This window comes from Sphingomonas sp. 2378 (assembly GCF_038084995.1).
Taxonomy (GTDB): Bacteria; Pseudomonadota; Alphaproteobacteria; order Sphingomonadales; family Sphingomonadaceae; genus Sphingomonas.
This window is the reverse complement of the sequence record NZ_JAXCMJ010000004.1, coordinates 1-57,186: the sequence shown is the minus strand read 5'-3', so window position 1 is coordinate 57,186 and position 57,186 is coordinate 1. Positions and strand designations below refer to the sequence as shown.

Sequence of the window (57,186 nt, the reverse complement as noted above, 5' to 3'; positions counted from 1 at the left end):
CCGCGGCTCCTTGCGGATGTCGATCCCGTAGGCCGAGGTGTCCTGGCTGATGACCAGCAGCTCGCGCGTGCCAGCCGCGACCAGCTTTTCCGCCTCGCGCAGGATCGCGTCGGGGCGGCGGCTGACCAGATCACCACGGAGCGACGGGATGATGCAGAAGCTGCACCGGTGGTTGCATCCCTCCGAAATCTTCAGATAGCTATAGTGACGCGGCGTCAGCTTGAGCCCCGCATCGGGGATCAGGTCGATATAGGGCGACAGGTTCGCGGGCGCGGCGGCGTGGACCGCCTCCACCACCTGCTCATATTCATGCGCGCCGGTGATCGCGAGCACGTCGGGGAAGCGGGTGCGGATCGCCTCGGCTTCCTTGCCCATGCATCCGGTCACGATGACGCGACCATTTTCCTTGATCGCCTCGCCGATCGCCTCCAGGCTTTCCTCCTTGGCGGAGTCGAGAAAGCCGCAGGTGTTGACCAGCACGACGTCCGCCCCGGTATAGTCGGGTGACATCTGATAGCCATCGGCGCGAAGCTGGGTCAGGATGCGTTCGCTGTCGACCAGATTCTTGGGACAGCCGAGCGAGACCATGCCGACGCGCGGCGGAGTGGGGAGTTTGGTTGCCATGGGATACGCGCGCACATAGTCCAGATCGGACCGCTTTTCCAGATGTGCTTGCGCCAGGTGGTCGACAGGCCCCCGCGATCCCGGCATGAGGGGGGCGGTTTCACGAAGGTTAAATTGGCGATGCTGGCGATCGGATTGATGTCGGGAACCTCGCTGGACGGCGTGGACGCCGCGCTGGTCGAGACGGATGGCGAGGCGCTGGTGCGTCCGGTCGCCTTTCGTTCCGAAACCTATTCGGACGGCGCGCGCGCCGAACTGGCGGAGGCGACCGCGATGGCGCTGACCTTCGATCGCCCGCGTGCCAGCCCGCCCATCGTCGCGGCGGGCGACCTGATCGTACGAACCCATGCGATGGTCGTGCAGAAGCTGCTGCGCGACGCGGGTGTCGAGGCGGGGCGGGTCGACGTCGTCGGTTTCCACGGCCAGACCGTGGCGCACCGCCCCGATCGCGGCTGGACCTGGCAGATCGGTGACGGACAGGCGCTGGCCGATGCCACGGGAATCGTCACCGTGTCCGACTTCCGCTCCGCCGATGTCGCGGCGGGCGGGCAGGGGGCGCCGCTGATCCCGGTCTATCATGCGGCACTCGCTACCGAACTGAAAAAGCCGGTCGCCATCCTCAATCTTGGCGGGGTCGCCAACATTACCTGGGTCGGCCGCGACGGAGCGCTGGTCGCGTTCGACACCGGGCCTGCCAACGGCCTGATCGATAGCTGGATGGAGGCGGAGACCGGCCAGCGTTACGACGCGGACGGCGCGTTGGCGGCGACGGGGCGGGTCGAGCCGAGCGTGCTGGACACGATGATGGACAATGGCTGGTTCGATCTGGCCCCGCCCAAGTCGCTCGACCGCAACGACTTCACCATCCAGCCGGCGCGGGGCCTGTCGGCGGCGGACGGGGCGGCGACACTGACCGCCTTCACCGCGCGGACGGTCGCGCGGGCGCTGGATCACCTGCCTGAGCGGCCCCGGCGACTTCTGGTTGCGGGCGGCGGGCGGCACAATGCGACCATGCTGCGGATGATCGGGCAGGAAACCGGACTGACGCCCGAGCCGACCGATGCGCTGGGCTGGAACGGCGACGCGATGGAGGCCGAGGGTTTCGCCTATATGGCGGTACGGCGGCTGAACGAGCGCCCGATCAGCTTTCCGGGTACGACCGGTGTGGCGCAGGCGATGACCGGCGGCGTGATCCACCGGCCAGCCGCCAACTGACCGTCTTTTCCTCGCGCGTCCGCGTAGGGCGAAGCTCGATCCCCCTAGCAATCAGCGGGCGACATAGGCGTCGATCAGCGCGCCGACATAATCGGGCTTGTCGCTGGTCAATTCGGGCGCGGCGCGGCCCTTGCCATAGATGAAGCCGTAGATCGGATAGGTGGAACTGCCCAACCCGTCCGAGTCGCGGAACCAGACCTTCACCTCGCTCCAGTCATTGGCGGGGGAAACGTCGAACAACGTCACATCCTGTTCGGCATGGCCGCGCTCGCCATTCTGGATCGACCAATTGGCGTGGGTCAGCATCAGCACCCGATCCTCGACCACGCGGCTGACCACCGCGACATGGCCCAGCGGCAGGCGGCTGGTCTTTTCGAAGACGACGACCGCGCCGACACGGGGGCTATGCCCGCGCGGATATTTGCCTTCCGCTTGGTTCCACCAGGTCCAGGCGTCGCCATAGATGGAAATGCCGGAAGCCTCGCGCGCGAAAGGCACGCATTGCCCGACATAATCGAGCAGCGATCGCGCTTCGGCCGACACGGCGACCGTCAGTGCGCAGAGCGAGAGGACTGCTTTGGACACCAGGGCTTTCATGACGATCACGCTAAACCCGGCGGATTAATCGTGCACTGTTCAAGATGGTTAACGGGCCGGTAGATCGCCCGGCCGAGTGTTTCGCGCGACGGGCGGACAGCGCGGGGCTGGTCGCCGCTAGCCGCGTCGTGCGCTCGCCCGCGCCTCCAGCAAATCCCAGAGTACGCGATGCTGGACGAGCAACTGAGTCGCGCCGAAACCGCGCGCCCGTGCCAGGCCCAGCGTCGCCGCCTCTTCCTCGGTCATGTCGAGCAACGGTTCGGGCAACTGGTTGACGGGGGCGGACAGGCCGAAGCGGCGGGCGGCCTGGTCCAGAAGCTGCCGGATGGTCCGCCAGTCGAGGATCAGCGCACAGACCGCGCCGGTCGCGCATCCGCGACGATCCGAATTGGCGAGCATCTCCAGTGTCTGGCGCAACTGGGTCAGCGCCGCATCGGTCTGTGCCTGACCCGGTGTCGAGGGAAGCGGGCCCGCCGCCGAGGTCAGGTTGGCGAGAAAGGCCCGCTCATGGGCGAAGGCGTTGGACGACTGGATCAACCAGGGCAGCGTTTCGATCTGGATGCCGCGCGCCATGGCGTAGTCGATCATGCTCGGATGATTGCCATGGACCGCGCACACCGCATGAACCGCATCGGTCAGGTCATGCAGCCGCGCCTGCGGCAGAAGCAGCGACTGGACATGAGGATGCCCCGCGCTACCCGAGCGCGCCAGGATCGCCCGGATATCACCCCGCCGATCGTTCTGAATGTCGAATGCGATGGTCGCCGCCATGTCCGTTCCGATAATGTGCGGAGTATGACGACGGGGATCATCTCCTCGTGCCGTGCCCGCCCGAACGGTCTAATCAAATTTCGTTAATAGCGGGTTTACGAAGAATTTCTGACCGAAACGGCGACTCTTCGCGCAGCATCTGGCGATCCTGTCCGACCGGATCGGATCGCGCTTGCCCGATCGCCGCGCCGTCGCGATAACGCGCGGCGACGCGCCGGGACCGATCCGGCGAATATGGGTCTGGAGTGGTATGAATGCGCAAATGGGTGCTCGGTCTGGCGCTGGCCTCGGTCGGGGCGTCGGTCACATCAGGAATGGGGGCACCGGCCATGGCCGCTGAGCCGGAAAAGCAGGGCGAACTGACGCTGAAGCGTGTCTTCGGCAGCCCGGACCTGTCGGGGTCGCAACCGCGCGGGCTACGCCTGTCGCCCGACGGAACGCTGTTGACCTCGCTGCGCCCGCGCGCCGACGAGCGTGAGCGGCTCGACCTCTGGGCGCGCGACACCCGCACCGGCGAGGAGCGGATGCTGGTCGATTCGAAGAGGGTCGGCTCGGGTGCCGAACTGTCCGAGGCGGAGAAGATGCAGCGCGAGCGCGCGCGCATCGGCGGGTCGAAGGGCATCGTCGCCTATGACTGGGCCCCCGACGGCAAGTCGATCCTGGTGCCGCTGGACGGTGACCTCTATCTCGCCGGGCTGGACGGTACGGTCCGTCGCCTGACCAACACGCCGGGCGGCGAACTGAACCCGATCGTCAGCCCCAAGGGCGGTTTCGTCAGCTTCGTGCGCGATCAGAATCTTTGGGCCATGCCGCTGGGTGGCGGCGAGGCGCGCGCCTTGACCACCGAGGGCGGGGGCACCGTGCATTTCGGCGAGGCGGAGTTCGTCGCGCAGGAGGAAATGCACCGCTTCACCGGCTATTGGTGGAGCCCGGATGAACGCTACATCGCGGTCGAACGCTTCGACGAGGCGCCGGTCAAGGTCGCGGTCCGCGCCGCCATCGGCGCGGCGGGCACCAAGGTCTATGAACAGCGCTATCCGGCGGCGGGCACGCCCAATGCGCTGGTCGATCTCTACGTCATGAAGGCGGACGGGTCGGGTCGGGTAAAGGTCGATCTGGGCAGCGATCCCGACATCTATCTGGCGCGCGTCGACTGGACGCCGGACGGCTCGGCGATGCTGGTCCAGCGGCAGAGCCGCGACCAGAAACGGCTCGACATGCTGCGCGTCGATCCGACCACCGGCAAGTCCAAGCTGGTCTTCACCGAGCGTTCGGGTGAGCGGAGTTGGCTGAACCTGTCCGACGCCTATCGCCCGATGAAGGATGGCGGCCTGATCTGGCGGTCGGAGCGGGACGGCTATGGCCATCTCTATCGCTTCGCGAACGGTAAATGGACGCAACTGACCAAGGGGCCGTGGGTGGTCACCAACCTGGTCGGCGTGGACGAGGCGAAAGGGCGGCTCTATTTCACCGGCCTGAAGGACGATGTGCTCGAACAGCATGTCTACGCCGTCGATATCGCCAAGCCGAACGTCATCACCCGCCTGACCGAGCGCGGCTATACCAACAGTGCGTCGATGGACTCGTCGGCCAGCCGCTTCATCGTCTCGCGCTCCAGCCCGAGCCAGCCGACCCAGGTCTATCTCGCCGACACGAGCGGCAAGCGGCTAAGCTGGATCAACGAGAACGCCATCGTCGCGGGGCATCCCTATGCGCCCTATCTCGCCAGCCACCGGGAGACCCAGTTCGGCACGATCAAGGCCGATGACGGCACGACGCTCTATTGGGAGATGATCACCCCCAAGCTGGAACCGGGCAAGCGCTATCCCGTCTTCTTCCAGCATTATGGCGGCCCCGGCACCGGCCAGCAGGTCACGCGCGGCTGGCAGGGGGCTCTGCCGCAATATCTGGTCGATCAGGGATGGATCTTCTTCCAGATCGACAATCGCGGCTCCTATAATCGCGGCAAGGCGTTCGAGGATGCCATCTACCACGCGATGGGCACGGTCGAGGTCGCCGATCAGTTGGCGGGGGCCAATTATCTGAAGAGCCTGCCCTTCGTCGATGCGGGCCGGATCGCGACCTATGGCTGGTCTTATGGCGGCTATATGTCGATCAAGATGCTGGAGAAGACCCCGGGCGTCTATGCCGCCGCCGTGTCGGGCGCGCCGGTGACCGACTGGCAGCTTTACGATACCCATTATACCGAACGCTATCTGGGCGACCCGCGCACCGATCCGCAAAGCTATGCGACCTCGCAAGGGATCACGGATGCGGCCAATATCCGCGATCCGTTGATGCTGATCCACGGCATGGCCGACGACAATGTCTTCCTCGACAATGCCACCGCCTTCGCGGCCGAGATGCAGAAGACGGATACGCCGTTCGAGATGATGCTCTATCCCGGCCAGACCCACCGCGTCGGCGGGCCCGGCGTGTCGGAGCATCTGTGGCACACGATCCTGAACTTCCTGAACCGGACGGTGAAGGACAAGCCTGCGAACTAATCCCGATCCTCCCCGGCACGGGGAGGGGGACCATGCGAAGCATGGTGGAGGGGGATTGCCGCAAGTGACGTCCTCGGTGGCGGCCCCCCCTCCGTCAGCGCTCGCGCGCTGCCACCTCCCCGTAACGGGGAGGATTTAGGATATGCACATGGCATTTCTGAAAACCTTCCACCTCTGGCCGTTCCTCGACACACTGGTCAGCTATCTGACGGCGTTCGTGCTGGGCACCGTGATCGGGGCGGAGCGGCAATATCGCCAGCGCACGGCAGGGCTGCGGACCAATGCGCTGGTGGCGATCGGCGCGGCGGCGTTCGTCGATCTGGGACAGCGGCTGGGCGGCGATGTCGAGTCGATCCGCATCATCGCCTATGTCGTGTCCGGCATCGGCTTCCTGGGCGCGGGCGTCATCATGAAGGAGGGGATGAACGTCCGCGGGCTGAACACCGCGGCGACCCTCTGGTGCTCGGCGGCGGTGGGCTCGATCGCGGGTAGCGACATGGTGGCGGAGGCGGTGTTGCTGACCTTCGTGGTCCTGCTCGCCAATACCGCGCTGCGGCCGCTGGTCGACGCGATCAACCGCATTCCGGTGGAGGGGCGGCATGTCGAGGCGACCTACTCGGTTAGCCTGACCACCGTCGCGGCGCAGGCCGGGCCGGTCGGCGACATGCTGGTCGAGCATCTGGAGCGCGCCGGATTGCCCGTCGCGGAACTGGAGACGGAGGAACTGGGCGAGGATCAGGTGACGGTCACCGCCACCCTGACCAGCACCATCATCGAGGCGAGCGAACTCGACCGCATCACCGACCATTTCCAGTCGGTCCACGCGATATCCCACGCCACCTGGGCGGCGAGTACGCATGATTGACTCCAAGTCCGTCACCCCAGCGAAGGCTGGGGCCCTTCTCCGCATAGGCTGACCGATGGCGGGCTGGGTCTACATGATGACCAACAAGCCTGACGGCGTGCTCTATATCGGCGTAACCGCGCATCTCGCGGCGCGCATTCACCAGCATCGCACCGATAGAGGCGCGGAATTCTGTCGCCGTTATGGCCTGCATCGACTGGTCTATGCCGAGGAGCATGATCGGATCGACGATGCCATCGCTCGCGAGAAAGCCATGAAGGCGTGGAAGCGGGAATGGAAGGTTCGGTTGATCGAGAGCATCAATCCTGAGTGGGACGACCTCTTCGACCGACTGGCCTGAGGCGAGAGGCCCCAGCGAAGGCTGGGGCCTTTGGCGATAATCACCCCTAAACCCCCGCTTGCCCCGCGCAAACGCGCACTTTTCGCAAAGTTGGTGGACGCGTCCGCGCAATGACGCTACCGGCTCACGCTTCCGAGTGGAGGGTTGAATGGGTTATCGCGTGGTGGTCGCCGGGGCTTCGGGCAATGTCGGCCGGGAAATGCTCAACATTCTGGCGGAGCGGGAATTCCCGATCGACGAACTGGCGGTCGTCGCCTCGTCGCGCAGCCAGGGCGACCAGATCGAATATGGTGAAACCGGCAAGATGCTCACCATCAAGAATATCGAGCATTTCGATCCCGCCGGTTGGGACATCGCGCTGTTCGCCATCGGCAGCGACGCGACCAAAATCTATGCGCCGAAATTCGCCGCCGCGGGCTGCGTCGTGATCGACAATTCGTCGCTCTACCGCATGGACCCGGACGTGCCGCTGATCGTGCCGGAGGTGAACCCGGACGCGATCGACGGCTACAAGGCCCGGAACATCATCGCCAACCCCAATTGCTCGACCGCGCAGATGGTCGTGGCGCTCAAGCCGTTGCACGACAAGGCGACGATCAAGCGCGTCGTCGTCGCCACCTATCAGTCGGTGTCGGGCGCGGGCAAGGCGGGCATGGACGAGCTGTTCGAGCAGAGCCGCAACATCTTCGTCGGCGACCCCGCCGAGCCCAAGAAGTTCACCAAGCAGATCGCCTTCAACGTGATCCCGCATATCGACAGCTTCCTGGACGACGGCTCGACCAAGGAAGAGTGGAAGATGGTGGCCGAGACCAAGAAGATCCTCGACCCCAAGGTGAAGGTCACCGCCACCTGTGTCCGCGTGCCTGTGTTCGTCGGCCATTCCGAAGCGCTGAACATCGAGTTCGAGAACGAGATTTCGGCCCAGGAAGCCCAGGACGTCCTGCGCGAAGCCCCCGGCGTCATGCTGGTCGATAAGCGTGAGGACGGCGGATATGTCACACCGGTCGAGTGCGTCGGCGACTTCGCCACCTTCATCAGCCGCGTGCGCGAGGACTCGACGGTCGATAACGGCCTGTCGCTGTGGTGCGTGTCGGACAATCTGCGGAAAGGTGCCGCGCTGAACGCGGTGCAGATCGCCGAACTTCTCGGCCGTCGTCACCTGAAGAAGGGCTGACGTAAAACTCCTCCCCGGCAACGGGGAGGGGGACCATGCGCAGCATGGTGGAGGGGGCTCTCCGCAAGGAATGCCCTATGAGGAAGCCCCCCTCCGTCAGCGCTCGCGCGCTGCCACCTCCCCGTATCGGGGAGGAATGCTTCACCGACCCATATAGAGCCCCGGCCGGTGCCAGGCGAACAGGATCAGGCTGATCGCCGCCGCGCTGATCGCGGACCACATCATCTGCACCCCCGATACGACCGGGATCGCCATCGCCAGGATGAACACGTCGAGCGCGACCTGGGTCATCCCCATATTCCACCCGCGCTTGCGATAGAGCCAGATGGTGATGACGCCCGTCCCGCCGACCCCGGCCTGATGCCGGGCCAGTGCCAAGATGCCCATGCCGATCACGGTGCCGCCGACCAAAGCGGCAAAGGCGGGATGGACGGTATCGACATGCACCGAGACGCGGGTGATGGCCGAGGCCGCACCGATCCCGATATTGACCAGCACCGTCTTTACCGCGAACCGCGCGCCCATCACCTTGTGCGCGAACAGGAAGAAGGGGATGTTGACCAGCGTGAACAACACGCCCGCAGGCAGCGGGATCAGATAGGACAGGAGCAGCGCGACGCCCGCGATACCCCCGGTCACCAGCCCCGCCGCCTTCAGGAACACCAGCCCCACGATCAACAGCGTGACGCCGATGAAGATCGCATAGGCATCCTCCAGCAGGCTGTGCGGACGCCCGATCGGGCTGGGGGGAAGGGTGGTGGCGGGGGAGGCGTTGGCTGCGGTCATCGAGGGTCCGGTTATGGGTCCGGCATCCGCTCCCGATCATCCTGCTTCTCGTGGCAGGCCCATGCCTTATCGCAAAGCATCGCCGCCGCCAATCGGGCTATCGGACGATCAGCCAGCCGATCCCGACGATCACCGCCAGCGCATAGAGCCCGCCCTGCGCACGCAGCAGATAGCTGGCCCCCAAGACGCCGGTCGCCGCCAGCGCACAGGCCGCAACCCGGTCGGCGGCGATCCATTCCAGCACGATCAGCGCACCCGCCAGATTGGCGGCCGCGTTGATCGCGATCCAGAGATAGGAGGGCAGCACCCCGATCGATCCCCAGATCGGCAGCTTGATCGTCGCGAAGCCGCGCATCGTGCCGGGAAACAGATCGGCGGCCAGGTGAAAGCCGACCCCGAAGCCCAACCCCGCCGCGACGCCCCAGGTGCGGATGTCGAACAGCGCGACATAGAAGGGCAGGATGCTGTGGATCAGCGCACTGCGATGCTGAAGCTGCAACGGCGTATCCAGGTCGGGCAGCTTGGTCCCCGCCGCCGTCGCGACGGCGACGGTCGCGATCAGGACCCAGGGCCCGCTCCCCCCGGCAAAGGCCAGGACGACTGCGATCAACAGGAAAAGCGAGGCTGCCATTCATGGCGGCTAGCTATTTGTACCCCTTTTGTCCATGCCCGCGACTCGTGGATTTCTGCGGAAAATCCATGGAATCCCATAGGTCTTGGACCGTCTTGGTGAGGCGTGATGGGAAGGGCGGGGATGGCCGCATCGGATCAAGACGTGCACATCCCGCGCGATCCGATTAGGAGACTGGCCGATTAGGAGGCTGGCGTACCGCTTGCCTATCGGAGACCTGAGCCTTGGCCGACACCACCCCCGAAACCCGCTTCTTCGACAGCTTCGATGGAACTCCGATCGCGTGGCGCGAAATGGGGGAGGGGCGGCCCGTCGTGCTGATCCACGGCTACTTCTCCGACGCCTATACCAACTGGATCCGCTACGGCCATGCCGCCGCGATCGCGGCCAAGGGCTACCGGGTCATCATGCCCGATCTTCGTGCGCATGGGGAAAGCGGCAAGCCGCACGACCCCGCCGCCTATCCGAAGGACGCGCTGACCAGCGACGGCCACGCGCTGGTCGAGCATCTGGGGCTGACCGATTATGATCTGGGCGGCTATTCGCTGGGCGCGCGGACGGTCAGTCGGATGCTCGCGACGGGCGCGGAGCCGGGCAAGGCGATCTTCGCAGGGATGGGGTTGGAGGGGCTGCTCCATACCGACCGGCGGGTCGAGCATTTCACCAATATCCTGACCCGGCTGGGCGAGCATAAGCGTGGCAGCCCGGAATGGATGGCGGAGGCGTTCCTGAAGACCACCGGGGGCGATCCGGTGGCGCTGCTCCATATCCTCCAGACCTTTGCCGATACGCGGTTGTCGGCGATCCAGGGGTTCGACCTGCCTGCGCTGGTCGTGGCGGGTGTCGACGATTTCGACAATGGAGCGGCGGTCGACCTGGCCGAGGCGCTGCCGCGTGGCCGCTATGTCGAGATTCCCGGCAACCATATGAGTTCGGTGACGAAACCGGAGCTGGGTACGGCGATCGCGCAGTTCCTGACCGCTTGACGGCGGCGGGCAAAGCCGCGCAACTGCACGCCATCCGCCCCGTTTCGAGGGGCCATCAGAATTTGAGGGGGATAGCATGATCCGTTCCGCCATTTCCGGCACCGTGCTGGCGTTCCTGCTGGCCGGTGCCGCCCAGGCGCAGACCAGCACGGCGACGCCACAGGCCGTGCAAGCGCCCGCGACACCCGCCGCCGCCGATGCCTTCGTCGCGGAAGCCGAGAAGACGCTGGCCGAAAAGTCGGTGGGGGCACAGCAGGTCGCGTGGGTCAATGCGACCTATATCACCGACGATACCGATGCGCTGGCCGCCGCTTCGGGGGCGGAGATGACCGATCTGGCCGTCCGCTATGGCCTCGGCGCGGCGCGTTATCAGGCGGTGCCGGGCCTGTCCTACGACACCAAGCGCAAGCTGGACCTGCTCCGCGGCGGCATCACCCTGCCTGCCCCGACAACGCCGGGTGCGGCGGCGCAACTCTCCACCCTGACGACGCGCATGTCCTCCTCCTATGGCAAGGGCAAGGGCGTGCTGAACGGCCAGCCGATCAACGGATCGGATATCGAGGCCGCGATGGGCAGCGAGCGCGATCCCGCCAAGCTGAAAGAGATGTGGGTAAGCTGGCACGACAATGTCGGCGCCCCGATGCGCGCCGACTATGCGCAGATGACCGGGCTCGCCAACCAGGGGGCCAGGGAACTGGGCTATGCCGATGCGGGCGCGCTGTGGCGCTCGGGCTATGACATGTCGCCGGAGCAGTTTGCGCAGCTGACCGACAAGATCTGGGGCGAGCTGGAGCCGCTCTACAAGGCGCTGCACACCTATGTCCGTTGGAAGCTGAACGAAAAATATGGCGATACGGTGCAGGCCAGGACCGGCCCGATCCGCGCCGACCTGCTTGGCAATATGTGGGCGCAGGAATGGGGCAATATCTACGACCTGGTCGCGCCCAAGGGTGCGGGCGATGTCGGCTTCGACACCGGCGATCTGCTCAAGGCCAAGGGCTATGATGCGATCAAGATGGTCAAGGCGGGCGAGGGCTTCTATTCCTCGCTGGGCTTCGCGCCCCTGCCGCAGAGTTTCTGGCAGCGTTCGCAGATCGTGAAGCCCGCCGACCGCGAGGTCATCTGCCACGCCTCGGCCTGGGACATCGACAATCTGGACGATATCCGGATCAAGATGTGCACGAAGGTGAATGCCGACGACTTCGTGACGATCCACCACGAACTCGGCCACAACTATTACCAGCGCGCGTACAAGGGGCAGCCCTTTCTCTACAAGAACGGCGCGAATGACGGTTTCCACGAGGCGATCGGCGACACCGTCGCCCTGTCGATCACGCCCGATTACCTCGTGAAGATCGGCCTGCTCGATCCGGCACGCGTGCCGAGTGCCGACAAGGATATCGGGCTGCTGCTGCGTCAGGCGATGGACAAGGTCGCGTTCCTGCCCTTCGGCCTGTTGATCGACAAATGGCGCTGGGGCGTGTTTTCGGGGCAGATTCCGGCGGGCCAGTATCAGGCGGGCTGGGACGCGCTGCGGCTGAAATATCAGGGCGTGGTGCCGCCGGTGGCGCGCGATGAGACCAAATTCGATCCGGGCGCGAAGTACCACATCCCGGCGGGCGTGCCCTATGCCCGCTATTTCCTGGCGCGGGTGCTCCAGTTCCAGTTCTACAAGGCGGCGTGCGACCAGGCCGGGTGGAAGGGGCCGCTGCACCGCTGTTCCTTCTATGGGAACAAGGCGGTCGGCGAGAAGCTGAACGCGATGCTGGCGATGGGCCAGTCCAAGCCCTGGCCGGATGCGCTCCAGGTCTTCACCGGCAGCCGCGAGATGTCGGGCAAGGCGCTGGTCGAATATTTCGCGCCGTTGAAGGCGTGGCTCGACCAGCAGAACAAGGGCAAGCCGCAGGGTTGGTGATTTTGCGGGTGGAGGGCGCGGGGTACGTCACCTACCCCTCCACCACTTGCTGACGCGAGCGGTTCCCCTCCCCATCGGGAATGGGGAGGATTGAGGAAGGCCGAACTCATTCCTCCCCAAGCTCGCTTGAGGAGGGGGACCGCCGCGAAGCGGTGGTGGAGGGGCCGGGTCGCGAGCGGTGACACCCCTCCGTCAGTCTTGTGGCCTGCCACCTCGCCTTGCAGGCGAGGAAGATTTGCCTCTCCAGGTCCGTTCAGCCTGAGCGAAGTCGAAGGCGTAAAGATATACACCCGTCATCCCAGCGAAGGCTGGGATCTTAGGCAGCTACATCCAGCAATCGAAAAAGGCCCCAGCCTGCGCTGGGGCGACGGCCTTTTGGACGGCCTCACCGTTTAGCCTACGACTTCGCTCAGGCTGAACGGGGCGGGCGATTCAGCGTTGCTCGCCGTTCTCATCCCCATCCCGCCGGGACGTGCTGCCCTTCAGCGACAATAACGCGGCCGTCAGCCCGGCCGCCGCCGCCAGGCTCCCGAGGATCGACGCGACCCCCCATTTGCCTCCGACCCGGTCCAGCCCATGCTTGCCCAGAACGGGAGCAGGCGCGGCCGTGATCGCGGCGGGTTTGCGGGGAGGGGCCTTGCGCGGCGCGGTGCGCTTGGTTGGGCGGGGCCTTGGGCTTGGCCGCCGGCTTTGGCGCTTCGGGAGCAGCGCCTTCCGCCTCTTCGGCAGCCGGGGGCGTGACCGGTTCTTCGGTCGCAACGTCCGCCTTGGGGGCGGCGCGTTTGCGAGGCGAAGGGGTGCCCGCCGCCTTGGGCGTGGCGCGGCGGCGGGGCGGACGTGGCTTTTTCGGGTCCATGGTGTCGACCATCGCAAAATCCCCTTCGGTTCGTGGCCGTAACGCTTGCGCCTGCCCCCGGTTTCTTATCCGCTTGCCGATCAGCGGAAGGGCGGCTCGTTGAATGCGCGCAGCTTGCGGCTGTGCAGCTTGTTGCCCTCCAGGCGGAGTTGCTCGCAGGTTTCGATGCCGATCCGCATATGCTCGCTGATCGCGCGCTCGTAGAAGCGGTTGGCCTGTCCCGGCAGCTTCAATTCGCCATGCAGCGGCTTGTCCGACACGCAGAGCAATGTCCCGTACGGCACGCGGAAGCGATAGCCCTGCGCCGCGATCGTCGCGGACTCCATGTCGATCCCGACCGCGCGGCTGAGCGAGAAGCGCAAGGCCGACTTGGAATAGCGCAATTCCCAGTTGCGGTCGTCGGTGGTCACGATCGTGCCGGTGCGCAACCGGCGCTTCAACTCGTCGCCCGACTGGCCCGAGACGATCTCCGCCGCCTTGGCGAGCGCGACCTGCACCTCGGCGATGGCGGGCACCGGGATTTCGGGGGGGAGCACATCGTCCAGCACATGGTCGTCGCGCAGGTACGCATGGGCGAGCACATAGTCGCCGATCCGCTGACTGGGGCGCAGGCCGCCGCAATGGCCGATCATCAGCCATGCCTCGGGCCGCATCACCGCGAGGTGGTCGCAGATCGTCTTGGCGTTGGACGGCCCGACGCCGATATTGACCAGCGTGATGCCGGTGCCATCCTTGGCGACCAGGTGATAGGCGGGCATCTGGTGCCGCCGCCACGCGCTGTCGGTGACGATCTTGTCGACATCGTCGGGCCGCTCGATGACGATCCCGCCCGCGCCGGACAAAGCGGTGAAGCGCGAACCTTCGCCCAGTTGCGACGCGCCCCAGCGGACGAACTCGTCGACATAGCGGTGGTAATTGGTGAACAGCACGAAGCGCTGGCAATGCTCGGGCGGGGTGCCGGTATAATGGCGCAGCCGGGCGAGCGAGAAGTCGGTGCGCAATCCGTCGAACAGCGCCAGCGGCCGGTTGCCATCGGCGGTCATCCACAGGCCGTCGGCGATCTCGTCGCCGATATGCGCCAGTTCGGTCGCGGGGAAGAAGCGCGCCAGTTCGGCGGCGGACACCGTGTCCAGGCTGAGCGCGTGGCCGGGATCAAGGACATAGGGAAAGGGGATTTCCTGTCGCCCCGCCACCGCCTCGACCGTGACGTCATAATCCTCGATCAGCAGAGTGAGTTGCTCGATCAGATAATCGGCGAACAGCGCGGGCTTGGTGACGCTGATCCGATAGTCGCCCGGCGATACCAGCCGCCCGAACGAACGCATCGGGGTCGGCCGACCGCCTTCGCCTCGAAAGATCAGGCGGATCTCTGGATAGGCGAAGCAGCCATGCGCCCGATCCTCCAGGCTCGGCACGGTGCCGTCGGCAAGATAGGCGGTCAGGGCCTCCTTCAAACGGGTGACGGAGGCGGTGTAAAGGCGGTCGAGTTCCTCGACGATCTGTAGGGCTTGAGTCATCGCCCGAAGCTTAGCCGTGTCACCGATTCTGGCAAGCCGACTACGTCTTTATGAGGGGGATCGGTGATCCCCGAAGGTCGTCCTCGGCGCCTGCCTTGGCAGGCAGTCGAAGAGGTCACGCTTTGGACCCCTCCGAAAATATGCACGATAATCGGATAGCGATTCCCTTGGCCTTCGACTTCGCTCAGGCTGAACGGAGGTAGGGGGTTGGGCCAAGGTGCTTACCCCAATTCCTCCCCAAGCTTAGCTTGGGGAGGGGGACCATCCGCAGGATGGTGGAGGGGCAGGCCGCTTTCGCCAAAGCGCCCCCGTCAGGCGCCCTGCGACGAATTCTCGTCTTCGGCCTTATCGCGCAGCTTTGCCGCGCCGAACGCCGCCCCCGCCACTGCCGCAGCGACACCGGCCGCGATTCCGGCGGCGGCGTAGGGGTGTTCCTTCACCGTGTCGCCAGCGGCCTTGGCCGCACCCTGCGCCTTTTCGGCAAAGCTCTTCGACGGAGCCTGCTTCTCGGGGGGGACATAGGTGGTCATGACCAAGGTTCCTCTCGTTATGCTGGTCGGTAGATGGTGGAAAAACGCCCGACCGAGCCGCACTGTTCCGCCTCCGATCCGACCGGGCATGCGGTTCGCCGGATCAGAGGGCCGACAGCAGATGTTCGGCGGAGCTGACCTTGAATTCGCCCGGTGCCTCGACGAACAACTGCTCGACCACGCCGTCATCGACCAGCATGGTGTAACGCTGGCTACGCGTGCCCATGCCGAATTTCGATCCGTCCAGCGTCAACCCGACCGCCTTGGCGAACTCCGCATTGCCGTCCGCCAGCATGGTGATCGCACTTGCCGAATTGACCTGGCCCCAGGCCTTCATGACGAACACGTCGTTGACCGAGGTGCAGACGATCTCGTCCACGCCCTTGGCCTTCAGCGCGTCCGCCTGGGCGATGAAGCCGGGCAGGTGCTGGGCCGAGCAGGTCGGGGTGAAGGCCCCCGGCACCGCGAACAGCGCGACGCGCTTGCCCGCGAAGAAGTCGGTGGTGGTCACCTGTTCGGGGCCCTCGGGCGTCACCTTGACCAGCGTGGTGGTGGGGAGGCGGTCTCCGACCTTGATCGTCATCATCCTGATCCTAGGGGCAATCGGCCCGGCACCGCGCCGGGCATTGGTCCGGCGTACATGCCCGAAGCTCCGCGCATTTCAAGCTATGGCGAGGCGAAGCGACGATCCCTATAGTCGGGTGGTGCATCAACTGACCTATCTTTCCGGCCAATTCCTGCTCGCCATGCCCGGCATGGCCGATCGCCGTTTCGACCATGCCGTCATCGCCATGTGCGCCCATGATGAAGGGGGCGCGCTGGGCATCGGGCTGGGCACCACGATCGAGGGGCTCGGCTTTCACGCGCTGCTCGACCAGTTCGACATACCCCATGGCGACGTGCCCGATGTGCCGGTCCATCTCGGCGGACCGGTCGAGCCCCGGCGCGGCTTCGTCCTGCACTCCCATGATTGGGAGGGGCAGGACAGCGTCGATGTCGGCGGCAAATGGGTGCTGTCCAGCACGGTCGACGTGCTGCGCGCCATTGCCGAGGGGCGCGGACCCGCCCGCTGGGTGGTCGCGCTGGGCTATGCCGGATGGGATGCGGGCCAGTTGGAGGAGGAACTGCGCGAGCCCGGCTGCTGGTTCAATGTCGGGGGCGAACTCGACATCCTCTATGACGTACCGGCGGAAGGCCGGTGGCAGGCGGCGTTCGGCGTGGCGGGCGTCGATCCGCGTCAGCTCGTCATGGGCGGGGGCACCGCCTGACGCCCATGGGAGGGCGACAGCGAGCCGCCCATTCACACTGAAGCATATAAAGATATCTTTATATTTGATCCCGGGGGCGATCGCCGCTAAGGCGGGCGCCGTGCCGATCGGCGTGCCTATGCGTCTTGGTCGGCCCCATTTTGCACGGAGTTCCGTCGTGTCCACGACTGCCGCCACCAAGAACGATTATGTCATCAAGGATATCGGCCTGGCCGATTTCGGCCGCGCCGAGATCAAGATCGCCGAGACCGAGATGCCCGGCCTGATGGCCCTGCGTCAGGAATTCGGCGCGTCGCAGCCCCTGAAGGGCGCGCGCATCACCGGTTCGCTGCACATGACGATCCAGACCGCCGTGCTGATCGAGACGCTGACCGCGCTCGGCGCCGATGTCCGCTGGGCGACCTGCAACATTTTCTCGACCCAGGACCATGCTGCTGCCGCGATCGCAGCGTCGGGCGTGCCGGTCTTCGCTGTAAAGGGCGAAACGCTGGCCGAATATTGGGACTATGTCGGCGACATCTTCACCTGGGATCACGAGGTCGCAGGTCAGACTGCGAACATCATCCTGGACGATGGCGGCGACGCGACCATGTTCGCGCTGTGGGGCGCGAAGCTGGAAGCCGGGGCGACCTTCGCCGAGCCGGAGAATGAAGAGGAAGTCGAGTTCCAGCGCTCGGTCAAGGCGTTCATCGCCAAGAAGCCCGGCTATCTGACCGAGACGGTCAAGAACCTGAAGGGCGTGTCGGAAGAGACGACGACCGGCGTCCACCGCCTGTACGAGATCGCGAAGAAGGGCGAACTGCCTTTCCCCGCCATCAACGTCAACGACTCGGTGACCAAGTCGAAGTTCGACAACCTCTATGGCTGCAAGGAGTCGCTGGTCGACGCGATCCGTCGCGCCACCGACGTGATGCTGGCCGGCAAGGTCGCCGCGGTCGCCGGTTTCGGTGACGTGGGCAAGGGCTCGGCCCAGTCGCTCCGCAACGGCGGCGCGCGCGTGCTGGTGACCGAGATCGACCCGATCTGCGCGTTGCAGGCGGCGATGGAGGGCTTCGAGGTCGTGACGATGGATGAGGCCGTCAAGCGCGCCGACATCTTCGTGACCGCGACCGGCAATGCCGACGTCATCACCGCCGATCACATGAAGGCGATGAAGCCCATGTCGATCGTCTGCAACATCGGCCATTTCGACAGCGAGATCCAGATCGCGGCGCTGTCCAACTACAAGTGGACCGAAGTGAAGCCCGGCACCGACCTGGTCGAGTTTCCGGACGGCAAGCAGATCATCGTGCTGGCCAAGGGCCGTCTGGTGAACCTGGGCTGCGCGACCGGTCACCCCAGCTTCGTGATGTCGGCCTCGTTCACCAACCAGACGCTGGCGCAGATCGAACTGTGGACCAAGGGCGAGAACTACAAGAACGAAGTGTACGTCCTGCCCAAGCACCTCGACGAGAAGGTCGCCGCGCTTCACCTCGAAAAGCTGGGTGTCCAGCTCTCGAAGCTGTCGGAGAAGCAGGCCGCCTATATCGGCGTGCCGGTCGAAGGGCCGTTCAAGCCGGATCACTATCGCTATTGATGCGACCATCGGGTTTCGGCCCGGCGGCCACGGAGGGGGGGCGTCCGAAAGGGCGGCCCCCTTTTTCTTGGGCGGTCGCCGTTCCGCCGCTGTTCGATATGGCGCAGCGCGTGCCGATCGGGCTAGAGATGCGGGAATGCAGCTTTCTGGCCCGGACCTTCTCGGATGATCGCGATCGATAGCGTCGAGGCCGCGCTGTTGGGGGCGGGGGCGTGCGGGCTGATCCTGATCGGCATGGTCCTGTTGTTCCTGGGCATTCGCGCGCGGGCCGAGGCGTCGGCGGTGCGGGTGGAGCGCGACCGGCTCGACGCGCTGCTGCGCGCGGGACCGGCCCAGGCGATGCTGATCCGCAGCGACGGGCGGATCGAGATGCCCCGGCGGCTGGCCGACTGGCTGGGCCTGCCGGACGTCGCGCGCTTCTTGGAAGAGCTGACATCGGGCGATACGGGCTTATCGGTCGATGACGCCGCGCTGCTCGCCGCCGATCTGAATGCCGCGCAAAAGACCGGTCGCCGCTTCCGCCGCATCTTTCGCCCGCAGGGGTCGGAGCGGACCCTGTTGTTCGATGGCGCCCGTGCACCGGGGGACCAGGGGGCGGCGGGTGCGGTCGTCATCTGGGTCTTCGACATGACCGAGACGCAGGACGAGATCGTCCGATTGGATGCCGAGGCCAAGCGGCTGGGCGATGCGTTCCAGGCGCTGACCGGGCTGATCGAGGCGGCACCGCTGCCCATGTGGTATCGCGGGGCGGATCTACGCCTCGCCATGGTCAACACCGCCTATGTCGAGGCGGTGGAGGGCCGCGACGCCGCCGATGTGGTCGGGCGCGGGCTGGAACTGGTCGAGGGGTCGGGACGTGGCGGCCCGCTGGCGGGGGCGGCGGCGGCGCGCGACCAGGGGCGGCCGCATGAGCAGGTGCTGCCCGCGACGATCGACGGCGCAAGGCGTGCGCTGCGCATCTTCGACGTGCCGCTGCCTACGGGGGGCATTGCGGGCTTCGCGGTCGATATCGAGGATCTGGAACAGTCGCGCGCCGGGGCCAAGCGTTTCGCCGAGGCGCAGCGCGCGATGCTCGACCGGTTGTCGACCGCGGTCGCGCATTTCGGCCCGGACCGGGGCCTCGTCTTCTGCAACCAGCCCTTCCGTCGCATGTTCGCGATGAAGGCCGAGTGGCTGGCCGACAATCCCGAATTCGACCGTATCCTGGAGCGGATGCGCGAGGCCAATCGCAGCCCGGAGGTCCGCGACTTCCCCGGCTGGAAGGCCGAGCGGGTCGGCTGGTTCCGCCAGGCGAGCGGCGGGATCGAGGAGCAATGGCACCTGCCCGGCGGCACCCATTTGCGCGTCGTGGCGCAGCCGCTGCCCGATGGCGGACTGTTGTTGATTTTCGAGGACCGGACCGAGGAGGTGCAACTCGCCTCCGCCCGCGACACGCTGCTCAGGGTGCGAACCGCGACGTTCGACAATCTGTTCGAGGCGCTGGGCGTCTTCGCCGCCGATGGCCGACTGCAACTCTGGAACAATCGTTTCGGCGCGCTCTGGGGGCTGGAGGAGGATTTCCTCTCCAGCCATCCGCGCGTCGATGCCTTTGCCGACCGCGTCGCCGGGCGTCTGGCGACCCCCAACCGGTCGGGCCTGATCGTCGATCTGGTCCGGTCCGCCACGATCGAGCGGCAGCAGCGCGGCGGCCGCGTCGCCTTTGCCGATGGGCGGCATTTCGAATTCGCGGGTGTCCCGCTGCCCGATGGCAATGCGCTGTTCACCCTGCTCGACATTACCGACAGCCGCCGCGCCGAACAGGCGCTGCGCGACCGCGCCGATGCGCTGGAGGCGGCGGACAAGGTGAAGACCGCCTTCGTCGCCAATATGAGCTACGAACTGCGCACGCCGCTGACTTCGATCAGCGGTTTCGCCGAGATGCTGCACGGCGGCTTCGCCGGGCCCCTGCCGGAGACGGCGACGACTTATGTCGAGGCGATCCTGGAATCGTCCGAACGGCTGGGCCTGCTGGTCGATGACGTGCTCGACCTGACCCGTGACCAGGCGGATGCGGACATCACGCGCGAGGATGTCGAACTGGCCCGCGTCGCGCGTGCGGCGGCGGACACGATCCGGCCGCTGGCGGGGCGGCGCAAGCTGGACTTCGCGGTCGAGATCCAGCGCTCGCTGGGCCGCATCACCGGCGACCGTCGCCGCTTGCAGGAAACGGTCGAGCATCTGCTGCGTCATGCGATCGAACAGACGCCGGAGGGCGGGCGTATCCTGCTCCATGCCGATGGTGATTCGGCGCGCGCGCGGATCGTGGTGTCGGACGACGGGCAGGGCATGGACGCACAGGCGGTCGCCTGCGCCTTCGACCGTTTCGCCGAGCCGGGGATCAAGGCAACCGGCGAGCGCGCGCTCGGCCTCGGCCTGCCGCTCGCCAGGCAGTTCGTCGAGGCGCATGGCGGTACGATCACCCTGTTGTCGGAACCGGGTGAGGGAACGCTGGTGACGGTCGAGCTGCCCCGGCGGGTGGCCGAGAAGGACAAGTCATGACGATCCACCTGGCCGATGCCGCCGCCACCGAGGATTTCGGACGGCGGCTGGCGGCGCATCTCCGCCCCGGTGACGTGGTGACGCTGACCGGCACGCTCGGCGCGGGCAAGACCAGCCTCGCGCGCGGTCTGCTCGCCGCGCTCGGCCTGCCCGGCGAGGCACCGAGCCCCAGCTTCGCGATCGTCCAGCCCTATGCCCCGCCGGAGACGGCGTTCCCGATCCTCCATGTCGACCTCTACCGGCTCGACGGGCCGGAGCAGATGGAGGAACTGGGTCTGGACGAGGCCTTGTGGGACTCCGCCCTGATCGTCGAATGGCCCGACCGGGCGGGTGAAGGGGCGTGGCCGCAGGCGCTGGCCCTGACGCTGGAAACCGATCCGGCGGGCGGTCGTGTCTTGACAGCGAAGGTGCCCTCGGGCTGGGAAGCGCGATGGCCGATATGACCCCTCCGGCGGATGCCGCCGCCTTTCTGACGACGCTGGGATGGGGAGGGGCGGTGATCGCCCCGCTCGCTGGCGATGCGTCGTTCCGCCGTTATTTCCGCGTGACCCTGGAGGGGCGCAGCGCCGTCCTGATGGACGCGCCGCCGCCGCATGAGGACCCGCGGCCCTTCATCGCGATCGCGCGCTGGCTGGTCGGCCGGGGCTTCGCCGCGCCCGCCATATTGGGCGCGGACGAGGTGCGCGGCCTCGTCCTGATCGAGGATTTCGGCGACGACCGGATGCGCGAGGCGATCGAGGCCGATCCCGACGCCACGGTGAAGCTCTATAGCGACGCGGTCGATCTGCTCGCCCGGTTGCGCGGCCATGCGCCCGAGGGGCTGGCCCCCTATGACGCTGCCGTCCTTCACCGCGAGGCGGGGCTGTTCACGGAGTGGTATGGCCCGGCGGTCGGCCTCGACGTCGATATCAAGGGCTATCGCGCCGCCTGGGAGCGGGTGTTCGCCCACGCCATCACCGACAATCCGGTCACGGTACTGCGCGACTATCATGTCGAAAACCTGATGCTGGTCGGGCCGCTGCGCACGCTGGGGCTGCTGGACTTTCAGGACGCGCTGGCGGGGCATGCCGCCTATGATCTCGTCTCGCTGCTCCAGGACGCACGGCGCGATGTGGAGCCGTCGATCGAACAGGCGATGCTGGCGCGCTATCTGGCCGAGACGGGGGAGGGCGATGCGTTCCTGAACGCCTATCACGTACTGGGCGCACAGCGGAACGCGAAGATCCTGGGCATCTTCACACGGCTATGGAAGCGGGATGGCAAGCCGCGCTATGCCGGGCTCTGTCCGCGCGTCTGGGCCTATCTGGAACGCGATCTGTCGCAGCCGGTGCTAGCGCCGGTCGCGGCCTGGTTCGACGACAATGTGCCGCCCGAGCTGCGCGGCGATCCACAGCGTCTGGCATCGGGGGATGGCGACCAATGACCCGGCAACTCTCGCTCCGCCCAACCCCTTCGGGTCAGGTGCCGCGCACCGCGATGGTGATGGCGGCGGGCCTCGGCAAGCGGATGCGCCCCCTGACCGCGACACGGCCCAAGCCCCTCGTTTCGGTCGCGGGCAAGCCGCTCATCGACCATGTGTTCGACCGGCTGGTCGCGGCGGGGGTCGAGCGGGCGGTGGTCAATGTCCATTATCTCGCCGATCAGTTGGAAGCGCATCTGAAGGATCGTTTTCCGGGGATCGAAATCCTGATCTCGGACGAACGGGCGCAGTTGCTGGAAACCGGCGGCGGGCTGGTCAAGGCACGGCCCCTGTTGGGCGACGAACCGATATTGGTGGTGAACAGCGACAATCTGTGGATCGACGGGCCGGTCGATGCGATCCGCCTGCTCGCCTCGCGCTGGGACGAGGCGCGGATGGATGCGCTATTGCTGATGGTGCCGCTGGCGCGCGCGCATAATCATCAGGGGCGGGGGGATTTCTATCTCGGTGCCGATGGGCGGATCACCGCGCGCCGCGCGCCCAACAGGGTCGCGCCTTTCTCCTATACCGGGCTTCAGATCCTGCATCCGCGCCTGATCGCCGATGCGCCGGAGGGGCCCTTCTCGACCAATATCTTCTGGAACCGCGCGATTGAGGCCGGACGCGCTTACGGTCAGGTGCATCAGGGACTGTGGTTCGATGTCGGCACGCCGCGCGCCATTCCGCAGACGGAACTGATCCTCGCGGATGGCTGAGCCGCGCCGCCCCCGGCTGCACACCATCCCCGCCCATCGCGGTTTCGCCGATGCGCTGGTCGCCGGACTGATGCGGCGCGCAGGGGGCGATCCGTTGACCCTGGCGCAGGGGATGATCCTGCTGCCGACCAATCGCGGTATCCGCGCGGTGACCGAGGCGTTCGTGCGTGCGAGCGGCGGCGGCCTGATCCTGCCGCGCATGGTCGCGCTGGGCGATCCCGAACTGGGCGAGGCGGCGGGCTCGGCGCTCGACCCCGCCGATGCGGAGGCGCCGCCCCCGCCCGCCATCGCGCCGTCGGCCAGACGCATGATCCTGGCCCGGCTGGTCGAGGAGGAGCGCGCACGGGGCGGGCATCCCGTCACGGCGGCGGAGGCGGTACGGCTGGCGGGCGATCTGGCCAGGACGCTGGACCAGATGCTGGTCGAAGAGGTCGATCCGGCCGAACTGGCGGCACTCGATCTGGGCCCCGAACTGACCGAGCATTGGCAGTCGGCCCTTGCCACCTTTTCGGTGGTGCTCGATCGCTGGCCCGCCGTGCTGGCGCGGATGGGGCGGATCGATGCGGCGCGGCGGCGGACCATGTTGCTCGACCGGATCACCGCCCGGTGGCGGGCGGCCCAGCCCGCCGGGTTCGTCTGCGCGGCGGGCGTCACCGATACCGCGCCCGCCGTCGCGCGGCTGCTCCGCTGCGTTTCGGAGATGCCGGGCGGTTCGGTGGTGTTCGCCGGACTGGACCTGACCATGCCGGCCGAGGAATGGGATTCGCTCGGTCCCCACAAGGCCGATCCCGTGACCGGTCGGGCGCGGCGATCGGTGGAGACGCATCCGCAATATGCGCTCAAGCTGCTGCTCGACCGGATGGGCGTCGGACGGGGCGAAGTGACGGTGTGGCGCGGCGGCGGCGACTATGACGCCGGACCCGCGCGCGGACGCGCCATCGCCAATGCCATGGCGCCTGCCGACTTCACCGGCAAATGGACCGACCTGCCCGCCGAGGACCGGCGGTTGTCCGGTGTCTCCACCATCGAACTCGCCACGCCCGCCGAAGAGGCGCAGGCCATCGCGCTGGCATTGCGCGAGGCGATCGAGGAGCCGGGCCGGACCGCCGCACTCGTCACGCCCGACCGCGCGCTGGCGCGGCGGGTGGCCGCGCATTGCCGGCGCTGGAACATCCTGATCGACGACACGGCGGGGCGCCCCTTGTCGATCCTGTTGCCGGGCACGTTCCTGTTGCAACTGGCCGAGGCGGCGGCGCAGCGTTTCGCGCCGCTGCCGCTGCTGGCGTTGCTCAAGCATCCGCTGATCCATGGGAATATGGAGCGGGTGGAGTGGCTGGACGGCGTCCGCGCGCTCGACCGCGCGCTTCGGGGGCCGCGCCCCGCGCCGGGGCTGGAGGGCATCGCCGCGCATGTCGCCGACAAGCCGACCGCCACCGCCTTCTGGGCCAAGGCTGCGCCGATGCTGGAGGCGGTGGGCAAGACCTTCGGCGAGGGCGCTCAGTCGTTGCGGGGGCTGCTCGCCTGTCTGCGCGAATGCGGACAGACGCTGTGCGGCGATGCGCTGTGGACGGGACCGCAGGGGCGGGCGGCGGCGGAATTCCTCGCGGGTTATGAAGAGCAGGCCGATCACGGCCCCGCCCGCGTCGATCCCGCCGAATTGCCCGCTCTGCTCCGCAGCCTGTTCGACGAGATCGCGGTACGCGCCATCCCGCGCGAGGGCCAGCATCCGCGCCTCGCCATCTATGGCCCGATCGAGGCGCGGCTCCAGACCGCCGACCTGATGATCGCGAGCGGCCTGAACGAAGGCGTCTGGCCGGGGCGGCCCGCACCCGATCCGTGGCTCGCGCCGCGTATCCGCTCGCTGCTGGGGCTGGTCGGGCTGGAACAGCGGATCGGGATTGCCGCGCATGACCTGGCCCAGGCGATGGGGGCCCCGCGCGCGATTCTGACCCGTGCACGGCGCGATGCGAGCGGGCCCACCCTGGCCTCGCGCTTCTGGCTGCGGCTCCAGGCGATGGCGGGGGAGCGGTTCGAGGCGCATCCCGATCTCGCGCGTTGGGCGGCGACGCTCGACCAGCCGGAGGACTACACCCCCACCGACCGGCCCGCGCCCAAGCCACCCGCCGCACTTCGCCCGACCACCATCTCGGTGACCGAGGTCGACCGATTGAAGGCAGACCCTTACGCCTTCTACGCCCGCCGGGTGCTGCGCCTGTCGCCGCTCGACCCGGTCGATGCCGATCCCAGTGCGGCGTGGCGCGGCACCGCCGTTCACGACATATTGGAGATGTGGTGGAAGGAGGATCGGTGCGACGTCGCCGCGCTCCGCCCGCGCGCGCTGGCGATGCTGCGCGACCAGCGGACTCATCCGATGATGCGCGCGCTGTGGCAGCCCCGGCTGATCGAGGCGATCGACTGGATCGCCGCCGAAGTCGCCGCCAAGGCCGGGGAGGGCCGTCATGTCCTGAGCGCGGAAGGCAAGGGCGAGGCGAGGCTGGCGAGCGTGACCCTGACCGGACGGTTCGATCGGATCGACAAGGCGGCGGACGGATCGCTGGTCGTGATCGATTACAAGACCGGCAAGCCCCCCTCCACCACGGCGGTGCGTGAAGGGTTCAGCCTGCAACTGGGGCTCCTCGGCCTGATCGCCGAGCGGGGCGGGTTCGAGGGTGTGTCAGGCAAGGCGGGCGGTTTCGAATATTGGTCGCTGGGGCGCGGGCGCGAGGGGCTGGGCTATATCGCCACGCCGGTCGATCCCGATGGCAAGCGCGAGCGGATACGGACCGACGAGTTCGTGTCCATCGCGGCGGCGAATTTCGCCGAGGCGGCGGGGCAGTGGCTGACGGGCGATGCGCCGTTCACCGCCAAGCTGGTGCCCGAATATGCGCCCTATGCGGAATATGACCAGCTGATGCGGCGGGATGAATGGTATGGCCGTGATCGGTGAATTTCATGCGCGGTTCTGGTGGCCCGTCCTGCCGGGCGGGCGTCGGTGCGTGGCCTTCGACGACGCTCAGGCTGAACGGGGCGGGAGGGAGCATCGCCCCGCATCCCGCCCTCCGTTCGCACTGAGCGAAGTCGAAGTGCAAGGGGTGACCGCCGCATGAGCGCCCGTCCCATGGCGAACCTGCCCCCGCTCAAGGGCGATCAGGCCGCCGCCAGCGATCCCGCCGCGCATGTCTGGCTGTCCGCCTCGGCAGGCACTGGCAAGACCCAGGTGCTGGCCGCGCGCGTGTTCCGCCTGCTTCTGCGCGGCGTCGCGCCCGAGGCGATCCTGTGCCTGACCTTCACCAAGGCGGGCGCGGCGGAGATGGCGCAGCGGATCAATGGCCGCCTCGCCGCCTGGGTGCGGATGCCCGAAACCGAGTTGTTCCGCGACCTGAAAGCGCTGGGTGAAACGCCCACACCCGACTTGCGCGACCGGGCACGGACGCTTTTCGCGCGCGTGCTCGATGCGCCGGGGGGCGGTTTGCGCATCCAGACCATCCATGGATTTTGTCAGGGACTGCTTGCCGCCTTCCCGGTCGAAGCGGGGCTCGCTCCCGGTTTCCGTCCGCTGGAGGCGCGCGAAGAGGCGGTGCTGGCGCGCGAGGCTCTGGCGCGGATGCTCGAGGCCGCCGAGCGCGAGGGCCGGGTCGCTCCGGTCGAAACGGTCGGCGCGCTGTCGCTGCGGCTGGGCGAGGGCGGGGCGGAGGCGTTCCTGGCGGCCTGTGCCCGCGCTCCCGGCGCGCTGGAGGCGCTGCCCAGCGGTATCCAGCCCTGGCTCCGCCGCGCGCTGGACCTGCCCCCGGGCGATATCGACGAGGCGATCGCCGAGGGCGTCGAGGAGATGGACGAGGACGCGGTTGGCCGGTTGGCGGGCGCGAACCGGGCCTGGGGCACGGCGACCGGCGAGAAGGCGGCGGCGACACTCGAACGCTGGCTGGGCAGCGACCGGGCTGGCCGGGTCGCGCTGCTCGAAGATCTGATGGGCACGGTCTTCACCGCCAAGGGGGAGCCGCGCAAGGCGTCCAAGAAGCTGACCGACGCCGATCCCGATTATGAGGATATGGCCCGTGAACTGGGCGAGGCGTGCCGCTATCTGCTAGGCCTCGCCGCACGGGCGCGACATGCCGACCTGCTCGCCGATGCGCTGACCGTGGGGCGCGATTATGCGCGGGCCTATTCCCTGTCCAAGCGTGCGATCGGGGCGGTCGATTTCGACGACCTGATCCGCACCACCGTGGAGTTGCTCGAACGGCCCGGCATCGGCGAATGGGTCCGCTACAAGCTCGACCAGGTGACCGAGCATGTCCTGATCGACGAGGCGCAGGATACCAATGCGCATCAATGGCGGATCGTCCGTGCGCTGGCGGACGAGTTCTTCGTCGGGCGCGGGCTCTATGCGCCCTCGACCCGGACGCTGTTCACGGTCGGGGATCACAAACAGGCGATTTTCGGCTTTCAGGGCACCGATCCGATCAATTTCCAGGCGGCGGAACTCCATTTCTCCCGCCGGGCCGAAGAGGTGGCGGGCGATGATGAATGGCCGCCCGAGGAGCGCGGCCTGCCCTTCAACCAATTGTCGCTGACCCACAGCTTTCGCTCCACCACCCCGATCCTGGAGTTCGTGGACGCCGCGATCGAGGCTTTGGGCGAACCCGGCATGGGCATGGCCGGAGAGGTGGAACGTCACGCCAGCGAGGTGAAGGGCCCCGGTCGCGTCACCCTTTGGCCGCCGGTCGTCGCGGGCGGCAGCGACGAGGATGAAGAGGGCTGGATCGACGATGCGGTGCGCAAGGTCGCGACCGACATAGCGCGCGCCGTCCGTCGCTGGCTGGACGATGGCGTCATGCTGGAGAGCAAGGGCCGCCGTCTGGAGCCGCAGGACATCATGATCCTGGTCAAGCGGCGCGGCGACATGGCCTCGCTGATCGTCGCGCGGCTCTATGCCGAGGGGGTGCCGGTGGCGGGTGTCGACCGGTTGCGGTTGAACGCACCGCTGGCGGTGCAGGACCTGCTGGCGACGGTGCGCTTCGCGCTCCAGCCCGATGACGACCTGTCGCTGGCCTCGCTGCTCGTCTCGCCGCTGATCGGCTGGTCGCAGGAGCGTTTGATGGCGGCGGGACACCGCGAGCGGGGATCGCTCTGGTCGCATCTGACCCGGACGCTGCCCGCCGCCGATCTCGCGCCGCTCCGCCAGATGCTGGCGCGGGCCGATGTGTCGACGCCGTACCAGTTTCTGGAGGAATTGCTGTCCGGCCCGCTCGATGGCCGTCGCAAGCTGATCCGCCGTCTGGGAATCGAGGCGCGCGATCCGATCGAGGAGTTGCTGGGCGCCGCCCTGACCTTCGAGAGCACGACCACGCCCTCGCTTCAGCGGTTCCTCGACTGGTTCGATCGCGGCGATGTGGAGATCGTGCGCGATCCCTCCGCGCCGCTCGATGCGGTGCGGGTGATGACCGCGCATGGATCGAAGGGGTTGCAGGCACCGCTGGTCATCCTGGCCGATGCGACCGCCGATCCGACGGCTTCGCCCCGATCGATCCTGCGCTGGACGCCGGAGCCGGGGGCGCAGCCCATCCCCGTCTTTCCGCCGCGCGCCGAGGAGCGGGGCGGGCCGCTCGACGCGGTGGCCGCCGAGATCGCCGCGCGGGAACTGGCGGAGCATTGGCGGCTCTTCTACGTCGCCGCGACGCGCGCGGAGGAGCAACTGGTCGTCACGGGCGCGCTCGGCAAGCGCGCGGCGGGGGTGCCGCCCTTGCATAGCTGGTATGCGACCTGCGCCCGCGCGATGACCGCGCTGGGCGTGCCGGAAACCGAGGCGGGCGATGGCCAGTCGCGCGCGTTCCTGGGCACGGTGCCGCAGCCCCCCGTCGCGGCGCGCCCCGCATCCTCCACCGCGTCCGTCGCCGAGCGACAGGTGGACCTCCCCGCATGGGCTCATCGCCCCGCGCCGCAGGAATCGCGCCCGCCCCGCCCGCTCGCGCCGTCGCAACTGGGCGAGGACATGGTCGCCGATCCGCCACCCACCCCCGCGATGCGCGCGGCGGCGGAGCGGGGGCGGTTGATCCATTGCCTGCTCGAACGGCTGCCCCCGGTCGCACCGGACTTGCGGCGCGGGGCGGCGGAGCGCTGGCTGACCCAGGCGGCGGGGGTCGAGGATGCGGCCTTGCGTGCCGATGTGACGGGGGCGGTCTTCGCCATTCTGGATGACCCGGCCTATGCGCCGCTGTTCGGGCCCGGCTCTCTGGCGGAGGCGCCGATCGCGGCGACGCTGCCCAATGGGCGCGTCGTGTCGGGGCGGGTCGACCGTCTGCTGATCGGCGCGGAAGAGATACGGTTGATCGATTACAAGACCGGGCGGCGCGCGCCGGGCGGCCTCGACGACGTGCCGGTGTTCCATCTGGCGCAGATGGCGGCCTATGCCGCCGCGCTGGAGGTGATCTTTCCGGGGCGGACCGTGTCAGTGGCGCTGCTCTATACCGCTGGTCCGCGTCTGGTCACGGTGCCGGAGAGGGTGCTCGCCGACCACAAGCCCGGCTATCGCGACGGGGAGCAAAGCTTGGCCCTTGGTGGTTGAGCGGTCGGTCCCGGCATCCTAGATGGATGACAATTCAAGGAGTGTAGACGACATGGCAACCAAGCAGATCACCGACGCCAGCTTCGAAGCGGACGTCCTGAACTCCGACAAGCCGGTGCTGGTCGATTTCTGGGCCGAGTGGTGCGGACCGTGCAAGATGATCGGCCCGTCGCTGGAGGAACTGTCCGAGGAACTGGGCGAGCAGGTGACGATCGCCAAGCTGAACATCGACGACAATCCCGATGCCCCCGGCCGCTACGGCGTGCGCGGCATCCCGACGATGATCCTGTTCAAGGGCGGTGCGGCCGCCGCGACCAAGGTCGGTGCCGAACCCAAGGGCCGTATCAAGGCGTGGCTCGAAGGCGCGCTGTAAGCGGTCGATGGGGGTTCGTCCCGGCTGTTAGGGCGGGACGGGCCCTGCGAGCCCCGGGCCCTCCCCAAACCCCTCCCGCCTGCGGGAGGGGCTTTTTTGTGTCCCGACCCTTTCGACAAGAACACGCCCCTTCCGCAAGCGGGAGGGGATGGGGGAGGGCAAGGTGTCTCACCGAGACTGACGCCCGGTTAGCTCAGCGGGATCATCACCACGTCGCGAAACGCCGCACGCTCCTGAAGTGCGGCATACCAGCGCTCCAGATGGGGTAGTGAAGGCCGCTCCACCGGAAGCTGGAACCAGCTATTGGCATAGGCCGCGACCGGAATGTCGCCGATGCCGAACGCGTCGCCCGACAGCCAGGGCTGCCGCCCCAGCACATCGTCGAGGATCGCGGACAAATCCGCCGCCCGCGCCACGCTGCGCTCCACTAGCGCCGCGTCGCGCTGTTCGGGCACCGTCCGCACCATCTGGAAGAAGATCGGCCGGATCGCGTCGGCCCAGGTGAAGTTCCAGTCCATCCAGCGATCGGCCAAGGCCCGCGCATGCGGATCGAGCGGATAGAAAGCCTCACCGCCATGGTTCGCCGCCAGATAGCGAAGGATGGCGTTCGACTCCCACAGGACGAAGCCGTCATCCTCGATCGTCGGGATCAGCGCATTGGGGTTGAGCGCGCGATAGGCCGCGTCCATCCCGAACTGGCCGCCGACATCGCGCCGGTCATAGGCCAGCCCCATCTCCTCGGCCAGCCAGACGACCTTCTTGACATTGTGCGAGTTGAGGCGTCCCCAGATGGTCAGCATCGGCCTTAGCTCCGGTAATCGGCGTTGATCGAGATATAGCCATGGGTCAGGTCGCAGGTCCAAACCGTCGCGGCGCCTTCGCCCAGCCCCAGATCGACGCCGACCGCGATCTCCCGGCCCTTCAGATGCTCGGCGACGGGGGCTTCGTCATAGCCTTCCACCGCCAGCCCTTCGCGCGCCACCAGCGTCTCTCCGAAACGGATCGACAGCTTGTCGCGCTCGGCCGGTTCGCCCGCCTTGCCGACCGCCATGACGACGCGGCCCCAATTGGCGTCCTCGCCCGCGATCGCCGTCTTCACCAGCGGCGAATTGGCGATCGACATGGCGATGCGGTGCGCCGAGCGGTCGCTCTCCGCCCCCTCGACCCGGATTTCGATCAGCTTGCTCGCCCCCTCGCCGTCCCGCACCACCAGCAGCGCGAGTTGATGGCACAGATCGGCCAGCGCCGCGCGGAAGGCGTCCGCCCCGTCGCTCTCGTCATCGATCAGAGGCGCGTTGGCCGCCTTGCCCGTCGCGAAGGCGAGGACGGTGTCGCTGGTAGAGGTGTCGCCATCGACCGTGATGCACGAAAAGCTGCGGCCATTGGCTTCGCTCAGCGCGCGTTGCAGGAATTCGGGGGCCACGGCGGCGTCGGTGAAGATGAAGCCCAGCATCGTCGCCATGTCGGGCGCTATCATTCCCGAGCCCTTGATGATCCCCGCCAGCGTCACCGTGCGGCCATCGACGATCGCGGTCGTCGTCGCGCCCTTGGCGAAGGTGTCGGTGGTCATGATCGTCGCGGCGGCATCCTCCCAGCCACAGGGCTCGGCGGTGAAGGCCGCGTCCAGCCCGGCTTCAGCCTTGTCGATGGGCAGCGGCACGCCGATCACGCCGGTCGAGGCGACGAATATGTCCGAAGGCTGGCATCCGATGGCGGCCGCGGCGCGGGCGGCGATCGCCTCGACAGCGGCGCGACCGCGATGGCCGGTAAAGGCGTTGGAGTTGCCCGCATTGACGACCAGTGCGCGCGCATTCCCCAGCACCAGCGCCTTGCGGCACCATTCGACTTCCGGCGACGGACATTTGCTGGTGGTCAGCACGCCCGCTACGCTGGTCCTCTCGGGCAACGTCACGAAGGTCAGGTCGCAGCGGTCCCAGTTCTTGTACTGCGCGCGGGCGACGCGAAGCGTCACGCCGTCGATGGCGGGGAGCGCGGGGAAGGGCATGGCGAGGGGCGAGATGGCGGTGCTCATAGGGGCAAGCTACATAGCCGAGCGTGTAACCGGAGCAAGCGCTTCCGCCTGTTTGACCGATAGTGGTCGAGCGGTTCTGATGCGTAAGACGGCGGATGGGCGGGGGCGATATGTGGGGTGCTGGACGGGGCCTTCGAAATAGTGTGCTGGCCCTTGTGGGGCTGCTCCTGGCGATGTTGCTGGTCTTGGTGTCGCTGTTGATCGAGCGGGCTTATGAATGGCGGCATCGATACGAGCCGCGCGCCCTGCCACGTGATCTTTCGGTTCCGGCTATCCCCCCGCGGATATCCGGCAACCCCGCCGCTTATTTCGGACCAGACGTCTATCCGGAGGAAGCGGCGCGACGGGGATGGGAGGGGCGTTCGAGCGTTGCGATCATGGTCGATCCGAAGGGCGTGCCGACCGCCTGCGAAGTCGCGCAAAGCAGCGGTCATGCGATCCTCGACCGAACGACCTGTCGGATGGCGGTGGCGCATGTCCGGTTCCGCCCCGCCCTTGATCGCCGGGGGCGGCCGGTACGCGGCATTTATCGCGGCTTCCACGTTCGATGGCAGTTGCCGCCGCCGCCGGATGCGCAATAGGGCCCATGTCGGAGGCCCGAGCGTCGCGATGGCCCATGCAACGGATGGACGCGCCGCGCGTATCTGCCTAAGACAAGCCTCGCATGAACCTGCTTCTGCTCCTTTCCGCCCTTTTGTCCGCGCTGACCGGCGTGGGTGCGAGTGCGCGTGGGCAGGAGGCGCGGGGCGTCGTTGCCGAGTGCAGCATTGCGGCCGCCGCCAAGCAGGCTGCCGTCGCCCGCGCCGCGACCCGGCCGGTGCAGCCGCTCGCCACGCTGGTCGACATGGCCGCGCCGCTGCCGCTGTTCCGCGCGATCGAGCCGCGTGCCATCGCGGCGATCTTCATGGGCCGTCGGCGCGAATAGGCGCTGGCGTCGGCCATCCGCCGACCCCATCTCCCACGCATCATGTCCGTGCGCGCCGTCGGTTCGACGTGGCCGCGCCCCTATCACGCTATCATTCAGGAAATCGCTTATGTTCGGCGGCCTTGCCAAGTCCCTGTTCGGTTCGTCCAACGACCGTTACATCAAGTCGCTCAAGCCCCTGGTCGCCAAGATCGCCGCCTTCGAGCCCGAGATGGAGGCGATGACCGACGATCAGCTTGCCGCGCAGACGGTCAAGTTCCGCGAACAGCTCGATCAGGGCGCGACGCTCGACAGCCTGCTGCCCGAAGCCTTCGCCACGGTGCGCGAAGCCGCCAAGCGCGTGCTGGGCCAGCGTCACTATGACGTGCAGATGATCGGTGGCATCGTCCTCCATCGCGGCGAGATCGCCGAGATGCGCACGGGCGAGGGCAAGACGCTGGTCGCGACGCTCGCCACCTATCTCAACGCGCTGCCCGGCAAGGGCGTGCACGTCGTGACCGTCAACGACTATCTGGCCAGCCGCGACGCCGCGACCATGGGCCGCGTCTATAACTTCCTCGGCCTGACCACCGGGACCATCATCCCCAATCTCGACGATGCGCAGCGCCGCGCGGCCTATGATGCCGACATCACCTATGGCACGAACAACGAGTTCGGCTTCGACTATCTACGCGACAACATGAAGTATGAGCGCTCCTCAATGGTGCAGCGCCCCTTCCACTACGCGATCGTCGACGAGGTCGACTCGATCCTGATCGACGAGGCGCGCACCCCGCTGATCATCTCGGGTCCGACCGACGACAAGTCCGAACTCTACATCAGCGTCGATGCGATCGTGAAGCAACTCACCGCGGACGATTATGAGAAGGATGAAAAGCAGAAGTCGATCATCCTGACCGAAGACGGCACCGAGCGCGCCGAGCGTCTGCTCGAGGCCGCCGGGCTGCTCCAGGGCGAGAATCTCTACGACTTTGAAAATACCCAGGTCGTCCACCATCTGAACCAGGCGCTGCGCGCGAACATGATGTTCAAGCGCGACACCGATTACATCGTCAAGGACGGCAAGGTCGTCATCATCGACGAGTTCACCGGCCGCATGATGGACGGGCGTCGCTGGTCGGAGGGGCTTCACCAGGCGGTCGAGGCGAAGGAGGGCGTCAATATCGAGCCCGAAAACCAGACCATGGCCTCGATCACCTTCCAGAATTATTTCCGCATGTACCCGAAGATCTCGGGCATGACCGGCACCGCCGCCACGGAAGCGGGCGAATTCTACGACATCTACAAGATCAACGTCGTCACCATTCCGACCAACCTGCCGATCGCGCGCGTCGACGAGGAGGACGAGTTCTACAAGAACACCCAGGACAAGTTCCTGGCGATCGCCAAGAAGATCCGCGACCATGCCGCCAAGGGGCAGCCGGTGCTGGTCGGCACGGTGTCGATCGAGAAGTCCGAACTGCTGAGCGAATTCCTGACCCAGGAGGCGGTGCCCCACAAGGTGCTGAACGCGCGCTATCACGAGATGGAGGCGCATATCGTCGCGCAGGCGGGCCGTCTGGGCGCGGTGACGATCGCGACCAACATGGCCGGTCGCGGCACCGACATTCAGTTGGGCGGCAACCTCGAATTCCGGATGCTGGACGAGCATCCCGATCTGGTCGAGGGCACGCCCGAATATGAGGAAGCGGCCACCCGCATCCGCGCCGAGATCATCGCCGAGAAACAGAAGGTGCTGGAGGCGGGCGGCCTGTTCGTGCTGGGCACCGAGCGGCACGAGAGTCGGCGCATCGACAACCAGCTTCGCGGGCGCTCCGGGCGTCAGGGCGATCCGGGCCTGTCGCGCTTCTATCTCAGCCTGGACGACGATCTGCTCCGCATCTTCGGGCCGGACACGCTGTTCGCCAAGATGATGCGCAGCAATATCGAGGATGGCGAGGCGATCGGCAGCAAGTGGCTGTCCAAGGCGATCGAGACCGCGCAGAAGAAGGTCGAGGCGCGCAACTACGACATCCGCAAGCAGGTCGTCGAATATGATGACGTGATGAACGACCAGCGCAAGGTCATCTACGAACAGCGTTCCGACATCATGGATGCCGAGACGGTGGGCGATGTCGTCGCCGACATGCGCGCCGAGACGGTCAATGCGATCGTGGGCAGCGCCTGTCCGCCCAACAGCTATCCCGAACAATGGGACGTGGCGGGGATGAAGCAGCAGCTCAAGGACCTGCTGAACATGGAGCCGCCGATCGACGACTGGATGACCGAGGAAGCGATCGATCCCGAAATCGTGCTGGAGCGCGTCTCCGCTGAGGCCGATGCGATGGTCGAGGCCAAGTCCAGGGAATTGGAACCCGAAACCTGGGCCAGCGTCGAAAAGTCGATCCTGCTCCAGAATCTGGACCATCACTGGAAGGAGCATCTGGCGACGCTCGACGCGCTGCGCCAGGTCGTCCACTTACGCGCCTATGCGCAGAAGACGCCGATCAACGAATATAAGCACGAGGCGTTTTCGCTGTTCCAGCGGATGCTCGACAATATCCGCGAGGATGTGACGCGCACCATCGCCTTCGCCCAGTTCCAGATCCAGGCGCCGCCGGAACTGCCCGAACTGCCGGACTTCATCACCTCGCATTTCGACCCGTTCACGGGCGAGGACAATACGAACGACTGGGACGCCGCCGCACGCGGCCTGATCCAGCCGCAGATGCCGCCGATGCAGATCCCGATGCCGGAGGGCGCCGATCTCGGCACCGATCCGTCGCAGTGGGAAGGCCGGGTCAACCGCAACTCGCCGTGCCCGTGCGGCTCGGGCCTGAAGTACAAGCATTGCCACGGGGCGGTGACGGCCTGATCCTTCGCGACATGGGAAAAGGAAAGGGCGGTGGACTTCGGTTCGCCGCCTTTTTTGCAGCCCTTCCCCCCCGTCCGTCGCCCCAGCGAAGGCTGGGGCCTTTATCGTGGAGTGCCGACGTCGCCGAAGATCTCAGACTTCGCCGGGATGACGTCGGGATTCCGTCGGACAGCGACCGTTCAGCGACACGGCACCACCTTCCGGCAACAGGGAGAAAGAAGGATGAGACACCAAGCGATTCTTGCGACCGCGTTGCTCGCGCTACCTGTTACCGCACATGCGCAATTCACCCGGGCCGGTCCACCCGCCGATATCGTTGCCATGCCGGGCCGGCCCGATGTCTCCCCCAATCTGTCGAACGACCGCCGCGACATCCGCCGTTCGATTCGCGAAGGGCGGCGGAGCGGCGATATCAGCCGGGCCGAGGCGCGCTCCTTCCGGCGTGACGACGCGGCGATCGGTTCGCTGGCGGATCGCTTCTCATCCGATGGGCTGTCGCTGTCCGAACAGGCCGAACTGCAAAGCCGGACCGAGGCCCTTCGCGGCCTGGTCAATGCCCGGCGGGTGCGAGGCGGCAAGCCCTGAATGCGAAAAAGGGCGGCCACCCATCCGGTGACCGCCCCTTTCCTTGGCCGAAAATCCCGAGCGATTATTTCGGCAGGACCACCGTCGGCCCGATCGTGCTGACGATCGCCCGCGCGTCGAAGGCGCGCAGATTGTCGCGCGGGATCGGACCCTTGCGCATCACGACTTCGGCGGTCGCTTCGTAGCGGTCGATGGTGTTGATATCCATGTTGTTGCCGAAGAAGGGATCGCCCCAGAACGGGTCCCAGCTACGCCAGCCGAAGCCGCGCCCATAATAGCGCCAGGACGGGCCCCACCAGCCGCCGCCCCAGCCGCCGAAGCCGGGTCCGAACGCGCCGGGCGTCGAATAGGTGCGCGAGCGCAACTGGGTGTCGCGGTCGGCCATGACGAAATAGTCATAGCCATTGGCCAGCGTCAGCTCGGCCGCACGGAACAACAGATAGCGCTCGACCGTGTCGCGCGACGTGACGGTGTTGCCCGCGAAGCTGACGATGAAGCGACCGGGCTCGATCTGCTGCTCGGAATAGCCGGTGCGGTAGAAGCCCGAACCCGTGGCCGGGCGATAGGCGGTTTCGGTCGCGCATCCCGCGACCATCAAGGTGCTGGCGCCGAGCAGCGCGAGCGCGATCTTCCGACCGAATTGCATGGACACTTCTTCCTTTCCTTGCCACCCGGCGGAACCGGCCGGCAACAGCCCTGTAGCTGGCGGCTGTGTAGCCCATCCCGACAAAACGGTCGATGAACGGTTTTGCTCCCGCGATGAATAGTGCGTCACGCACCGGCAATATGCACGGCGATCTGTCGCCGATGCGGCGCCCGCCGATGTTCGAACAGATAGATGCCCTGCCACGTCCCGAGCATCAGCCGTCCGCCGATCAGCGGGATCGACAGATGGACGCCGGTCAGGATGCTGCGCAGATGCGCGGGCATGTCGTCGGGCCCTTCATCGTCATGGGCATAGGCGTTCCGGTCCTCCGGCGCGAGCCGGGCGAAATAGTCGAGGATATCGGTCTTCACCTCCGGCGCGGCATTTTCCTGGATGATCAGCGAGGCCGAGGTGTGGCGGCAGAAAAGGGTCAGCAGCCCCTCGTCCATATCCTGTTCACCCACCCAGGCGGACACGGCACGGGTGATCTCGGTCAGGCCCTGACCATGGGTATCGACGGACAACAGGGTGGTGGCTTGGCGCATGGCCCCATCATGCCCGACCGCGGGACTTCGTTCCAGCGGGGCCATGAGACGAGCCGAAATGAACGGCTTGATCGGACATGCGTTGTGCGGGCTTGAGGAAAAGGAGACCTGCCATGAAAGCCCTGCTCGCCGCTTTGGCCGTCGTTACCGTCGCGGCCCCCATCGCCGCCACCCCCGCCGTCGCGCAGGACCGCGACTATCGCTGGCATGGCGACCGTCAGGATTGGGACGCCTCGCGCGACTATCGACGGAGCAATGCCCGCGAACGTCGCCTGAACCGCGACGATCAGGTGTTCCGGGGCCGTGACGGTCGGACCTATTGCAAGCGCAACGACGGCACGACCGGTCTGGTCGTGGGCGCGGTCGGCGGCGGTGTGCTGGGCAATGTGATTGGCGGCGGCACGCTGGGCACGCTGCTCGGCGCGGGTGGCGGCGCGCTGCTCGGTCGGTCGATCGATCGCGGCAAGGTTCGTTGCCGCTAAGGCGTTGACCGGCAAAGGGGATGTCATCGGGTTCGCCCCGGCGAAATCCCCTTTTTGCTGGCCTCTAGCCAAAGGCCCTTCGACTGCCCCATGGTGTCCGGCGGAAGGGAAATCATGGCTTTCGATCTGAAGTGGACCACCGCGATGGCCGCCGCGTTGCTGGCCAGCGGTTGCAACCGGTCCAATGCCGATGACGGCTGGACCGCCGAGCAGGATACTGCGATCTGCACCGACGCGCAGGGCAAGCGCCTGCCCGACGATCGCTGCCGACAGACGCGTATGGGCGGCAGCGGGGCCTTCTGGTATTTTCTGGGGCGCGGTCGCCCCATTCCCTTTTATGGCGAGCGGGCGACGGGGGGCAGCTTCCGCCCTGCATCGGGTGCGCGCTACGCCGTCGCACCGGCGAGGAGCGCGATGACGCGCGCGGCGGCAGTCAGTCGTGGCGGCTTCGGCGCGTCCGCCTCGCGTTTCGGTAGCATCCACGCATGATCCGCGAGACGCTCTCGCCCCGGCCCGACTGGCGCGCCAAGGTCGAGGCGCTGGGCCTGATCTGGCATGCGGGCGAGACGCGGCCCTATTGGGACGAAAGCGCCTGCTACCGCTTCACGCGCGGGCAGATCGACCGGATCGAGGCGGCGACGACCGAACTCTATCGCCTGTTCCTGGCGGCGGGGGAGGCGGTGGTCGGCGATCCGGCCCTGCTTCGTCGATTCGCCATCCCGCCCGCCTTTCACGACCCCATTCGCGAGGCGTGGGAGGCGGAGCCGCCCTCGCTCAATTTCGGGCGGTTCGACTTGGGCTTCGACGGCAGCGATGCGCCCAAATTGTTCGAATTCAACTGCGACACGCCGACCTCTCTGCTGGAAGCGGCGGTGGTGCAATGGGCGTGGAAGGAGGAATGTTTCCCGGCGCTCGACCAGTTCAACAGCCTGCACGAGGCCATGGTCGCGCGCTGGCGGGAGATCGCACCCCATCTGCCCGCCACGCTCCACGTCGCGCATGTCGCCGACATGGCGGGCGAGGATGCGGTGACGGCGGCCTATCTGCGCGACACGGCGGAGGCGGCGGGGATCACGACGGTGCCGATCCTGATGGAGCGCATCGGATGGGACCATGATGCGCATTGCTTCGTCGATGAAGCGGACATGCGGATCGAGGCTCTGTTCAAGCTCTATCCCTGGGAATGGCTGGTCCATGAGGAGTTCGCGCCGCATCTGCTCGACAATCTGGAGCGGGGCGACCTGATCTGGCTGGAGCCGATCTGGAAGATGATCTGGTCGAACAAGGCGATCCTGCCGGTGCTGTGGGACCTGTTCCCCGGCCATCCGAACCTGTTGCCCGCCAGCTTCACCGTTCCGAACGGAGATGCGGTCGCCAAGCCGCTGCTGTCGCGGGAGGGGGCGAACGTCTCGATCCGCCGGGCCGGGGCCATCGTGGCGGAAACGGCGGGGGACTATGGCGAGGAGGGCTATATCTACCAGTCGCTCTACCGCCTGCCGGAAACCGCGCCGGGATGCTATCCGGTCTTGGGAAGCTGGGTGGTCGACGGCGCACCGGTGGGGATGGGGATTCGCGAGGACGGGCTGATCACTTCGAACACCGCGCGGTTCGTGCCGCATGTGATCGACGGCTGATCCGTCATGGCTGGCGCTGTCGGGGAAGAGACAGCGCCGGTGGCTCCCTGAGTAGGATTCGAACCTACGGCCGCTCGATTAACAGTCGAGAGCTCTACCGCTGAGCTATCAGGGAATGTTCCGGCGCTGTGGAGGGGTCCTATAAAGGGCTCGAAAAATGCCGCAACCCCTTTTTTGACGGTTTTGCGTAAGTCCATCCGCCAAAGCTGTGGATAATTCGACGGCCTGGGGGGCAATCGACATTCCTGCGACTCTTCTTCCCTCTCCCTTGGATAGGGGAGAGGGGAAAAAGGGCATATCTGAATGTCGATCCGAACTAGGCGACGAACTGCTCCATGGTGATGCGGTCGTCGAGCGCGTGTTCGGGATCGAACATCAGGGTCAACTCGCGCGAGCGGTCCATGCAGATATCGACCTGCGCCACGTCGCGCACCTCGCGCTGGTCGGCGACCGCCGAGACGGGGCGCTTGCCGGGATCGAGCACGCGGATCGAAATCCGCGCCTTGTCGGGCAGGATCGCGCCGCGCCAGCGACGGGGCCGAAAGGGGCTGATCGGGGTCAGCGCGATCAGCGCCGAGCCGAGTGGCAGGATCGGCCCCTGTGCGGAGAAATTATAGGCGGTCGAGCCCGCCGGCGTCGCGGCCAATATCCCGTCACAGGCCAGTTCGGGCAGGACCACCCGTCCGTTGACCATGACTTCCAGCTTGGCGGTTTGGCGGGTTTCGCGGAGCAGCGAGACTTCGTTGATCGCGGGCAACTGGTGCACGCGCCCGTCGATCCCGGTCGCCGTCATCTGTAGCGGGGTGACGCGGAACGGCTTGGCGCGGGCGAGCCGGTCTTCCAGCCCATAGCTGCGCCATTCGTTCATCAGGAAGCCGACCGTGCCCAGGTTCATACCGAACACCGGCACCGGCCCGCGCCGCCGCTCCAGCATGCGGTGGAGCGTCTGGAGCATGAAGCCGTCGCCGCCCAGCGCGATGACATAATCGGCTTCGTCGAAATCGACCCAATCGGCGCTGTTGAGCAGGTCGGCGACCGCCGCCTGGGCCGGTGCGGTGGGCGAGGCGACCAGCGCCCGCCGAACGGGAAGGGTCATCCGCCGGTCACGCTCATATGACGCGATACCGCCGGGGCCGACCCCGCCTCGATCCGGAAGTCGTGCCGCGCGGGCTTCGCCGCCAGCCCCGCATTTAGCGCGGCGTCCAGCCCGGCAACCCCGCCGTCGCGCAGCGCGGCCTTCAAATCCACCTGATCCTCATGACCGAGACACATATACAGCTTGCCCTCGGTCGTCAGCCTCACACGGTTGCAGCCGTCGCAAAAATTCGCGGTCAGCGGCGAAATCAGCCCGAGCCTGGTGTCGGTGCCCTCCACCTGCCAATAGCGGGCCGGGCCGCCGGTGCGATGCCCGGCGCGAACCAGCGGGAAACGTGCGGAAAGCCGGTCGAACACCTCGGTCAGCGGCAGGAAACGGTCGACCCGGTCCTCATCGATCGCGCCCAGCGGCATCGTCTCGATCAGTGACAGGTCCAGCCCCTCGGTCACGCACCATTCGAGCATCGAGGCGATCTCGTCCTCGTTCAGGCTTTTCAGAGCGACCATGTTGATCTTGATCGCCAGCCCGGCGTCGCGCGCGGTCAATATGCCATGGATCACCTGATTCACGTCGCCGTGCCGGGTAATGTAGCGGAAGCGCTCGGGATCGAGGCTGTCCAGGCTGACATTGATCCGACGCACGCCCGCATCGACCAGCGTCGCCGCATGCTCGGCCAGCCGCGTGGCATTGGTCGTCATGGTCAGTTCGTCCAGGCCATGCCCGACATGGCTGCCCAGGCGGCGGACCAGATCGGCCACGTCGCGCCGGACCAGCGGCTCCCCACCCGACAGGCGGATGCGGGTCACGCCGCGCGCGATGAAGCGTTCGGCGATGATCGCGATCTCGTCCAGGCTCAGCAGCTTGGCGCGCGGCAGGAAGGTCATCTGCTCCGCCATGCAATAGCGGCAGCGCAGGTCGCACCGGTCGGTCACCGAAATCCGCAGATAGCGGATCGTGCGGCCATGCTGGTCGATCAACGACCCCCCGGTCGAACGCGGCTCGGCAATCGATCCGACAGTCGAGGCATTGGTGCAACCCATTGTCATGAAGTTAGCCCCATGACGGGACGCGGGCAAGGCGGATTGCCATTGGTCTTGTCCAAGCCGGTGGATAGGGTGCGCCCATGACGCAGGATGAATTCGGTTTTAACGCCCACCGCAGAGGAACGGCGGTCTTTGCGCTTTCGTTCCAACATCCTGCGATGCTGGACGAAGCAATCATCCGGGCGGGCTGGGCCATCTGGTCGATGGCGCCGGGCGACGGCGATCCGCCCGCGGGGGATACGCTCGTCGGATCGTTTCTGGCGAGCGAGGCGCGGGTCGCGCTGATCGATGCGCGGGGGCGGGGCGATGCGGGATTGCGCGCCGCACAGGCGCTGGGCGCGGTGATCGCGGCGACGGGGGCCGCGATGCTGGTCGTCGTGCCCGATATCACGAGCGAGACGCTGGAGGCCTTTTTGTCGGCGGGGGCGACGCATGTGCTGGCCGCCGATGCCGGGGATGCGATGATCCATGCCTCGCTGAAACTGGCCGAGCGCCATGCCCGGCGTACGCTCGACGTACGGCGGCGGCGCACTCATGCGGATGGCGAGGTGGGGGAGGTGCATCGCTGGATCGCCGAGGCCATCGGCCGTGGCGAACCCTGTGTCGCGATCATCGTCGCCCTGTCGCGGCTGGACCTGATCAACGCCGCGCATGGCCGTCCGGCGGGCAATATGCTGCTGCGCGGGGTCGAGGCGCGAATGCAGGCCGCCGCCGAAGAGGCGTTCGGCGATCGCGCGATCGTCGCGCGCTCGGGCGGTGCGGAATTCGTGATGGCGGGCGTGATCGACGCGGACCGGGCCCGCGCCGTCGCCGAGATGCTGGAGGCGTTGCTCGCCACGCCGTTCCAGGCGGGGGCGGTGCCCATCCGCCTGGGCGTCCGGCTGGGGCTGGCGACGCACCGGGCGGGGGAGGACCCGGCCAGCCTGCTCGCGCGGGCGGGGGAGGCGCTGTCGCGGGCGCGTGTCAGCGACGGTTCGATGCTGCGATTCGCGCATCCGGGCGATGTCGCGCCGCTCGACGTGCTGGCCGCCGATCTTCATCACGCCATCGAGCGGGGCGAGATCGACATCGTGTTCCAGCCGCAGGTGGCGATCGCCACCGGGCTGATCTCGGGCGTGGAGGCACTCGCCCGATGGCGGCATCCGACGTTGGGGCCGCTGGGGGCCGACCCGCTGTTCGCCGCCGCCGAGCGCGCCGATCTGGGGCTGGCGCTGTCGGATCATATCCAGCAGATGGCGTTGCAGCGGGCGGCGAAATGGCCGTCCGCGCTGTCGCATCTGCGCCTGTCGATCAACATCACCGCCGCCGATGTCGCGCGGGCGGGTTTCGCGCGGCTGTTCCTCGACCGGGTCGCCGATAGCGGCTTCCCCATCGATCGCCTGACCGCCGAGATCACCGAGACGGGCTTGATCAGCGAACTGGACCGGGCGGCGGGCGTGCTGGAGGTGCTGCGCGATGCAGGCGTGCGGATCGCGATCGATGACTTCGGCACCGGCTATTCCAGCCTCGCCTATCTGACCAGTCTGCCGGTCGATGCGATCAAGCTCGACCGGTCGCTGGTGGCGGAGGTCGATGGGACGACGCGGGGTCGGGTGGTGGTGCGCGGCATCATCCGGATCGCGGCGCGGCTGGGCATGGCGATCATCGCCGAAGGGGTCGAGACGCACGACCAGGCCCAGTTGCTGGGGCGGCTGGGGTGCCAGACCTATCAGGGTTTCCTGCGCGCCGCGCCGCTCGATGAAGAGGCGCTGCGGGCGATGGTCGAGGAGGAGGTGCAATGCGCGGTATGACGATGATGGCGGCGCTGGTCGCGGCTCCCGCGATGGCGCAGGCGGCGACCCCGGCGAGCGATCCGGCGGCGGCGGGCATTCGCGCCGCCATGCTGGCCAGCGCGGCGGGGTGGAATGCGGGCGATCTCAACCGGTTCATGGCGATCTATGCCCCCGACGCGATCTTCGTCGGCAAGCGGGGCCTGATCAAGGGCAAGACCGCCATCGCCGACAATTACCGGCGCAGCTTCGTCGATTCGGGCAACAGCCGGGGAACGCTGCGCTTCGACTTTCTCGAACTCAAGCCGATCGGCGAACGTCGAATCCTGTTCGCGCGGTGGAACCTGTCGGGCGGCGCGGAGGAGGAAAGCGGGATGACGACGCTGGTCTTCGAACGCCGCGGCGATGGCTGGAAGATCGTCGTGGATCACAGCAGCTAAACGCAATTCCTCCCCAAGCTGTGCTTGGGGAGGGGGACCATCGCGTCAGCGATGGTGGAGGGGCGGGGGCCATGCCCCTCCACCACCAGGCTGCGCCCGGCGGTCCCCCTCTCCATCGTTGATGGGGAGGATGGGATCAGCCCGCCGCCTTCGCCAATCCTTTCGACAATTGCAGTGCGCCGTGCAGCCTCGCCTTGGCATCGGGCCAGGCGCGGTTGAGGACCAGCTTGCCGTCGGGACGCAGCTTGGCGAGGTCGCCCAGCCGCTCGACATAGGCGAACAAGCCGTCGACATTGGGCGGGCGGTTGTCGTGGAACGCCACCAGCACCCCGCGCGGGCCGACATCCATCTTGGCGATGCAGGCGGTCTTGGCGTTCAGCTTGATCTTGATGACCTGGATCAGATTGTCGGTCGCCTCGGGCAGCGGGCCGAAGCGGTCGATCATCTCGGCGGCGAATTCCTCGACTTCGCTGTGCTTTTCCAGATCGTTGAGGCGGCGATAGAGCCCCATGCGCAGGTCGAGATCGGGGACGTAATCGTCGGGGATCAGGATGGGCGCATCGACGGTGATCTGGGGCGAGAAGTCGCGCTTCTTCTCGAACGCGCCGCCCGCCTTGGCCTCCAGGATCGCCTCTTCCAGCATCGACTGGTAGAGTTCGTAGCCGACCTCCTTGATATGTCCCGATTGTTCGTCGCCGAGCAGATTGCCGGCCCCTCGAATGTCGAGATCATGGCTGGCCAACTGGAACCCCGCGCCCAGCGAGTCGAGGTCGGACAGCACCTTCAACCGCTTTTCCGCCGCCTCGGTCATCATCCGCTCCGGCGGGGTGACCATATAGGCATAGGCGCGCGTCTTCGACCGGCCGACCCGCCCGCGAAGCTGGTAAAGCTGGGCCAGGCCGAAGCGATCGGCGCGGTTGACGATCATCGTGTTCGCGGAGGGGATGTCGATGCCGCTCTCGATGATGGTGGTGGACACCAGCACCTCGAACTTGCGGTCGTAGAAGGCGGACATGCGCTCCTCGACTTCGGTGGCCGACATCTGGCCGTGGGCGACGACATAGCGGACCTCGGGCACCTCCTTGCGCAGATAGTCCTCGATATCCGGCAGATCGGCGACGCGCGGGGTGACGAGGAAGCTCTGCCCGCCGCGATAATGTTCACGCAAGAGAGCCTCGCGCAGCACCACCGGGTCCCAGGGCATGACATAGGTCCGTACCGCCAGGCGATCGACCGGCGGCGTCTGGATCACCGACAATTCGCGCAGGCCCGACATCGCCATTTGCAGCGTGCGCGGGATCGGCGTCGCGGTCAGCGTCAGCATATGGACATCCGCCTTCAGCGCCTTCAGCCGTTCCTTATGGGTCACGCCGAACCGCTGTTCCTCGTCGACGATGACGAGGCCGAGCCGCTTGAACTCGACATTCTTGGCGAGCAGCGCATGGGTGCCGACGACGATATCGATATCGCCCGAGCCTGCGCCGTCCTTGGTCCGCTTTGCTTCGGTGGCCGTGACGAGGCGCGAGAGACGGCCGATCTTGATCGGGAAGCCCTCGAACCGCTGAACGAAGTTGTTGTAATGCTGGCGCGCGAGCAGGGTGGTGGGGCAGACCACCGCCACCTGCATCCCCGCCATCGCCGCGACGAAAGCGGCGCGAAGGGCCACCTCGGTCTTGCCGAAGCCCACGTCGCCGACGATCAGCCGGTCCATCGGCTTGCCTGCGGTCAGGTCGCCCAGCACATCGTCGATCGCCCGGTCCTGATCGTCGGTTTCCTCATAGGGGAAGCGGTCGACGAATGCCGGATAGCCCGCGCTGTCCGGCTCGGCCACCTCGCCGGGGCGCAGCGCACGTTCGGCGGCGACGGCGATCAGCTCACCCGCGATCTCGCGGATCCGCTCCTTCATCTTCGCCTTGCGCCGCTGCCACGCCTCGCCGCCCAGCCGGTCCAGCGTCGCGCCGTCCTCGCCCGAGCCGTAGCGGGTCAGGACTTCGAGATTTTCGACCGGCACATACAGCTTGTCGCCCCCCGCATAGGAGAGCGCGACGCAGTCATGCGGGCTCTTGCCGACCGGGATCGAGGTCAGCCCCTCATAGCGACCGATACCGTGATCCGAGTGCACCACCAGATCGCCGGGCGAAAGCGTCGCCAGTTCGGCGAGGAAGGCGTCGGCCGATTTGCGCCGCTTCTGCCGCCGGATCAGCCGGTCGCCCAGCATGTCCTGCTCGGTCAGCACCGCGATGCCCGGCGCGGTGAAGCCATGGTCGAGCGGCAGGACGACCAAAGCGACGCCGAAGCTCTTCGACGTATCGGCGATACCCAGTGCTTCCTGCCAGGTTTCGGCGGCCTTGGCCCCCTTCAGCCCATGGTCTTTCAGCAGGCTGCCGAGTCGCTCGCGCGCGCCGACCGAATAGCTGGCGAGGACGGGCTTGCGGCCTTCCTTGCGCAAGGCTTCGACGTGATCGACCACCGCCTCATAGATATTGGCATGGGCCGCGCGTTCCGGGGCGAAGTCGCGCGCGCCGTCCACCTCGAAGTCGAGGACGGACTTGCTCTCCGGCTCGTGGAAGGGCGAGACGAGATGCGCGGTCGCGGCCTCCAGCCCTGCTTCCCACTCCTTGTTGGCGAGATAGAGCGACTTGGCGGGAAGCGGCCGGAAGCTGCCCGGTTGCGCCGCTTCGGCACGTTTGCGGTTCTCATAATAGTCGGCGATCGCATCGAAACGCCCCGTTGCCGCCGCCGCGACGCCGCTGTCGCGCACCACCACCGCGCCGTCGCCGAGATGGTCGAACAGTGTCGAGAGTTTCTCCTCGAACAGCGGCAGCCAATGCTCCATCCCCGCCATGCGCCGCCCCTCGGACACCGCCTGATAGAGCGGATCGCCGGTCGCGGTCGCGCCGAAGGTCTCGCGGTAGCGGGTGCGGAAACGCTTGATCGATTCCTCGTCGAGCAAAGCCTCCGAAGCGGGGAGCAGGGTGAAGCCTTCGATCCGGCCCGTGGTCCGCTGGTCGGCGGGGTCGAAGGTGCGGACGCTCTCGATCTCGTCGCCGAAGAAATCGAGGCGGAGCGCCTGTTCCTCACCGCTGGGGAACAGGTCGACCAGCCCGCCGCGCACCGCGAACTCGCCCTGGTCGTGCACGGTCTCGGTGCGGACATAGCCGTTCGCCTGGAGCAGCGTCGCCAGCTTTTCCAGCCCGATCCGCTCGCCGGGGGCGAGGCGCGCGACGAGTTGCCGGATGCGGAACGGGGTCAGCACCCGCTGCGTCGCGGCATTGGCCGTGGTCAGGACGAGTTGCGGAGTCTTGGGCTTGGCCTGAAGCCGGTGCAGCCCCGCGATCCGCTCCGCCATGACGCGAAGCGTGGGCGAGGCGCGGTCATAGGGCAGGCAGTCCCAGGCGGGGATCTGCAATATTTCCAGTTCGGGCGCGAAATAGGTCGCGGTCGAGGCCAGTTCGCGCATCTGCGCTTCGTCCGCGCAGATGAACACCGCCCGCGTCGGCGCGGCGCGCGCCAGATCGGCGAGCAGCACCGGCAGGAACCCCGCCGGAACGCCCGACAGGGTCAGCGGGCTCTGGGCGGACAGGATCGTCTTGATGTCTGGCATGGGGTTCCGAAACTGGGGAGTTAGGGCATGATGTCATTTGCGTCATTCACCCCTCCCCTTCAGGGGAGGGGCCGGGGGTGGGGCGCTTCCGCAAGCGTATCGCTCGTGGTGAGGCCCCACCCCAACCCCTCCCCTGAAGGGGAGGGGCTAGGCTCGTATCTACGTTATCCTACCTCAGGCAGTTGAATGTCCGCGCAGGAATAAGTTATCGGGCGATCGGCACGAAATTCAGCGCGCGCATCCGCTGCATCACCGGGCCGTCCCATTGCGGGGGGCAAGGCTGGGTGCCGATGGCCCAGGCCATGATATCGACATCCTGTTCCTCCAGCAGCGCCTCGAACCAGTCGAGTTCGTCCTGGCTCAGCGTCTCGTGATGCGCATCGAAAAAGCCGCCGATCATCAGGTCGGCTTCCTTGGTGCCGCGATGCCATGCGCGGAAGCGAAGGCGCTTGATACGGGTTTCGTGGTCCATGGGGCTCCGATCGGACGAGATTTTCCGCACACTCTGGCGGCATGCGGCGGGTAGGCTATACAGACCCATCTAGTCATGCGTCCCGATATCCTCAATCCGCTGTTCGCCGAGGTCACGTCGCTGAAAGGCGTCGGGCCGGGCCTCGCCAAGCCGCTCGAACGCCTGCGCATCGCGCGGGTGGTCGATGTCGCCTTCCATCTGCCGACCGGGCATATCGACCGCGTGCCCCGCGACGAACTGATGGCGTCGGATGCGGGGCGGGTGATCGCGATCCCGCTGACCGTGAAGGAACATCGCGTTTCGTCATCCCCGCGCGGTCCGACCCGCGTGCGGGCCGAGGACGCGGCGGGTAACAGCGTGGCGCTGGTCTATTTCGGCGGCAATTCGGGCTGGGTGAAAAAGCTGCTGCCGATCGGCGAGACGAAAGTCGTTTCGGGTCGCCTTGATCTCTACGGTCAGGATTTGCAGATCGTGCATCCCGATCTGGGCGACAGCACCGAGGATTTCCGCGAGCGCGAGGCCATCTATCCGCTGTCGGAGGGGATCACCTCGCGGCGGCTGGGGGCGCTGGCCGCGCAGGCGGTGGAGCGGGCGCCCGAACTGCCCGAATGGATCGAGCCGGGGCTGAAGGCGCAGCGCGGCTGGCCCGATTGGCGGCAAGCCCTTGCCCGCATCCATGCCGATCCGGCGGACGCCAAGGCGCGCGAGCGGCTGGGTTATGACGAGGTGTTCGCCAATCAGCTGGCGATGACTCTGGTGCGCGCCGACACCCGCAAGCGGCGGGGGCGGGCGCTGAACGGCGATGGGCGACTGCGGGATATGCTCAGGCTGCCCTATACGCTGACCGGCGCGCAAAGCCGGACGGTGCGCGAGATCGAGGGCGATCTGGCGCAGGACGCGCCGATGCTGCGGTTGCTCCAGGGCGATGTGGGTGCGGGCAAAACGCTGGTCGCGGCGATGGCGATGCTGATCGCGGTCGAGGCGGGGGCGCAAGCGGCGATGCTGGCCCCGACCGAAATCCTGGCGCGTCAACATTATGAGACGTTGCGCAAGACCCTCGCCGGGCTGCCGGTCGAGATCGCGGTGCTGACCGGGCGCGACAAGGGCAAGGCGCGTGAGGCGACGCTGATGGCGCTGGCGGCGGGGGAGATCGACATTCTCGTTGGCACCCACGCGATCTTCCAGGAAACGGTGACGTATCGCGATCTGGCGCTGGTGGTGGTGGACGAGCAGCACCGCTTCGGCGTGGCGCAGCGGATGATGTTGTCCGCCAAGGGCAAGGCCCCGCCGCATCTGCTCGCGATGACCGCGACGCCGATCCCGCGCACCCTGACGCTGGCCAATTATGGCGAGATGGATGTCAGCCGACTGGACGAAATGCCGCCCGGCCGCCAGCCGATCGAGACACGCGTGGTGTCCGAGGATCGGCTGGACGAGGTGGTCAACGCGCTGGGGCGGCATCTGTCGGACGGGGGGCAGGCTTATTGGGTCTGTCCGCTGGTCGAGGAGAGCGAGAAATCCGACCTCGCCGCCGCCGAGATGCGCGCCGAAACCTTACGCGCGCGGTTCGGCGAGCGGGTGGGGCTGGTCCATGGCAAGATGAAGCCCGCCGAAAAGGACGCCGTGATGGAGGCGTTCGCGGGCGGACGGCTGGGCGTGCTGGTCGCGACGACGGTGATCGAGGTCGGGGTGGACGTGCCCAACGCCACGCTGATCGTGATCGAACATGCCGACCGGTTCGGGCTGGCGCAGTTGCACCAGTTGCGCGGGCGCGTCGGGCGGGGCGGGGGGCTGTCGCGCTGCCTGTTGCTGCGGGGCTCGCATCTGTCGGAGACGTCGCGGGCGCGCCTTGCCCTGATGCGCGAAACCAATGACGGCTTCCGCATCGCCGAGGAGGATTTGCGGTTGCGCGGTGCGGGCGAACTGCTCGGCACGCGACAATCGGGCGAGATGGCGTTCAGGCTGGCGACGCCGGAGAACATGGCCGACCTGATGCAATGCGCGCAGGACGATGCGCGGCTGCTGATCGACCGCGACGGCGGGCTGGAGGCACCGCGTGGCCAGGCGGCGCGGACGGCGCTCTATCTGTTCGAGCGCGATGCGGGTGTGGCGCTGTTGCGATCCGGCTGAACGAAGCGGCGCGCCCGGCGTTGGGTGCGCCGATATGGCAGCCATCTTTCCGCTCATCCTCGTCCTGATCGCCGGTATCGGACTGGCGATCCAGCCGCCAACCAATGCCGCGCTCGCCAAGGCCTCGGGGTCGGTGGTTCTGGCGGCGCTGACGTCGTTCCTGATCGGGGCGGTGGTTCTGGCGGCGGCCTGGGCCGCGATCGACCGGACCAACCCTGCGGCCTTGAAGGGCGCGCCGGGTTGGGCATGGCTGGGCGGATTTTACGGGGCGGGGTTCGTCGCGGTGCTGGCCTATGCCGCGCCGCGTCTGGGGATTTCGGTGGCGTTGACGGCGGCCATCGCCAGCCAGTTGGTCGCCGCGCTGATCGTCGATCACTTCGGGTTGTTCGGGGTTCGGGGCGAGCCGGTAACGATGGGGAAGGTCGTCGGAGTGGCGCTGGTGATCGCGGGGGCGGTGGTGGTGAAGCGGGGATAGCACCGGGCGTGGCCTTCGACTTCGCTCAGGCTGGACGGGGGTGGGGAGCAGACCCTCTCTCGACCCCGGCGGAGGCCGGGGCCCAGGCTCCAGGCCGTTGGTAGCGCGCCAAGGCGGTGAGGGGGAGGCAGCAGCACTCCCCCCTCGATCATTCACCGCAACTGGGCCCCGGCCTTCGCCGGGGAACAGAAATTATAGAAATACCCCGTTCAGCGTGAGCGTAGTCAAAGGCCAAGGGAATCACCCCGCCGTCAGCAACCCGTGGTTCTTCTTGCCCGAAGACAGCTTCACCGACTCGGCCCCGACGGCGATGACGGCATTCTCGTCCGACACCTTCTCGCCATCCACCCGCGCGCCCCCGCCCGCGATCAACCGCCGCGCTTCGCCCTTGGACTTGGCGAAGCCCAGCCCGACCAGCGCATCGACGATCCCGATGGAGCCGCCCGCCACCGCAAAGCTCGGCAGCGCCGCGCCCGTAGACCCTTCTTCAAAGGTTCGCCGCGCCGTCTCCGCCGCCTCGTCCGCCGCCGCGCGGCCGCGGCACATGGCGGTCGCTTCATTGGCGAGGATTTTCTTGGCCTCGTTGATCTCCGCGCCTTTCAGCGCCTCCAGCCGGGCGATCTCGTCCATCGGCAAGTCGGTGAACAGGCGCAGGCGCACCCCGACATCGGCATCGGCAGTGTTGCGCCAGAATTGCCAGTAATCGAAATGCGGCAACTGGTCTTCGTTGAGCCAAACCGCGCCGCCGACCGTCTTGCCCATCTTGGTGCCGTCCGCATTCGTCAATAGTGGCGTGGTCAGGCCGAATACCTGGGTTCCATCAACCCGTCGAGCAAGCTCCACGCCGTTGACGATATTTCCCCATTGATCCGATCCGCCCATTTGCAGACGGCAGCCTGAACGCCGCGAGAGCTCGAGGAAATCATAAGCCTGCAGGATCATGTAGTTGAATTCAAGGAAGCTGAGCGACTGCTCTCGATCGAGGCGCAGCTTCACCGAGTCGAACGACAGCATGCGATTGACCGAGAAATGCTGGCCTATGTCGCGAAGGAAGGGGATGTATTCGAGCTTGTCCAGCCAATCGGCATTGTCGACCATGACCGCATCCGTCGGGCCATCGCCGAAGGTCAGGAACCGTTCGAAGACGCGTTTGATCGACGCAACATTGGCCGAAATCGTGTCCTCGGTGAGTAATTTGCGCGATTCGTCCTTGAAGCTTGGATCGCCGACCTTGCCGGTCCCGCCACCCATGAGGACGATCGGCTTGTGGCCGTTGCGCTGCAACTGTCGCAGCATCATGATCGACACGAGATGCCCGACATGCAGCGATGGCGCGGTCGGATCGAAGCCGATATAGCCGGGCACCACGCCCGACGCCGCCAGCCGGTCCAGCGCGGCGGCGTCGGTCATCTGGTGGACGTAACCCCGTTCGTCGAGGGTGCGAAGCAGATCGGACGTGTATGCCATGATGGCCGCTCGTTACACCGCCGATCCCGGTTCGTCACCCTCCATAGGCGCCGGCGTCAGCGACAGACCGTCCGGCCCCCGCGCTGGACATAGGTGCATGGGCGATAGCCAGAGCCACGACCATTATAATTGGTATAGTCGCCCTGCGAGCGCGGATCGACATAGCCGGGGGTGCGACGCGCCCGGTCCAGTTCGCGCTGGGTCCGGGCCTCACGCCGACCGCGCCAGTCGTCGCGACCCCGGCGGCGGTCGTCGCGCCAGCCGCGCCGCTCGCCCCGCCAGTCGCGGCGGTCGTTCTGACGCCAGTCGCGGCGGTCGTCTCGCCGATCCCGGTCATAACGCGGGCCATCGCCGCGCCAGGACTGGGCCTCAGCGCTCGACACGGGAAGCGCCGTCGCCGTCGCGATACCCGCCACCGACAGGCCGATCGCGGCCAAAGCCTGGAACATCTTCTTCATACGCCAACTCCCGGGGGCACCGGCCCCATGATCGTTTCCAACCTATGACAGGGTGTGGCGTTCCCGATCCTGAACAGCGTGTTAGGCGGTGTTCAGGATCGGGGAAGTGGTCAGCGTCCGGGCAGCTGGCTCATCGGATCGACGGGTGTGCGGCCCCGGCGCAGTTCGAAATGGAGTTCGGGGCGATCGGCGAAACCGGTCTGGCCCGACAGCGCCAGCGTCTGTCCGCGCTTCACGCTCTGCCCGCGCTGGACCATCAGCTTGGAGGCATGGCCATAGACGCTGGTCCAGCCATCGCCATGTTTGACGATGACCAGGCCGCCCAGCGCCGCGATGCCGTCGCCGACATAGGCGACCACGCCGTCCGCCGTGGCCTTGATCGGGGTGCCGATGGGAACGGCGATCTTGATGCCGTCGTTGCGCTCGCCGCTGGAGCCCGCGCCGAAGCGCTTGATCACCTTGCCCTCCACCGGCCAGGCGAAGCCGGAGCGCAACCGGCTGGGGGCCGCGACCACGGCGGTCGGCGGCAAGACGCGGGCGGGCGTCGCGCTGGGCTTGGCGGGGGCCTGGTTGGTCGCGAGCGCGGGTTCGCCGCCGGTCAGGATGTCGTCCACGTCCAACGTGAAGGCCGCCGCCCGCTCCGCCGCGCTGCTGGTGACGGGCGTGCCGGTGCCCGTGGCAGTGGTGCCGGGGATGAGGATGCGCTGGCCCGCGCGCAGCACATAGGGTTCGGCCAGCGCATTCGCCTCGACGATGCGTGACCAGGGCACGCCATAAGCCCGCGCGATCGCGATGCCGCTCTCGCCTGACCGGACCAGATGATAGCGCCCGGCGGGGATGGTCAGCCGCTGCCCCGCGCGGATGAGGAAGGGAGCGCTCAAGCCGTTGGCGCGCGCGATCGCCTCCGACCCCGCGCCCGTCCGGTCCGCCACGCCGCGCAGCGTGTCGCCTGGCTGGACGACATAGACGGAGGCGGGGATTTCCTTCGCATCCGGGGCGACGGGGCGGATTTCCCAGGAAGGGCGCGGCGCGGGCAGGCTGGAGACCGGCTCCTTGACGGGCGCGACGACGGGAGGCGTCGTTGCAATAGGCGGTGCGGTACGGCGCGGCGTCGCGGGCACCGAGCGGCGGATGGGTGCGCGAGGCGCGACCTTGCGGGGCGCGGGCGTCGCCACGGCTTGTGGCGTGGCGGGGCTGGCCATGGCCGGTGCGGGCAGCGGCGTGGCCGGTGGCGACGGAGCGACGGGCTCGCTCGCGGCCATGGGCGGCTCCATATGGGGGATGCAGGCCGACAGCAGCAGCGAGGCCCCGACGACGCCCGCCACGGGCCCGAAACTCCGATTCACCCCAAGTCCCCCAAGACCATGTTCAGCGATATGCCGCGCCGAGCATAGCAAGCGACGCAGCGTGCGTCAGGTCGAGATGCAGCGGCGTGACGGAGATGCAATCCTCGGCTATCGCATCCAGATCGGTGTCGTCGCCCGGCTGATGCGGCAGGCGACCCAGCGCCAGCCAGTAATAATCATATCCGCGCGGATCGCTTCGCCGCTCCAGCTTGGCCCGGCCATAATCGCGCAGGCCCTGTCGGGTGGCGCGGATGCCCTTTACCGCTTCCGGCGCGACCGGCGGGAAGTTGATGTTGACCAATGTCCGGGGCCCGAAATCCATGGTCAGCAACGGACGCAACACCCGCTCGCCCCAAGCCTCCGCCGTGGCGAAGGACACCGCGTCGCCGACCCCCTGGACCGCATAACGCTGGCTGAGCGCGATCGAGCGGATGCCTGCCAGCGCACCTTCCATCGCGGCAGAAACCGTCCCGGAATAGAACACGTCCTCGCCCAGATTGGCGCCGCGATTGACCCCCGACAGGATCAGGTCGGGCTTCCGGTCCGCCATCACCTCGCCCAGCGCCATCAACACCGAATCGGTCGGCGTGCCGGTGACGGCGAAGCGACGTTCGCCGAACTGGCGCAGCCGCATCGGCCGGGTCAGGGTCAGCGAGCGGCTGGTCCCCGACTGATCCTCGGCGGGCGCGACGATCCAGACATCGTCCGACAGCGTCGCCGCGATCCGCTCCAGCGCGGCGAGCCCCGGCGCGTGATAGCCGTCGTCATTGGTGAGCAGGATGCGCATCAGCGCGGCTCCAGCACCGCCTGTCCGCCGAGATAGGGGCGAAGCGCCTCGGGCACGACGACCGAGCCGTCGGCCTGCTGATAATTCTCGATCACCGCGACCAGGGTGCGACCCACCGCCAGGCCGGAGCCGTTGAGCGTATGGACGAAGCGCGTCCCCTTGCCTTCGGTCGGGCGATAGCGGGCCATCATCCGCCGCGCCTGGAAATCGGTGCAGGTCGAGCAGGACGAAATCTCGCGATAGCGTGCCTGTCCGGGCAGCCAGACCTCCAGGTCAAAGGTCCGCGCCGCCGAGAAGCCCATGTCGCCGGTGCACAGCAGCATCCGGCGATAGGGCAGGCCCAGCGCCTCCAGCACGCCCTCGGCGGCGGCGGTCATCCGCTCATGCTCGGCGTCCGACTGGTCGGGGGTGGTGATCGACACCATCTCGACCTTGTCGAACTGGTGCTGGCGGATCAGGCCGCGCGTGTCCCGTCCCGCCGCGCCCGCTTCCGACCGGAAACAGGGGGTCAGCGCGGTGAAGCGCAGCGGCAGCTCCGCCTCCGACAGGATCGATTCGCGCACGATGTTGGTCAGCGACACCTCGGCAGTGGGGATCAGCCAGCGGCCATCGGTGGTGCGGAACAGGTCCTCGGCGAACTTCGGCAACTGGCCGGTCCCGAAGGCGACCTCGTCGCGGACCAGCAGCGGCGGCTGGACCAGCTCGAAGCCGTTCTCCTCCGTCATCTTGTCGAGCATGAACTGGCCGAGTGCCCGCGACAGCCGTGCCATGGCCCCGCGCAACAGCGTGAAGCGGGCGCCCGACAGCGCCACGCCGGTCTCGAAATCCATGCCCAGCGCCGGGGCGATGGCGTCATGCTCGCGCGCCGCGAAGGCGAAGGCGGTCGGCTCGCCCTTCTGGTGGACCAGCGCATTGTCATGCTCGTCCGCGCCCTCGGGCACATCGGCGGCGGGCAGGTTGGGGATGGCGGCGAGCGCGGTGTTCAGCTCCGCCTCGACCTGGCGTTCCTGCTCCTCCAGCTCGGGCAGCCTGGCCTTGAGCGAGGCGACCTCGTCCATCAGCGCCTGTGCGCGTGTCTCGTCGCGCGCCGCCTTGGCCTGGCCGATCTGCTTGGACAGGTCGTTGCGGCGGGTCTGCGCCGCTTGCGCTTCGGCGACGATCGCGCGGCGGCGCTCGTCGATCGCGATCAGGCTCTCGGCCAGGGGATCGGCGCCCCGCTTGGCAAGGCGTGCGTCGAAGGCGGCGGGGTCGTCCCGGATCAGGCGGATGTCGTGCATGGGGGCGAGGCTATGGCCTCCGCTCCGCCGTCACGCAACCCGTGCCGAAGCCTCCGCGTTATCCCCTTGCAAAGAGAAGGAGAAACGCGATGCAGGTACCGCATAACAGTTTCGTGCTGGTCGTCGATGGCCGCAAGAGCCTGTTCTTCCGCAACGAAGGCGACGCCGAATACCCCAATCTGGTCGTCGAACACGCGGTCGAGCATCCCAATCCCGCCGACCGCGACCAGAAGACCGACAGCGCCGGTTCCGCCTCCTCGACGCAGAGCGGCGCGGGTGCGCCCGCCATCGCGCAGGGCGGATCGAATCAGGCCGGCGGCGGCGGGCAGGGTGCGCAGTTTGCCGCTTCGCGCGGGTCGATGGGCGAAACCGACTATCACCAGCAGGAGGAGGATCGCTTCGCCGCCGAAACCGCCGACATGCTGAAGCGCCGCGCGCTCGCCAACGAGTTCGAGGCGCTGATCGTCGTCGCACCGCCCAAGACGCTGGGCGAGTTGCGCAAGCATTATCACAAGACGGTCGAGGATCGGCTGGTCGGCGAACTGGCCAAGGACCTGACCGGTCATCCGGTGCCCGAGATCGAGGCCGCGCTGCAAAAGGCGTAAGGCCCGCCGCACGCGGCGGCGGGGCAGTGGTTCAGGCGGGCTTGGCCTCGGTCAGGCGCCGCCGGATCACCAGCGCCGCCGCCGCCGCCCCGAACAACAGCACCATCGGCGGTGCGGGAACCGGCGTGGGTGGCGGCGTATGGTCGTTGCCCGAAGACGATGCGCTGCTCGCCGATGATGCGCTCGACGCCGAGGATGTGCTGGAGGCGGACGAGGCCGAACTGGCCGACGAACCGTTGGACGACCAGCCGTCGCTACTCGATCCATAGCCGCTCGACGAGGCCGAGGATGCGGACGACGCCGAGGATGCGCTCGACGCGCTCGAAGAACTGACATTGCCCGACGAGGAACTGGTCGAGGACACATTCCCCGAGGAGGTCGACGACCCTCCGGTAGATGATGTCGAAGAGACGTTGCCGCTGGACGAAGTGCTCGACACATTGCCCGAGGACGAGGTGCTGCTGACCCCGCCGGTCGAGGTGGACGAGCCGCCCGAACCGCCCGATGCCGAGGAGGTGGAGGTCGAACCGCCGCTGCTGGTCGAGGAGATGACGATGCTCCCGCTCGACCCGCCGCCACCGCCGAACCCGAAGCCCCCGCCAAACCCGCCGCCCCAGCCGCCGCCGAAACCACCCCAGCCGCCGAAGACGGCGGGGACATAGCCGCCGCCCGTTGCCATGGACGGAGCGGGGGGCAGGGGAACGGGGA

Annotated in this window: 52 protein-coding genes and 1 tRNA gene (1 of these 53 only partly in view); 30 read left to right on the top strand and 23 right to left on the bottom strand. The window is 67.2% G+C overall.

Features of this window, described 5'->3' with window-relative positions:
• Positions 1–624, bottom strand: the start of a protein-coding gene (gene rimO / locus SM191_RS03415) for a 30S ribosomal protein S12 methylthiotransferase RimO (RefSeq protein WP_341504984.1). The gene continues 717 nt to the left of window position 1, outside the view; the window shows 624 of its 1,341 coding nt (coding positions 1–624); it begins with the start codon at positions 622–624; the stop codon falls past the left edge of the window.
• A gap of 120 nt (positions 625–744) precedes the next feature.
• Between rimO and SM191_RS03410 the strand changes: the two genes are divergently transcribed.
• Positions 745–1,839 carry an anhydro-N-acetylmuramic acid kinase gene (locus SM191_RS03410; protein WP_341504983.1) on the top strand — a complete coding sequence of 365 codons (1,095 nt, stop codon included), beginning with the start codon at positions 745–747 and terminating at the stop codon, positions 1,837–1,839.
• 51 nt (positions 1,840–1,890) lie between these two features.
• Here the strand turns inward: SM191_RS03410 and SM191_RS03405 are convergent, their stop codons facing one another.
• The 3 genes from SM191_RS03405 to SM191_RS03395 all read right to left on the bottom strand — a co-directional run bounded on the left by SM191_RS03405 (position 1,891) and on the right by SM191_RS03395 (position 3,538).
• A complete protein-coding gene (locus tag SM191_RS03405; RefSeq protein ID WP_373461757.1) occupies positions 1,891–2,424 on the bottom strand; it encodes a CHAP domain-containing protein in 534 nt (177 codons plus the stop codon).
• A 129-nt stretch (positions 2,425–2,553) separates the two neighbouring features.
• Complete coding sequence (locus SM191_RS03400; protein ID WP_341504982.1) at positions 2,554–3,207, bottom strand: DUF6975 family protein; 654 nt, start codon at positions 3,205–3,207, stop codon at positions 2,554–2,556.
• Positions 3,208–3,280: 73 nt separating this feature from the next.
• Entirely contained in the window at positions 3,281–3,538 is a 258-nt protein-coding gene (locus SM191_RS03395) for a hypothetical protein (RefSeq protein ID WP_341505075.1), read from the bottom strand.
• On the opposite strand from SM191_RS03395, the gene SM191_RS03390 reads away from it, so the two are divergent.
• From SM191_RS03390 to SM191_RS03375, 4 genes are all read left to right on the top strand, one after another.
• Positions 3,522–5,714, top strand: coding sequence for a S9 family peptidase (locus SM191_RS03390; RefSeq protein ID WP_341505067.1), 2,193 nt, complete (start codon positions 3,522–3,524; stop codon positions 5,712–5,714). The genes SM191_RS03395 and SM191_RS03390 overlap by 17 nt on opposite strands.
• Before the next feature lie 148 nt (positions 5,715–5,862).
• Positions 5,863–6,579 carry an MgtC/SapB family protein gene (locus tag SM191_RS03385; protein WP_341504981.1) on the top strand — a complete coding sequence of 239 codons (717 nt, stop codon included), beginning with the start codon at positions 5,863–5,865 and terminating at the stop codon, positions 6,577–6,579.
• 55 nt (positions 6,580–6,634) lie between these two features.
• A complete protein-coding gene (locus tag SM191_RS03380; RefSeq protein ID WP_341504980.1) occupies positions 6,635–6,919 on the top strand; it encodes a GIY-YIG nuclease family protein in 285 nt (94 codons plus the stop codon).
• Positions 6,920–7,067: 148 nt separating this feature from the next.
• Positions 7,068–8,093, top strand: a complete 1,026-nt coding sequence (locus SM191_RS03375; protein WP_341504979.1) for an aspartate-semialdehyde dehydrogenase — start codon at positions 7,068–7,070, stop codon at positions 8,091–8,093.
• A 141-nt stretch (positions 8,094–8,234) separates the two neighbouring features.
• Here SM191_RS03375 and SM191_RS03370 read toward each other — a convergent pair whose 3' ends face one another.
• Both SM191_RS03370 and SM191_RS03365 read right to left on the bottom strand, forming a co-directional pair.
• Positions 8,235–8,879, bottom strand: a complete 645-nt coding sequence (locus SM191_RS03370) for a YitT family protein (protein ID WP_306999807.1) — start codon at positions 8,877–8,879, stop codon at positions 8,235–8,237.
• A gap of 97 nt (positions 8,880–8,976) precedes the next feature.
• Positions 8,977–9,510, bottom strand: coding sequence for a hypothetical protein (locus SM191_RS03365; protein WP_306999808.1), 534 nt, complete (start codon positions 9,508–9,510; stop codon positions 8,977–8,979).
• A 224-nt stretch (positions 9,511–9,734) separates the two neighbouring features.
• On the opposite strand from SM191_RS03365, the gene SM191_RS03360 reads away from it, so the two are divergent.
• The gene (locus SM191_RS03360; protein ID WP_341504978.1) at positions 9,735–10,496 is read left to right on the top strand and encodes an alpha/beta fold hydrolase; all 762 of its coding nucleotides are present in this window, start codon (positions 9,735–9,737) and stop codon (positions 10,494–10,496) included.
• Between the two features lie 76 nt (positions 10,497–10,572).
• Positions 10,573–12,411, top strand: coding sequence for a M2 family metallopeptidase (locus tag SM191_RS03355; RefSeq protein WP_341504977.1), 1,839 nt, complete (start codon positions 10,573–10,575; stop codon positions 12,409–12,411).
• Between the two features lie 936 nt (positions 12,412–13,347).
• Here SM191_RS03355 and SM191_RS03350 read toward each other — a convergent pair.
• From SM191_RS03350 to SM191_RS03340, 3 genes are all read right to left on the bottom strand, one after another.
• On the bottom strand, positions 13,348–14,811 hold the full coding sequence (locus SM191_RS03350; RefSeq protein WP_341505066.1) for an AMP nucleosidase: 1,464 nt from the start codon (positions 14,809–14,811) through the stop codon (positions 13,348–13,350).
• A 284-nt stretch (positions 14,812–15,095) separates the two neighbouring features.
• Entirely contained in the window at positions 15,096–15,314 is a 219-nt protein-coding gene (locus SM191_RS03345; RefSeq protein WP_306999811.1) for a hypothetical protein, read from the bottom strand.
• A gap of 103 nt (positions 15,315–15,417) precedes the next feature.
• Positions 15,418–15,897 carry a peroxiredoxin gene (locus tag SM191_RS03340; protein ID WP_341505064.1) on the bottom strand — a complete coding sequence of 160 codons (480 nt, stop codon included), beginning with the start codon at positions 15,895–15,897 and terminating at the stop codon, positions 15,418–15,420.
• Positions 15,898–15,982: 85 nt separating this feature from the next.
• Here SM191_RS03340 and SM191_RS03335 point away from each other — a divergent pair, with 85 nt between their 5' ends.
• The 9 genes from SM191_RS03335 (at position 15,983) to trxA (ending at position 29,806) form a co-directional block, all read left to right on the top strand.
• Positions 15,983–16,582: a YqgE/AlgH family protein gene (locus tag SM191_RS03335; RefSeq protein WP_341504976.1), complete on the top strand. Its 600-nt coding sequence runs from the start codon at positions 15,983–15,985 to the stop codon at positions 16,580–16,582.
• 157 nt (positions 16,583–16,739) lie between these two features.
• Positions 16,740–18,158, top strand: coding sequence for an adenosylhomocysteinase (ahcY, locus tag SM191_RS03330; protein WP_341504975.1), 1,419 nt, complete (start codon positions 16,740–16,742; stop codon positions 18,156–18,158).
• 165 nt (positions 18,159–18,323) lie between these two features.
• Positions 18,324–20,696, top strand: coding sequence for a sensor histidine kinase (locus SM191_RS03325; RefSeq protein WP_341504974.1), 2,373 nt, complete (start codon positions 18,324–18,326; stop codon positions 20,694–20,696).
• Positions 20,693–21,139: a tRNA (adenosine(37)-N6)-threonylcarbamoyltransferase complex ATPase subunit type 1 TsaE gene (gene tsaE, locus SM191_RS03320; protein ID WP_306999815.1), complete on the top strand. Its 447-nt coding sequence runs from the start codon at positions 20,693–20,695 to the stop codon at positions 21,137–21,139. The genes SM191_RS03325 and tsaE overlap by 4 nt, the downstream gene beginning before the upstream one ends.
• Entirely contained in the window at positions 21,136–22,119 is a 984-nt protein-coding gene (locus SM191_RS03315) for an aminoglycoside phosphotransferase family protein (RefSeq protein ID WP_341505063.1), read from the top strand. Before tsaE ends, SM191_RS03315 begins: the two co-directional genes overlap by 4 nt.
• The gene (locus SM191_RS03310) at positions 22,116–22,871 is read left to right on the top strand and encodes a nucleotidyltransferase family protein (protein WP_306999816.1); all 756 of its coding nucleotides are present in this window, start codon (positions 22,116–22,118) and stop codon (positions 22,869–22,871) included. Before SM191_RS03315 ends, SM191_RS03310 begins: the two co-directional genes overlap by 4 nt.
• Positions 22,864–25,818 (top strand): PD-(D/E)XK nuclease family protein, encoded by a 2,955-nt coding sequence (locus SM191_RS03305; protein WP_341504972.1) that lies wholly within the window; start codon positions 22,864–22,866, stop codon positions 25,816–25,818. Before SM191_RS03310 ends, SM191_RS03305 begins: the two co-directional genes overlap by 8 nt.
• 156 nt (positions 25,819–25,974) lie before the next feature.
• Positions 25,975–29,433 carry a double-strand break repair helicase AddA gene (gene addA, locus SM191_RS03300; RefSeq protein ID WP_341504971.1) on the top strand — a complete coding sequence of 1,153 codons (3,459 nt, stop codon included), beginning with the start codon at positions 25,975–25,977 and terminating at the stop codon, positions 29,431–29,433.
• Positions 29,434–29,485: 52 nt separating this feature from the next.
• Positions 29,486–29,806 carry a thioredoxin gene (gene trxA, locus SM191_RS03295; protein WP_007404159.1) on the top strand — a complete coding sequence of 107 codons (321 nt, stop codon included), beginning with the start codon at positions 29,486–29,488 and terminating at the stop codon, positions 29,804–29,806.
• 188 nt (positions 29,807–29,994) lie between these two features.
• Here the strand turns inward: trxA and SM191_RS03290 are convergent, their stop codons facing one another.
• Together SM191_RS03290 and argJ are read right to left on the bottom strand one after the other, a co-directional pair.
• Complete coding sequence (locus tag SM191_RS03290) at positions 29,995–30,606, bottom strand: glutathione S-transferase family protein (protein ID WP_341504970.1); 612 nt, start codon at positions 30,604–30,606, stop codon at positions 29,995–29,997.
• Between the two features lie 5 nt (positions 30,607–30,611).
• A complete protein-coding gene (gene argJ / locus SM191_RS03285; protein ID WP_341504969.1) occupies positions 30,612–31,838 on the bottom strand; it encodes a bifunctional glutamate N-acetyltransferase/amino-acid acetyltransferase ArgJ in 1,227 nt (408 codons plus the stop codon).
• Between the two features lie 143 nt (positions 31,839–31,981).
• Between argJ and SM191_RS03280 the strand changes: the two genes are divergently transcribed.
• The 4 genes from SM191_RS03280 to SM191_RS03265 all read left to right on the top strand — a co-directional run bounded on the left by SM191_RS03280 (position 31,982) and on the right by SM191_RS03265 (position 36,202).
• Positions 31,982–32,419 carry an energy transducer TonB gene (locus tag SM191_RS03280; protein ID WP_341504968.1) on the top strand — a complete coding sequence of 146 codons (438 nt, stop codon included), beginning with the start codon at positions 31,982–31,984 and terminating at the stop codon, positions 32,417–32,419.
• Between the two features lie 83 nt (positions 32,420–32,502).
• On the top strand, positions 32,503–32,763 hold the full coding sequence (locus tag SM191_RS03275; protein WP_306999822.1) for a hypothetical protein: 261 nt from the start codon (positions 32,503–32,505) through the stop codon (positions 32,761–32,763).
• A gap of 109 nt (positions 32,764–32,872) precedes the next feature.
• The gene (gene secA, locus SM191_RS03270; protein ID WP_341504966.1) at positions 32,873–35,617 is read left to right on the top strand and encodes a preprotein translocase subunit SecA; all 2,745 of its coding nucleotides are present in this window, start codon (positions 32,873–32,875) and stop codon (positions 35,615–35,617) included.
• Positions 35,618–35,839: 222 nt separating this feature from the next.
• Positions 35,840–36,202 carry a hypothetical protein gene (locus tag SM191_RS03265; protein ID WP_341504965.1) on the top strand — a complete coding sequence of 121 codons (363 nt, stop codon included), beginning with the start codon at positions 35,840–35,842 and terminating at the stop codon, positions 36,200–36,202.
• A gap of 64 nt (positions 36,203–36,266) precedes the next feature.
• On the opposite strand, the gene SM191_RS03260 is transcribed toward SM191_RS03265, so the two are convergent.
• Positions 36,267–36,848 carry a CC0125/CC1285 family lipoprotein gene (locus SM191_RS03260; RefSeq protein WP_306999825.1) on the bottom strand — a complete coding sequence of 194 codons (582 nt, stop codon included), beginning with the start codon at positions 36,846–36,848 and terminating at the stop codon, positions 36,267–36,269.
• 125 nt (positions 36,849–36,973) lie between these two features.
• Positions 36,974–37,393 (bottom strand): secondary thiamine-phosphate synthase enzyme YjbQ, encoded by a 420-nt coding sequence (locus SM191_RS03255; RefSeq protein WP_341504964.1) that lies wholly within the window; start codon positions 37,391–37,393, stop codon positions 36,974–36,976.
• Between the two features lie 113 nt (positions 37,394–37,506).
• On the opposite strand from SM191_RS03255, the gene SM191_RS03250 reads away from it, so the two are divergent.
• From SM191_RS03250 to SM191_RS03240, 3 genes are all read left to right on the top strand, one after another.
• Positions 37,507–37,875: a glycine zipper 2TM domain-containing protein gene (locus SM191_RS03250; RefSeq protein WP_306999828.1), complete on the top strand. Its 369-nt coding sequence runs from the start codon at positions 37,507–37,509 to the stop codon at positions 37,873–37,875.
• 114 nt (positions 37,876–37,989) lie between these two features.
• Positions 37,990–38,364, top strand: coding sequence for a hypothetical protein (locus SM191_RS03245; protein ID WP_306999829.1), 375 nt, complete (start codon positions 37,990–37,992; stop codon positions 38,362–38,364).
• The gene (locus SM191_RS03240; RefSeq protein WP_341504962.1) at positions 38,361–39,509 is read left to right on the top strand and encodes a glutathionylspermidine synthase family protein; all 1,149 of its coding nucleotides are present in this window, start codon (positions 38,361–38,363) and stop codon (positions 39,507–39,509) included. Before SM191_RS03245 ends, SM191_RS03240 begins: the two co-directional genes overlap by 4 nt.
• A 40-nt stretch (positions 39,510–39,549) precedes the next feature.
• Here SM191_RS03240 and SM191_RS03235 read toward each other — a convergent pair.
• From SM191_RS03235 to moaA, 3 genes are all read right to left on the bottom strand, one after another.
• Positions 39,550–39,624, bottom strand: a tRNA-Asn gene (locus SM191_RS03235).
• Positions 39,625–39,825: 201 nt separating this feature from the next.
• A complete protein-coding gene (locus SM191_RS03230; RefSeq protein ID WP_306999831.1) occupies positions 39,826–40,605 on the bottom strand; it encodes an NAD kinase in 780 nt (259 codons plus the stop codon).
• Complete coding sequence (moaA, locus tag SM191_RS03225) at positions 40,602–41,645, bottom strand: GTP 3',8-cyclase MoaA (protein WP_341505062.1); 1,044 nt, start codon at positions 41,643–41,645, stop codon at positions 40,602–40,604. The genes SM191_RS03230 and moaA overlap by 4 nt, the downstream gene beginning before the upstream one ends.
• A 161-nt stretch (positions 41,646–41,806) precedes the next feature.
• Between moaA and SM191_RS03220 the strand changes: the two genes are divergently transcribed.
• On the top strand, positions 41,807–43,438 hold the full coding sequence (locus tag SM191_RS03220) for a GGDEF domain-containing phosphodiesterase (protein ID WP_341504961.1): 1,632 nt from the start codon (positions 41,807–41,809) through the stop codon (positions 43,436–43,438).
• Complete coding sequence (locus SM191_RS03215) at positions 43,426–43,857, top strand: YybH family protein (RefSeq protein WP_341504960.1); 432 nt, start codon at positions 43,426–43,428, stop codon at positions 43,855–43,857. The genes SM191_RS03220 and SM191_RS03215 overlap by 13 nt, the downstream gene beginning before the upstream one ends.
• A 136-nt stretch (positions 43,858–43,993) precedes the next feature.
• On the opposite strand, the gene mfd is transcribed toward SM191_RS03215, so the two are convergent.
• A complete protein-coding gene (mfd, locus tag SM191_RS03210) occupies positions 43,994–47,461 on the bottom strand; it encodes a transcription-repair coupling factor (RefSeq protein WP_341504959.1) in 3,468 nt (1,155 codons plus the stop codon).
• 205 nt (positions 47,462–47,666) lie between these two features.
• Entirely contained in the window at positions 47,667–47,933 is a 267-nt protein-coding gene (locus tag SM191_RS03205; protein WP_341504958.1) for an FAD assembly factor SdhE, read from the bottom strand.
• 75 nt (positions 47,934–48,008) lie between these two features.
• Between SM191_RS03205 and recG the strand changes: the two genes are divergently transcribed.
• Both recG and SM191_RS03195 read left to right on the top strand, forming a co-directional pair.
• Positions 48,009–50,063 (top strand): ATP-dependent DNA helicase RecG, encoded by a 2,055-nt coding sequence (gene recG / locus SM191_RS03200; protein WP_341504957.1) that lies wholly within the window; start codon positions 48,009–48,011, stop codon positions 50,061–50,063.
• A 34-nt stretch (positions 50,064–50,097) separates the two neighbouring features.
• Positions 50,098–50,538 (top strand): DMT family transporter, encoded by a 441-nt coding sequence (locus tag SM191_RS03195; protein WP_341504956.1) that lies wholly within the window; start codon positions 50,098–50,100, stop codon positions 50,536–50,538.
• 240 nt (positions 50,539–50,778) lie between these two features.
• On the opposite strand, the gene tyrS is transcribed toward SM191_RS03195, so the two are convergent.
• The 5 genes from tyrS to serS all read right to left on the bottom strand — a co-directional run bounded on the left by tyrS (position 50,779) and on the right by serS (position 55,873).
• Positions 50,779–52,008, bottom strand: a complete 1,230-nt coding sequence (gene tyrS, locus SM191_RS03190) for a tyrosine--tRNA ligase (RefSeq protein WP_341505061.1) — start codon at positions 52,006–52,008, stop codon at positions 50,779–50,781.
• A gap of 53 nt (positions 52,009–52,061) precedes the next feature.
• On the bottom strand, positions 52,062–52,463 hold the full coding sequence (locus SM191_RS03185; protein WP_341504955.1) for a hypothetical protein: 402 nt from the start codon (positions 52,461–52,463) through the stop codon (positions 52,062–52,064).
• Positions 52,464–52,573: 110 nt separating this feature from the next.
• Positions 52,574–53,788, bottom strand: a complete 1,215-nt coding sequence (locus tag SM191_RS03180) for a peptidoglycan DD-metalloendopeptidase family protein (RefSeq protein WP_341504954.1) — start codon at positions 53,786–53,788, stop codon at positions 52,574–52,576.
• Positions 53,789–53,831: 43 nt separating this feature from the next.
• On the bottom strand, positions 53,832–54,596 hold the full coding sequence (gene surE, locus SM191_RS03175; protein ID WP_341504953.1) for a 5'/3'-nucleotidase SurE: 765 nt from the start codon (positions 54,594–54,596) through the stop codon (positions 53,832–53,834).
• Positions 54,596–55,873: a serine--tRNA ligase gene (gene serS / locus SM191_RS03170; RefSeq protein ID WP_341504952.1), complete on the bottom strand. Its 1,278-nt coding sequence runs from the start codon at positions 55,871–55,873 to the stop codon at positions 54,596–54,598. Before serS ends, surE begins: the two co-directional genes overlap by 1 nt.
• Before the next feature lie 89 nt (positions 55,874–55,962).
• Here serS and SM191_RS03165 point away from each other — a divergent pair, with 89 nt between their 5' ends.
• From SM191_RS03165 to SM191_RS03155, 3 genes are all read left to right on the top strand, one after another.
• Positions 55,963–56,478 (top strand): host attachment family protein, encoded by a 516-nt coding sequence (locus SM191_RS03165; RefSeq protein ID WP_306999858.1) that lies wholly within the window; start codon positions 55,963–55,965, stop codon positions 56,476–56,478.
• 41 nt (positions 56,479–56,519) lie between these two features.
• On the top strand, positions 56,520–56,747 hold the full coding sequence (locus tag SM191_RS03160) for a hypothetical protein (protein ID WP_341504951.1): 228 nt from the start codon (positions 56,520–56,522) through the stop codon (positions 56,745–56,747).
• A gap of 66 nt (positions 56,748–56,813) precedes the next feature.
• Positions 56,814–57,140, top strand: a complete 327-nt coding sequence (locus SM191_RS03155; protein ID WP_341504950.1) for a hypothetical protein — start codon at positions 56,814–56,816, stop codon at positions 57,138–57,140.
• Positions 57,141–57,186: the final 46 nt, after the last annotated feature.

Coding starts and splice junctions, on each gene's coding strand:
- SM191_RS03395 (WP_341505075.1), bottom strand. CDS start 3,538: ATGGCCGGTGCCCCCATTCCTGATGTGACCGACGCCCCGACCGAGGCC.
- SM191_RS03365 (WP_306999808.1), bottom strand. CDS start 9,510: ATGGCAGCCTCGCTTTTCCTGTTGATCGCAGTCGTCCTGGCCTTTGCC.
- SM191_RS03265 (WP_341504965.1), top strand. CDS start 35,840: ATGAGACACCAAGCGATTCTTGCGACCGCGTTGCTCGCGCTACCTGTT.
- SM191_RS03410 (WP_341504983.1), top strand. CDS start 745: ATGCTGGCGATCGGATTGATGTCGGGAACCTCGCTGGACGGCGTGGAC.
- SM191_RS03345 (WP_306999811.1), bottom strand. CDS start 15,314: ATGACCACCTATGTCCCCCCCGAGAAGCAGGCTCCGTCGAAGAGCTTT.
- SM191_RS03275 (WP_306999822.1), top strand. CDS start 32,503: ATGAACCTGCTTCTGCTCCTTTCCGCCCTTTTGTCCGCGCTGACCGGC.
- SM191_RS03355 (WP_341504977.1), top strand. CDS start 10,573: ATGATCCGTTCCGCCATTTCCGGCACCGTGCTGGCGTTCCTGCTGGCC.
- SM191_RS03325 (WP_341504974.1), top strand. CDS start 18,324: ATGATCGCGATCGATAGCGTCGAGGCCGCGCTGTTGGGGGCGGGGGCG.
- SM191_RS03260 (WP_306999825.1), bottom strand. CDS start 36,848: ATGCAATTCGGTCGGAAGATCGCGCTCGCGCTGCTCGGCGCCAGCACC.
- trxA (WP_007404159.1), top strand. CDS start 29,486: ATGGCAACCAAGCAGATCACCGACGCCAGCTTCGAAGCGGACGTCCTG.
- SM191_RS03290 (WP_341504970.1), bottom strand. CDS start 30,606: ATGCTGACCATCTGGGGACGCCTCAACTCGCACAATGTCAAGAAGGTC.
- SM191_RS03380 (WP_341504980.1), top strand. CDS start 6,635: ATGGCGGGCTGGGTCTACATGATGACCAACAAGCCTGACGGCGTGCTC.
- SM191_RS03250 (WP_306999828.1), top strand. CDS start 37,507: ATGAAAGCCCTGCTCGCCGCTTTGGCCGTCGTTACCGTCGCGGCCCCC.
- SM191_RS03400 (WP_341504982.1), bottom strand. CDS start 3,207: ATGGCGGCGACCATCGCATTCGACATTCAGAACGATCGGCGGGGTGAT.
- SM191_RS03370 (WP_306999807.1), bottom strand. CDS start 8,879: ATGACCGCAGCCAACGCCTCCCCCGCCACCACCCTTCCCCCCAGCCCG.
- secA (WP_341504966.1), top strand. CDS start 32,873: ATGTTCGGCGGCCTTGCCAAGTCCCTGTTCGGTTCGTCCAACGACCGT.
- SM191_RS03215 (WP_341504960.1), top strand. CDS start 43,426: ATGCGCGGTATGACGATGATGGCGGCGCTGGTCGCGGCTCCCGCGATG.
- addA (WP_341504971.1), top strand. CDS start 25,975: ATGAGCGCCCGTCCCATGGCGAACCTGCCCCCGCTCAAGGGCGATCAG.
- SM191_RS03195 (WP_341504956.1), top strand. CDS start 50,098: ATGGCAGCCATCTTTCCGCTCATCCTCGTCCTGATCGCCGGTATCGGA.
- SM191_RS03220 (WP_341504961.1), top strand. CDS start 41,807: ATGCTGGACGAAGCAATCATCCGGGCGGGCTGGGCCATCTGGTCGATG.
- argJ (WP_341504969.1), bottom strand. CDS start 31,838: ATGAGCACCGCCATCTCGCCCCTCGCCATGCCCTTCCCCGCGCTCCCC.
- SM191_RS03375 (WP_341504979.1), top strand. CDS start 7,068: ATGGGTTATCGCGTGGTGGTCGCCGGGGCTTCGGGCAATGTCGGCCGG.
- mfd (WP_341504959.1), bottom strand. CDS start 47,461: ATGCCAGACATCAAGACGATCCTGTCCGCCCAGAGCCCGCTGACCCTG.
- SM191_RS03390 (WP_341505067.1), top strand. CDS start 3,522: ATGGGGGCACCGGCCATGGCCGCTGAGCCGGAAAAGCAGGGCGAACTG.
- tsaE (WP_306999815.1), top strand. CDS start 20,693: ATGACGATCCACCTGGCCGATGCCGCCGCCACCGAGGATTTCGGACGG.
- SM191_RS03165 (WP_306999858.1), top strand. CDS start 55,963: ATGCAGGTACCGCATAACAGTTTCGTGCTGGTCGTCGATGGCCGCAAG.
- SM191_RS03385 (WP_341504981.1), top strand. CDS start 5,863: ATGGCATTTCTGAAAACCTTCCACCTCTGGCCGTTCCTCGACACACTG.
- SM191_RS03255 (WP_341504964.1), bottom strand. CDS start 37,393: ATGCGCCAAGCCACCACCCTGTTGTCCGTCGATACCCATGGTCAGGGC.
- SM191_RS03315 (WP_341505063.1), top strand. CDS start 21,136: ATGACCCCTCCGGCGGATGCCGCCGCCTTTCTGACGACGCTGGGATGG.
- surE (WP_341504953.1), bottom strand. CDS start 54,596: ATGCGCATCCTGCTCACCAATGACGACGGCTATCACGCGCCGGGGCTC.
- SM191_RS03230 (WP_306999831.1), bottom strand. CDS start 40,605: ATGACCCTTCCCGTTCGGCGGGCGCTGGTCGCCTCGCCCACCGCACCG.
- SM191_RS03310 (WP_306999816.1), top strand. CDS start 22,116: ATGACCCGGCAACTCTCGCTCCGCCCAACCCCTTCGGGTCAGGTGCCG.
- SM191_RS03240 (WP_341504962.1), top strand. CDS start 38,361: ATGATCCGCGAGACGCTCTCGCCCCGGCCCGACTGGCGCGCCAAGGTC.
- serS (WP_341504952.1), bottom strand. CDS start 55,873: ATGCACGACATCCGCCTGATCCGGGACGACCCCGCCGCCTTCGACGCA.
- SM191_RS03340 (WP_341505064.1), bottom strand. CDS start 15,897: ATGACGATCAAGGTCGGAGACCGCCTCCCCACCACCACGCTGGTCAAG.
- SM191_RS03205 (WP_341504958.1), bottom strand. CDS start 47,933: ATGGACCACGAAACCCGTATCAAGCGCCTTCGCTTCCGCGCATGGCAT.
- SM191_RS03185 (WP_341504955.1), bottom strand. CDS start 52,463: ATGAAGAAGATGTTCCAGGCTTTGGCCGCGATCGGCCTGTCGGTGGCG.
- SM191_RS03245 (WP_306999829.1), top strand. CDS start 37,990: ATGGCTTTCGATCTGAAGTGGACCACCGCGATGGCCGCCGCGTTGCTG.
- SM191_RS03305 (WP_341504972.1), top strand. CDS start 22,864: ATGGCTGAGCCGCGCCGCCCCCGGCTGCACACCATCCCCGCCCATCGC.
- recG (WP_341504957.1), top strand. CDS start 48,009: ATGCGTCCCGATATCCTCAATCCGCTGTTCGCCGAGGTCACGTCGCTG.
- SM191_RS03335 (WP_341504976.1), top strand. CDS start 15,983: ATGGCGAGGCGAAGCGACGATCCCTATAGTCGGGTGGTGCATCAACTG.
- moaA (WP_341505062.1), bottom strand. CDS start 41,645: ATGGGTTGCACCAATGCCTCGACTGTCGGATCGATTGCCGAGCCGCGT.